Annotated in this window: 53 protein-coding genes, 1 tRNA gene and 1 pseudogene; 34 read left to right on the forward strand and 21 right to left on the reverse strand. The window is 63.6% G+C overall.

Features of this window, described 5'->3' with window-relative positions; translation table 11 throughout:
* The first annotated feature begins 252 nt into the window (after positions 1-252).
* The 5 genes from QMZ05_RS24480 (at position 253) to QMZ05_RS24500 (ending at position 8,294) form a co-directional block, all read left to right on the forward strand.
* Positions 253-1,164: a hypothetical protein gene (locus QMZ05_RS24480; RefSeq protein ID WP_353703066.1), complete on the forward strand. Its 912-nt coding sequence runs from the start codon at positions 253-255 to the stop codon at positions 1,162-1,164.
* 92 nt (positions 1,165-1,256) lie between these two features.
* Positions 1,257-2,087 (forward strand): hypothetical protein, encoded by an 831-nt coding sequence (locus QMZ05_RS24485; protein ID WP_353703067.1) that lies wholly within the window; start codon positions 1,257-1,259, stop codon positions 2,085-2,087.
* A 125-nt stretch (positions 2,088-2,212) separates the two neighbouring features.
* Positions 2,213-5,086, forward strand: a complete 2,874-nt coding sequence (locus QMZ05_RS24490; RefSeq protein ID WP_353703068.1) for a peptidase domain-containing ABC transporter — start codon at positions 2,213-2,215, stop codon at positions 5,084-5,086.
* Positions 5,083-6,483, forward strand: coding sequence for an HlyD family type I secretion periplasmic adaptor subunit (locus tag QMZ05_RS24495; protein ID WP_353703069.1), 1,401 nt, complete (start codon positions 5,083-5,085; stop codon positions 6,481-6,483). Before QMZ05_RS24490 ends, QMZ05_RS24495 begins: the two co-directional genes overlap by 4 nt.
* 38 nt (positions 6,484-6,521) lie before the next feature.
* Positions 6,522-8,294, forward strand: a complete 1,773-nt coding sequence (locus tag QMZ05_RS24500) for an SEL1-like repeat protein (RefSeq protein ID WP_353703070.1) — start codon at positions 6,522-6,524, stop codon at positions 8,292-8,294.
* Between the two features lie 125 nt (positions 8,295-8,419).
* On the opposite strand, the gene QMZ05_RS24505 is transcribed toward QMZ05_RS24500, so the two are convergent.
* The 3 genes from QMZ05_RS24505 to QMZ05_RS24515 all read right to left on the reverse strand — a co-directional run bounded on the left by QMZ05_RS24505 (position 8,420) and on the right by QMZ05_RS24515 (position 10,209).
* Positions 8,420-8,509, reverse strand: a tRNA-Ser gene (locus QMZ05_RS24505).
* Positions 8,510-8,600: 91 nt separating this feature from the next.
* Complete coding sequence (locus QMZ05_RS24510) at positions 8,601-9,803, reverse strand: site-specific integrase (RefSeq protein WP_353703071.1); 1,203 nt, start codon at positions 9,801-9,803, stop codon at positions 8,601-8,603.
* Positions 9,804-9,852: 49 nt separating this feature from the next.
* Entirely contained in the window at positions 9,853-10,209 is a 357-nt protein-coding gene (locus tag QMZ05_RS24515) for a hypothetical protein (RefSeq protein WP_353703072.1), read from the reverse strand.
* A 157-nt stretch (positions 10,210-10,366) separates the two neighbouring features.
* Between QMZ05_RS24515 and QMZ05_RS24520 the strand changes: the two genes are divergently transcribed.
* The 10 genes from QMZ05_RS24520 (at position 10,367) to QMZ05_RS24565 (ending at position 14,781) form a co-directional block, all read left to right on the forward strand.
* The gene (locus tag QMZ05_RS24520; protein WP_353703073.1) at positions 10,367-10,570 is read left to right on the forward strand and encodes a helix-turn-helix domain-containing protein; all 204 of its coding nucleotides are present in this window, start codon (positions 10,367-10,369) and stop codon (positions 10,568-10,570) included.
* Positions 10,557-11,261, forward strand: a complete 705-nt coding sequence (locus tag QMZ05_RS24525; protein WP_353703074.1) for a hypothetical protein — start codon at positions 10,557-10,559, stop codon at positions 11,259-11,261. The genes QMZ05_RS24520 and QMZ05_RS24525 overlap by 14 nt, the downstream gene beginning before the upstream one ends.
* Positions 11,262-11,600: 339 nt before the next feature.
* A complete protein-coding gene (locus QMZ05_RS24530) occupies positions 11,601-11,960 on the forward strand; it encodes a hypothetical protein (protein ID WP_353703075.1) in 360 nt (119 codons plus the stop codon).
* Complete coding sequence (locus QMZ05_RS24535; protein WP_353703076.1) at positions 11,953-12,366, forward strand: hypothetical protein; 414 nt, start codon at positions 11,953-11,955, stop codon at positions 12,364-12,366. The genes QMZ05_RS24530 and QMZ05_RS24535 overlap by 8 nt, the downstream gene beginning before the upstream one ends.
* A 308-nt stretch (positions 12,367-12,674) precedes the next feature.
* Complete coding sequence (locus QMZ05_RS24540) at positions 12,675-12,959, forward strand: hypothetical protein (protein WP_353703077.1); 285 nt, start codon at positions 12,675-12,677, stop codon at positions 12,957-12,959.
* Positions 12,960-13,195: 236 nt separating this feature from the next.
* Positions 13,196-13,363 carry a hypothetical protein gene (locus QMZ05_RS24545; protein WP_353703078.1) on the forward strand — a complete coding sequence of 56 codons (168 nt, stop codon included), beginning with the start codon at positions 13,196-13,198 and terminating at the stop codon, positions 13,361-13,363.
* 118 nt (positions 13,364-13,481) lie between these two features.
* Positions 13,482-13,787 (forward strand): hypothetical protein, encoded by a 306-nt coding sequence (locus QMZ05_RS24550; RefSeq protein ID WP_353703079.1) that lies wholly within the window; start codon positions 13,482-13,484, stop codon positions 13,785-13,787.
* Positions 13,788-13,912: 125 nt separating this feature from the next.
* Positions 13,913-14,137 carry a helix-turn-helix domain-containing protein gene (locus QMZ05_RS24555; RefSeq protein WP_353703080.1) on the forward strand — a complete coding sequence of 75 codons (225 nt, stop codon included), beginning with the start codon at positions 13,913-13,915 and terminating at the stop codon, positions 14,135-14,137.
* Positions 14,137-14,379 (forward strand): AlpA family phage regulatory protein, encoded by a 243-nt coding sequence (locus QMZ05_RS24560; RefSeq protein WP_353703081.1) that lies wholly within the window; start codon positions 14,137-14,139, stop codon positions 14,377-14,379. The genes QMZ05_RS24555 and QMZ05_RS24560 overlap by 1 nt, the downstream gene beginning before the upstream one ends.
* 99 nt (positions 14,380-14,478) lie before the next feature.
* On the forward strand, positions 14,479-14,781 hold the full coding sequence (locus QMZ05_RS24565; RefSeq protein WP_353703082.1) for a hypothetical protein: 303 nt from the start codon (positions 14,479-14,481) through the stop codon (positions 14,779-14,781).
* Between the two features lie 2 nt (positions 14,782-14,783).
* On the opposite strand, the gene QMZ05_RS24570 is transcribed toward QMZ05_RS24565, so the two are convergent.
* From QMZ05_RS24570 to QMZ05_RS24580, 3 genes are read right to left on the reverse strand one after another with little or no spacing between them, the layout of a single operon-like run.
* Entirely contained in the window at positions 14,784-15,707 is a 924-nt protein-coding gene (locus QMZ05_RS24570) for a phage tail protein (protein WP_353703083.1), read from the reverse strand.
* Between the two features lie 10 nt (positions 15,708-15,717).
* Positions 15,718-16,347 carry a hypothetical protein gene (locus QMZ05_RS24575; protein ID WP_353703084.1) on the reverse strand — a complete coding sequence of 210 codons (630 nt, stop codon included), beginning with the start codon at positions 16,345-16,347 and terminating at the stop codon, positions 15,718-15,720.
* Positions 16,344-16,679 (reverse strand): hypothetical protein, encoded by a 336-nt coding sequence (locus QMZ05_RS24580; protein WP_353703085.1) that lies wholly within the window; start codon positions 16,677-16,679, stop codon positions 16,344-16,346. Before QMZ05_RS24580 ends, QMZ05_RS24575 begins: the two co-directional genes overlap by 4 nt.
* A 115-nt stretch (positions 16,680-16,794) precedes the next feature.
* On the opposite strand from QMZ05_RS24580, the gene QMZ05_RS24585 reads away from it, so the two are divergent.
* The 9 genes from QMZ05_RS24585 to QMZ05_RS24625 all read left to right on the forward strand — a co-directional run bounded on the left by QMZ05_RS24585 (position 16,795) and on the right by QMZ05_RS24625 (position 21,706).
* Entirely contained in the window at positions 16,795-16,989 is a 195-nt protein-coding gene (locus QMZ05_RS24585) for a hypothetical protein (protein WP_353703086.1), read from the forward strand.
* Between the two features lie 65 nt (positions 16,990-17,054).
* Positions 17,055-17,264: a hypothetical protein gene (locus tag QMZ05_RS24590; RefSeq protein ID WP_353703087.1), complete on the forward strand. Its 210-nt coding sequence runs from the start codon at positions 17,055-17,057 to the stop codon at positions 17,262-17,264.
* Positions 17,251-19,020 carry a hypothetical protein gene (locus QMZ05_RS24595; RefSeq protein ID WP_353703088.1) on the forward strand — a complete coding sequence of 590 codons (1,770 nt, stop codon included), beginning with the start codon at positions 17,251-17,253 and terminating at the stop codon, positions 19,018-19,020. Before QMZ05_RS24590 ends, QMZ05_RS24595 begins: the two co-directional genes overlap by 14 nt.
* Positions 19,021-19,029: 9 nt before the next feature.
* Positions 19,030-19,455, forward strand: coding sequence for a hypothetical protein (locus tag QMZ05_RS24600; RefSeq protein ID WP_353703089.1), 426 nt, complete (start codon positions 19,030-19,032; stop codon positions 19,453-19,455).
* Entirely contained in the window at positions 19,455-19,793 is a 339-nt protein-coding gene (locus QMZ05_RS24605; RefSeq protein WP_353703090.1) for a hypothetical protein, read from the forward strand. The genes QMZ05_RS24600 and QMZ05_RS24605 overlap by 1 nt, the downstream gene beginning before the upstream one ends.
* Positions 19,794-19,948: 155 nt before the next feature.
* Complete coding sequence (locus QMZ05_RS24610; RefSeq protein WP_353703091.1) at positions 19,949-20,086, forward strand: hypothetical protein; 138 nt, start codon at positions 19,949-19,951, stop codon at positions 20,084-20,086.
* A gap of 7 nt (positions 20,087-20,093) precedes the next feature.
* The gene (locus tag QMZ05_RS24615) at positions 20,094-20,927 is read left to right on the forward strand and encodes a hypothetical protein (RefSeq protein ID WP_353703092.1); all 834 of its coding nucleotides are present in this window, start codon (positions 20,094-20,096) and stop codon (positions 20,925-20,927) included.
* Complete coding sequence (locus tag QMZ05_RS24620; protein WP_353703093.1) at positions 20,924-21,154, forward strand: hypothetical protein; 231 nt, start codon at positions 20,924-20,926, stop codon at positions 21,152-21,154. Before QMZ05_RS24615 ends, QMZ05_RS24620 begins: the two co-directional genes overlap by 4 nt.
* A gap of 189 nt (positions 21,155-21,343) precedes the next feature.
* Positions 21,344-21,706 (forward strand): hypothetical protein, encoded by a 363-nt coding sequence (locus tag QMZ05_RS24625; protein WP_353703094.1) that lies wholly within the window; start codon positions 21,344-21,346, stop codon positions 21,704-21,706.
* Between the two features lie 3 nt (positions 21,707-21,709).
* Here the strand turns inward: QMZ05_RS24625 and QMZ05_RS24630 are convergent, their stop codons facing one another.
* From QMZ05_RS24630 to QMZ05_RS24645, 4 genes are all read right to left on the reverse strand, one after another.
* Positions 21,710-22,360, reverse strand: a complete 651-nt coding sequence (locus QMZ05_RS24630) for a GDSL-type esterase/lipase family protein (protein WP_353703095.1) — start codon at positions 22,358-22,360, stop codon at positions 21,710-21,712.
* 91 nt (positions 22,361-22,451) lie between these two features.
* Positions 22,452-22,598 (reverse strand): hypothetical protein, encoded by a 147-nt coding sequence (locus QMZ05_RS24635; protein ID WP_353703096.1) that lies wholly within the window; start codon positions 22,596-22,598, stop codon positions 22,452-22,454.
* Positions 22,595-23,254: a hypothetical protein gene (locus tag QMZ05_RS24640; RefSeq protein WP_353703097.1), complete on the reverse strand. Its 660-nt coding sequence runs from the start codon at positions 23,252-23,254 to the stop codon at positions 22,595-22,597. Before QMZ05_RS24640 ends, QMZ05_RS24635 begins: the two co-directional genes overlap by 4 nt.
* A 392-nt stretch (positions 23,255-23,646) precedes the next feature.
* The gene (locus QMZ05_RS24645; protein ID WP_353703098.1) at positions 23,647-24,264 is read right to left on the reverse strand and encodes a hypothetical protein; all 618 of its coding nucleotides are present in this window, start codon (positions 24,262-24,264) and stop codon (positions 23,647-23,649) included.
* 320 nt (positions 24,265-24,584) lie between these two features.
* Here QMZ05_RS24645 and QMZ05_RS24650 point away from each other — a divergent pair, with 320 nt between their 5' ends.
* Complete coding sequence (locus QMZ05_RS24650; protein ID WP_353703099.1) at positions 24,585-25,112, forward strand: low molecular weight phosphatase family protein; 528 nt, start codon at positions 24,585-24,587, stop codon at positions 25,110-25,112.
* Here QMZ05_RS24650 and QMZ05_RS24655 read toward each other — a convergent pair.
* Complete coding sequence (locus QMZ05_RS24655; RefSeq protein WP_353703100.1) at positions 25,105-25,539, reverse strand: NUDIX domain-containing protein; 435 nt, start codon at positions 25,537-25,539, stop codon at positions 25,105-25,107. The two genes, QMZ05_RS24650 and QMZ05_RS24655, sit on opposite strands and share 8 nt — an antisense overlap.
* A gap of 877 nt (positions 25,540-26,416) precedes the next feature.
* Here QMZ05_RS24655 and QMZ05_RS24660 point away from each other — a divergent pair.
* Complete coding sequence (locus QMZ05_RS24660; RefSeq protein WP_074127124.1) at positions 26,417-27,325, forward strand: septal ring lytic transglycosylase RlpA family protein; 909 nt, start codon at positions 26,417-26,419, stop codon at positions 27,323-27,325.
* 33 nt (positions 27,326-27,358) lie between these two features.
* Here QMZ05_RS24660 and QMZ05_RS24665 read toward each other — a convergent pair whose 3' ends face one another.
* Positions 27,359-28,294 (reverse strand): alpha/beta hydrolase, encoded by a 936-nt coding sequence (locus tag QMZ05_RS24665; RefSeq protein WP_353703101.1) that lies wholly within the window; start codon positions 28,292-28,294, stop codon positions 27,359-27,361.
* A gap of 175 nt (positions 28,295-28,469) precedes the next feature.
* Here QMZ05_RS24665 and QMZ05_RS24670 point away from each other — a divergent pair, with 175 nt between their 5' ends.
* The 3 genes from QMZ05_RS24670 to QMZ05_RS24680 are packed head-to-tail and all read left to right on the forward strand — an operon-like array spanning position 28,470 to position 31,454.
* Complete coding sequence (locus QMZ05_RS24670; RefSeq protein ID WP_353703102.1) at positions 28,470-29,729, forward strand: D-alanyl-D-alanine carboxypeptidase family protein; 1,260 nt, start codon at positions 28,470-28,472, stop codon at positions 29,727-29,729.
* Between the two features lies 1 nt (position 29,730).
* Positions 29,731-30,417 (forward strand): dTMP kinase, encoded by a 687-nt coding sequence (gene tmk / locus QMZ05_RS24675; protein WP_353703103.1) that lies wholly within the window; start codon positions 29,731-29,733, stop codon positions 30,415-30,417.
* Positions 30,414-31,454 (forward strand): DNA polymerase III subunit delta', encoded by a 1,041-nt coding sequence (locus tag QMZ05_RS24680; protein ID WP_353703104.1) that lies wholly within the window; start codon positions 30,414-30,416, stop codon positions 31,452-31,454. The genes tmk and QMZ05_RS24680 overlap by 4 nt, the downstream gene beginning before the upstream one ends.
* A gap of 16 nt (positions 31,455-31,470) precedes the next feature.
* Here the strand turns inward: QMZ05_RS24680 and QMZ05_RS24685 are convergent, their stop codons facing one another.
* On the reverse strand, positions 31,471-31,779 hold the full coding sequence (locus QMZ05_RS24685; protein ID WP_353703105.1) for a hypothetical protein: 309 nt from the start codon (positions 31,777-31,779) through the stop codon (positions 31,471-31,473).
* Between the two features lie 40 nt (positions 31,780-31,819).
* Between QMZ05_RS24685 and metG the strand changes: the two genes are divergently transcribed.
* The 5 genes from metG to QMZ05_RS24710 all read left to right on the forward strand — a co-directional run bounded on the left by metG (position 31,820) and on the right by QMZ05_RS24710 (position 36,462).
* Positions 31,820-33,496 carry a methionine--tRNA ligase gene (metG, locus tag QMZ05_RS24690; protein ID WP_353703106.1) on the forward strand — a complete coding sequence of 559 codons (1,677 nt, stop codon included), beginning with the start codon at positions 31,820-31,822 and terminating at the stop codon, positions 33,494-33,496.
* A 14-nt stretch (positions 33,497-33,510) separates the two neighbouring features.
* On the forward strand, positions 33,511-34,302 hold the full coding sequence (locus QMZ05_RS24695; protein WP_353703117.1) for a TatD family hydrolase: 792 nt from the start codon (positions 33,511-33,513) through the stop codon (positions 34,300-34,302).
* Positions 34,299-35,105: an MBL fold metallo-hydrolase gene (locus tag QMZ05_RS24700; RefSeq protein ID WP_353703107.1), complete on the forward strand. Its 807-nt coding sequence runs from the start codon at positions 34,299-34,301 to the stop codon at positions 35,103-35,105. Before QMZ05_RS24695 ends, QMZ05_RS24700 begins: the two co-directional genes overlap by 4 nt.
* A gap of 261 nt (positions 35,106-35,366) precedes the next feature.
* Entirely contained in the window at positions 35,367-36,014 is a 648-nt protein-coding gene (locus tag QMZ05_RS24705; protein WP_353703108.1) for a nitroreductase family protein, read from the forward strand.
* On the forward strand, positions 35,995-36,462 hold the full coding sequence (locus tag QMZ05_RS24710; protein ID WP_353703109.1) for a MarR family transcriptional regulator: 468 nt from the start codon (positions 35,995-35,997) through the stop codon (positions 36,460-36,462). The genes QMZ05_RS24705 and QMZ05_RS24710 overlap by 20 nt, the downstream gene beginning before the upstream one ends.
* A 10-nt stretch (positions 36,463-36,472) precedes the next feature.
* Here the strand turns inward: QMZ05_RS24710 and QMZ05_RS24715 are convergent, their stop codons facing one another.
* The 8 genes and pseudogenes from QMZ05_RS24715 to QMZ05_RS24750 form a co-directional block, all read right to left on the reverse strand.
* Entirely contained in the window at positions 36,473-38,122 is a 1,650-nt protein-coding gene (locus QMZ05_RS24715; protein ID WP_353703110.1) for an acyl-CoA synthetase, read from the reverse strand.
* Between the two features lie 25 nt (positions 38,123-38,147).
* A complete protein-coding gene (locus QMZ05_RS24720; RefSeq protein ID WP_353703111.1) occupies positions 38,148-40,034 on the reverse strand; it encodes a TRAP transporter large permease subunit in 1,887 nt (628 codons plus the stop codon).
* A gap of 36 nt (positions 40,035-40,070) precedes the next feature.
* On the reverse strand, positions 40,071-41,090 hold the full coding sequence (locus tag QMZ05_RS24725; RefSeq protein ID WP_353703112.1) for a TRAP transporter substrate-binding protein: 1,020 nt from the start codon (positions 41,088-41,090) through the stop codon (positions 40,071-40,073).
* Between the two features lie 307 nt (positions 41,091-41,397).
* A complete protein-coding gene (locus QMZ05_RS24730; RefSeq protein WP_353703113.1) occupies positions 41,398-42,570 on the reverse strand; it encodes an acyl-CoA dehydrogenase family protein in 1,173 nt (390 codons plus the stop codon).
* A 65-nt stretch (positions 42,571-42,635) separates the two neighbouring features.
* Positions 42,636-44,603 carry a non-ribosomal peptide synthetase gene (locus QMZ05_RS24735; RefSeq protein WP_353703114.1) on the reverse strand — a complete coding sequence of 656 codons (1,968 nt, stop codon included), beginning with the start codon at positions 44,601-44,603 and terminating at the stop codon, positions 42,636-42,638.
* 52 nt (positions 44,604-44,655) lie between these two features.
* Positions 44,656-45,654: a thioesterase domain-containing protein gene (locus tag QMZ05_RS24740; protein WP_353703115.1), complete on the reverse strand. Its 999-nt coding sequence runs from the start codon at positions 45,652-45,654 to the stop codon at positions 44,656-44,658.
* 102 nt (positions 45,655-45,756) lie between these two features.
* Complete coding sequence (locus QMZ05_RS24745) at positions 45,757-46,548, reverse strand: 4'-phosphopantetheinyl transferase superfamily protein (RefSeq protein WP_353703116.1); 792 nt, start codon at positions 46,546-46,548, stop codon at positions 45,757-45,759.
* 331 nt (positions 46,549-46,879) lie between these two features.
* Positions 46,880-47,686 (reverse strand): annotated as a pseudogene (locus QMZ05_RS24750) (enoyl-CoA hydratase/isomerase family protein).
* Positions 47,687-47,839: the final 153 nt, after the last annotated feature.

The raw sequence follows: 47,839 nt of genomic DNA on the forward strand, positions 1-47,839 counted from the left end.
AGCACCGGAGCTACCGGTGCAACGGGAGCCACAGGCCCGAAGGGTGCCACCGGCTCGACCGGGGCAACCGGTTCGTCCGGAGCGACGGGCGCGACGGGAGCCACCGGCGCAACCGGCAGCACCGGAGCTACCGGTGCAACGGGGGCCACAGGACCGAAGGGCGCCACGGGCTCAACCGGTGCGACCGGGTCGACTGGAGCAACGGGAGCAACCGGAGCGACGGGAGCAACCGGGCCATCAGGGGAGCATGTCGTGACCGCGAATGGTCCGACCGGCGGCGCTGAGATCGTTGCTGCGAACGAGACGTTGATCCTGACAGGCAGCAACTTGTCCGGAACGGTCGATCTCTATAACGCAACGCTCGTGATCGAGGGAACGAACAACGGCGGTCTGACGATCAATATGGCGTCAGGAACCGTCAACAGCGTCGATCTCCTCCAGGTGTCGAGCAATGCGGGCAAGAACCCGTCTGTCGAACACTTCGATGCTGGCGACAGCATCGGAGGTGTTGGTGCCACCGTGCCGACCTGGAATGGCAGTGGTCAGCTGACGTTCGATGGTGGGCGGGTGACCATCGACAGCAGCAACCAGGTTGGTGCCGGCTTCTATTCCAATAGCGGTACCGCAACCTACGACGCTCACACCTACACGGTGTGGACGCTCGATCCGCCGAGGGGCGGAGCGGGAGCCACTGGAAGCACAGGAGCGACGGGTTCGACAGGCGCAACGGGTAGCACGGGTGCGACCGGAGCGACTGGCGCGACGGGTTCGACTGGTGCCACCGGAGCGACGGGCGCAACCGGAGCGACCGGTGACACCGGCGGGCATGGCGACACTGGCTCGCACGATGGTGGTCACGACTCGACGCTGACGACGTCGATCGACCACAACAGTGCCGTCGGCCCGTTGAAGGCAATGTTCCTGCAGACGCAGCTGGCGGAACTGGACCAGGTCGTCCATTCCCTCGAGCAAGCCGCGGGCGGCAAGCAACTGGTGGCGGATCTGACCACCATCAAGAGCTTGGCCGAGGCTCTGCTGGCCAGGATCAATCAGTCGAGCACAGGCTCGGCGAACGATCCGAACCACAGCAGCGGCACTGCCTATGTCGGCCAGGTCGACGAGCGGCCCGGGTGGATCGACCATATGCCGAAGCACGACTCTTAGCGGTTGCGAGGAGAGCGGAACGGGCGCTGCGGCGCCCGTTCCTGGTCAGCCAGATGATGTTAGGTTCGAGCGCAATGGGCCGGCGTCGCTTCTTGAAGCTGACTACGGCAACACTTGTTGCTGGCGGGAGCACCGTGTCCGCGCGTGCAAGCACGAGGAATCTGCTGACCGTGCCGATCCAGTTGCTCGGCGATTGGAGTTACGGCGAGGCGACGTTGCGCGTGTTGACGCGCGTCAGGGCCGTCAATCTCGGCAAGCTTCGCCTGTTGTCCGATTGTCAGCCCGCAAAGTTGTTGATCGAGAACCATCATCAGGGCCCGCCCGCCGTCTGGCTGCATCGCGATCAGCCGCAGGCTGCTTCGATCATCTTGAACGTCGGGGCGGCCGACTGGTGCAAGACTGCCTATCAGTTCGGCCACGAGCTCGGGCATGTGTTCGCCAACAGCTGGCAATTCTCGGCAAAACCGCAGCTGCCGACCCAATGGCTTGAAGAAGCCTTGGTCGAGACGTTTTCCATTCATGGGCTCCGGCTGCTCGCAGACAGTTGGGAACGATCGCCGCCGTTTGCCGACGATCAAGCCTTTGCCGGCGCGATCCGGAAATACCGGGTCGACCTGCTTCGGCCCGACGAGCCGAATAGTTCCGCGGCTTCGTCCGAAAACGCAGCATCGTGGCTGCATGCAAACCGGGAGCAGCTCGAAGCAGGGCAGTCGGTTTCGCGCGGGCCGGCAATTCAGGGCATCCTAGCCGTCTACGAGAGCGATCGCGCTTGTATCGAGGATATCGGCGCGCTCAATCGCTGGCCGGAACGCAGCTCGCTTCCGATTGATGCCTATCTCGCGCGTTGGAAACGAAGCTGCGCGGAAATAGGGGCGGGCGGAGCATTGCCGTCTCGTCTGGAACAATTGTTTGGGCTCGCCTAGCGCGGCGAGATCTGGGCGCGTGACGTAAACCAAACACCGGATTTCCAGAGTCGATCCGGCTCAAAAACGTTGATTTCGCCGAGGCATAATGAAAAAATACCGCATATTTCGATTGGAGCTTTATATTGGCCGGCCCAGGTAGTGGAAGCGACCAGGCAGGCGAAAACAAATTTGTTCGCTTGCTGCAAAAGGCTATTTCCGGCTTGAGCCCTGGCGACGAAGCAGGGCGACATGACCTCTATTGTCGCGGCCGGTCGTTGCTCGCCAATCGTCTGCTGGAACGCCACGACCTTACACGCGAAGAGGCCGAAGCGGAGGCGCGCGCATTTGACGAAGCGGTGATGCAGGTCGAGGCCAACGCACGCGCTGAGGCGTCGTCATTCGGCCGGCGAGAAGCTCAGTTCAAAATTGCGACAGTCGCGCTCACGGAAGCAAGAATTGCGCAAGCCCCGCCGGCGAAGCGTGCTCGGCACGGCTCGAAGCAGGCGGACCAAACGCCATCGCGGCCGCCGCAACTGCGGTCTTTCGCCCCGCGTAAGGGCAGGCGTGAGCTTGGCCGGGCAGCTCGCGACGCCTGGACACGCGTTGTTCCCCGGCTACGTCACCTGGCCGAGTTCGCCACTTGCCGTGTGGTCGCGGCGTTCGCGGGGATAAGGCCGCAGATCGCGCGGCGCGCCTCCCTTTTCGTTTCTGGGTGGACAAAGGAGGCTTCCGGCGGATCGGCACGGGAGCCGGGCGTCGACAAGACGGGGCAAACAGTTCTGAAGATCGGTCCCGCCGCGCCGAGCGAGGCCGCCGATGGCGGCTCAAACCCGCTGCGCCAGGTTCGCTTGCAGGCGTTGATCCAGGTGGCGCGTCACCACGGCGTCGAACTCGACGTCAACGAGTTCAGAGGTGACGCATCACAATCGCTCCCATCGGCCGCGTCGATGTCGGAGTGGGCGCAAAGCGCGGGGCTGTGGTCACGCGCCATTCGCACCGGCTGGCGCAACTTGCTGCGCATGAGCAGCGACGAACCGGTGGTCCTGCTGTTCAAGGATGGCAGCGCCGGGCTGATGGTCGGCGTCAATGCCGAGCAACGCGTCCTCCTGATGCGAGACCCCGGCGCCCCGCCGGAGGCACGGCCTGTCGCGGTTGATGAGTTGCGCCTCGCCCAGGTCTGGGAGGGTGAGGCGATCCTGGTACGCGCCAATCGCGGACACGTCGCGGCCGACGCGCCGTTCAGCTTACGCTGGTTGTCGGAGCTGGTGCTGCAGGAACATCGATCGCTGCGCGACATCGGAATAGCTTCCGTCACCATCAGCTTCCTCACCATTTTCCCTCCGCTGCTGGTGATGACGATGGTGAACAAGGTGCTGCAATTCCACAGCACCTCGACCTTGATCCTGCTGGCCACGGTGATGGCGGTGGTCGTGGTGTACGAGGCGATCCTGGGGCATGCCCGCCGACTGATCATCGCGGTGGTCGGCGCGCGTCTTGATGCGCGGCTCAATCTGCACGTCTTCAATCGGCTGTTGCGCTTGCCGCTCGACTATTTTGAGAGACATCCTGCGGGCGAGACCATGTTTCGCATAGCCCAGGTCTACAAAGTGCGGCAGTTCCTGACCGGACGGCTGCTGACCACATTCCTGGATCTGATGACGCTCTGCGTTCTGCTGCCGTTCCTGTTTTACCTGAGCCCGATTCTGGCCAGCATCGTGCTCGGTTGCGCCTTCATGATCCTGCTGATCATTCTGGCTTACCTCAAGCCGATGCGCGAGATGTATTCCCGAGTGACCGCGGCCGAGACATGGAAGTCGGCCACGCTGGGCGAGACCATCGTCGGCATCAAGACGGTCAAGGCCCTGGCGCTCGAACCGCAGCGCCGGTCGTTGTGGGACGAGCGGATTGCCGAGGTCGGCAAATGGCAGCTCGCGTTCAGCAAGCTTTCGAACTGGCCTCAGACCCTGGTGACGCCGATCGAGCGCATCATGGTTATCGGCACCGTGATGCTGGGTGCCTACATCGCCATGAACGATCCGTCCGGCTACATGGTTGGAGGCCTGTTCGCTTTCTTGATGCTGTCCGGTCGGGCGGCGCAGCCGCTTGTCGGGCTGGCGCGCTTGATCGAGGAATACGAGGAGATCGGTGCGGCCATTGGCGAGGCGGCGTCGGTGCTCAACCGGCCGACCGAGAGCAATGCGCGATCGGCCGGGCTGCGGCCAAAATTCGCCGGCGAAATTTCGTTTCTGGACGTTACCTTCACCTACAGCAACACGACTGTGCCGGCGCTGGACCGTGTTACCTTCGCGATGCCGGCCGGAACGACGCTCGGAATTGTTGGACGCAGCGGCTCCGGCAAGTCGACGATTACCCGTCTGCTGCAAGGGATCAATCGCGACTACAAGGGCTTCGTGAAGATCGACGGCGTCGATTTGCGTGATGTAGATCTGCGCCATCTGCGCCAGAGCCTGGGCGTCGTGCTGCAGGAGAACTTTTTGTTTCGCGGTTCGATCCGCGACAACATCATCGCGGGGCGCCCCGGCCTAACGCTGTCGGACGCCGTCTACGCCGCGCGGCTCGCCGGCGCGGAAGAGTTCATCGAGCGGATGCCGAACGGCTTCGATACCTACATCGAGGAAGGTTCGCCCAACCTGTCGGGCGGCCAGCGTCAGCGTCTTGCGATCGCGCGCGCCCTGATCACCGACCCACGCATTCTCATTCTGGATGAGGCAACGAGTGCTCTCGATCCGGAAAGTGAAGCGGTGGTCACCGCCAACCTGGAGCGGATCGCAACCGGCCGCTCCATGATCATCGTTTCGCATCGGCTGTCGTCTCTGGTCGATTGCGATCAGATCCTGGTGTTAGACCAGGGTCGTATCGTCGATTGCGGCAGGCATGACGTCCTGGTGGAGCGTTGTGCGATCTACCGCCAGCTCTGGAATCAGCAAAATCGTCATATCACGGCGCCAAAGCCGAGCGCGGCGCCGCGATTGGTCACGGGGGCACCAGATCAATGAGCGACGTCCATACGCCGTCATTGCCGACCCTGTTCGGTTCGCGGAAAAATGATCCGACCCTGCCCATTATCCTCGAGTTTCAGCAACCCTCGACGGCCATCATCAACACCCCGATCCCACGCTCGGCGCAGCACATGGTCTGGCTGGTGGCCAGCATGGTATTTGCCTTGATCGTGATCGCCGGCGTGTTGCCGGTGGATCAGGTGGTTTCCGCGCGAGGGATCGTCGTCTCCGAGGCGCCAACAATTCTGGTACAGCCGCTCGAGACCTCGATCGTGCGGTCGATCGACGTGCGGGAGGGACAACGCGTGCATGCCGGCGACGTGCTCGCCAGGCTTGATCCGACGTTTGCGGAAGCCGACCTCGTCGCGCTCGAAGATCAGGCCAGCAGCCTCGACGCTGAAGTCGCGCGGTTGCGTGCCGAAGCGGATGGCCAAGCGTTCAAGTTTGACGGCAGCGATCCGCATTGGATGCTGCAGGCCTCGATCTTCGAGCACCGCCATGCGCAGTTCGATCTGAAACTGCAGAATTACGATCAGAAGCTCAAGGAGCTCGATTCGGTGATCGCCCGCTCGAACTCGGACGCGGCCGGCTATCGCGAACGTCTCGATGTCGCGCAGAGCATCGAGGACATGCGCAGGAAGCTGGAGGCGACCCAGACCGGCAGCCGGTTGAACTCGCTGATCGCCAAGGATACCCGCGTGGAAATGGAGCGCGCTCTCGCTAACGCCGTCGCGACCGGCGAGGGCGCCAAGCGCGACCAATCTGCGCTTGCCTCCGAACGGGATGGCTTCATCCGCGGCTGGAAGGCCGAAACGTCGCAGAAGCTGCAGGAGAGTTCGGTCAAGGCGGCGAACACCCGCGAGCTTGTAGCCAAGGCGAAGCTGCGCCGGAAACTGGTCGAGCTCCGCAGCAATGTGGATGCAATCGTCCAGGCCGTCTCGAAAGTATCGGTCGGATCGGTGATGCAATCGGGACAGCAATTCATCACGCTGGTGCCCACGGATGCGCCGCTTGAAGTGGAAGCCAACATTCCGGGCCGGGATAACGGCTTCGTCCACGTCAACGATCCGGTCGCGATTAAATTCGATACCTTTCCGTATTCGCAATACGGCATGGCGGATGGTACCGTCCGCGTGGTGAGCCCCGATGCCTTCAATGCGCAGGCTGAAGCGCGTAATCCGACGAGCGCAATTCCCGCAGCCGCGACGACGGAGCCATTCTATCGCGGCCGGATCAGCCTCGACCGGATGGCTTTGCACGACGTGCCTGCGGGCTTTAAGCTGGTGCCTGGCATGCCCGTGACTGCGGACATCAAGGTTGGGCAACGCACAGTCCTCAAATATCTGCTCGGACTGATGCTGCCGGTGACCCAGGAGGCGATGCGGGAGCCCTGAACCTTACAGTCTGCGACGAACGACAAAGCGGTTTGCATATGCTGTTTGATCGACTGATCGGCAAAGCCTCGCCAGCGGCCGCGTTGCGTCGCGGCCTGGGGTTGCTCGAGAAAGAGCAGTTCACGGAAGCTCTGCCACTGCTCGCGCAGGCCGCCCAGGCGGGCTTGCCCGAGGCTGCATATCAGATCGGCCGGCTCTACCTGCAGGGATCAGGTGTGCCTTACAGCCCTGCCGAGGCTGTGCGCTGGCTGGAGCAGGCAGCTTTGCATGGCAGCGTCGAGGCCCAATGTTTGCTCGCGGCGCTACTCGTGCAGGGGCTGGCGTCCGCTCCGGAGACGAGCGCCGGCGAGGGCGCAGCGCGGCTCTTTTCTGCGCCTGCAACGAATGTCGCCAGCAGCGCGGCCCCCGATTTCGAAGCTGCGCACAAATGGGCTCATATGGCGGCACATGCTGGCTCGGCGGAAGGCTTGGCCTTGCTCGGCTATGTCTTGACCTATGGTCCGGAGCATCTGCGCAATCTGGACGAGGCGCGCGACTGCTATCAACGTTCGGCTTCCGGCGGCTGCGCGCAGGGCCACCTCGGTTACGCGCTGACGCTAGCCGGTGACGTCAGGCTCTCGGAACGCAAGTCGGAGATCGCCGAGCATATTCGCGCCGCTGCCGCCACGGGGATTCCGTCGGCTCTCTACATGTTCGGCGTTCTCGCCGAAGAGGGAACCGGCATCGAGAAAGATCCAGCCAGTGCCGCCGAGCATTTTCGAAAGGCCGCAGAACTCGGGCACCGCACCGCCCAGATGAAATGGGGAGCAGCCCTGATCGAAGGCAGGACCGTGACCCCGGATCCGGTACTCGGAGAATCCTGGTTGAGACGCGCTGCGCTCGCGGGAGATGCTCGCGCGGCCGAGATGATCGGCGATCTCTACACCAAGGGCGGCGCGATGCCGCCGAACTACGCTGAAGCTGCGAACTGGTACCGGCGCGCCGCGGAGGCCGGCAGCGCAACCGCGGCTCGCTCCCTGAGCTCGTTTTATATGACTGGCGCGGGAGTGCCCACCGACGCCGAAGAGGCCGCCAGGTGGTTGCACGCAGCGGCGGATGCTGGAGACAGCAGCGCCCAGATCGCTCTCGCTCAACAGCTACTCGCGGGTCTCGCTATGCCCGGTGGGCGGCCCCCGGTGACCGACTGGTTCAGGAAAACTGCCGCCGGTGGCGACCTCGCCGCGGCCTTCAATCTTGGAGTCTGCTTGCTTCAGGGGGTGGGCGCGGAGCGAGACGAGCAACAAGCTGCTATTTGGCTGCGGCGGGCGGCAGAGGGCCTGCCGGAAGCCCAATTCATGCTTGGTCGGCTGTTGAGCGAAGGCCGTGGTGTCCAGGCAGACCTGAAAGCCGCACGCGAATGGTTTGCGCTTGCCGCCGAGGCCGGTAACGCGGACGGTCAGGCGGCCCTGGCCGAAATGCTGGTCAACGGCCGCGGCGGCCAGACGGACGTCGGGAAGGCAATCAAGCTCTGTGAGCAAGCAGCCGAAAAGGGACATAGCGGCGCGATGTTCGCGCTTGGCGCGATCCACAGTGGAGGTCATGGCGCCGCGATCGACCGGGCTAGAGCCGCGCACTGGTTTCGAGCCGCCGCCGAACTGGGGCACGGCCACGCGCAGCTCATGCTCGGGCGCTATCTGCGATCAGGAGCTGCGGAACCACGGAACGTTCGCGAGGCCCGGTATTGGTTTGAGAGTGCCGTAGCGCAGGGTATTCTGGAGGCCGAGTCCGAGCTCGCCGAACTGGCGGCGGCCACTTCAAAAATTGCCGTCTAGCAAGCAGATGCGGAAGTCTGAGCGATCAAATCAATAACCGTGGATTCCAACCGTAGCTTTTTGACTGATTGCGTTATCAACGTCGTGCAGAGGATGGACGTGGAGAACAACGGAGAACAGTGTACTGGCGGAAGGGGTGGGATTCGAACCCACGGTACCCTTGCGGGCACGCCGGTTTTCAAGACCGGTGCCTTAAACCACTCGGCCACCCTTCCGGATCAGGAAAGTCAGGCACTTACCGTAGGGCGGGGCCGAACGCAATGCGAACGGAAGTGGTTTTGGGGACAATTCGGGGACAAACGAACTTCAGGACTTGAGAAAACTCGCCGCCAGCGCGGTGAGGGTGTTCGCAAGCCGTTCTTTCGCGTCCTTGCTCCGCTTCCGCTTCGAGTAGTTCCGGAGCACCACGGCCGGGTCGTCGCCGATGCGCTGGGCGACGAGATCGACGGGCATGCCAGCATCGAGGAGGGCTGTTGCGTGGATGCCGCGCAGGGTGTGGAGCTTGATCCCGAACTTGAGCAGGTCGGCACGTCGCCGGAATTCCTTGCTGACGTTGCGCGGAACGCGGGGGGCGGTAAGGACGAGCGCATTGCCAGTGTCGGGCACCGCCGGGAACATCAGCGCTTTCGCGGGGAGCTTAACCAGCGACAGGTCGACATCGACGCCGTCCGGAATGCCAGCGACGAGCCGCTGCAGCCGCCGCTTCTCGCCAAGCAGCATTTCAATGGTGGCATCGTCGAGGTCAACGGTGCGACGGCCGCGCGCTGTCTTCGGCGGCTTGAACGCGAGCTTGAACTTCTCAGTCGGAGCGCTTCGGTCCAAGGCGCGGCGGATATCGAGAGTCTTCTTCTCGACATCGAGATCAGCCCAGCGCAGGGCCAGCAACTCGTTCCGGCGTGCCCCCGTTGAGGCGGCGAGAGCGACGATGGGATAGAGGCCGGATGGCCTGAAGCCCTCAACGAGCGTGGCCAATTCGGCCTCGGTCAAACCCTCGCTGTGATCGTCAAACTCCTGATCCCCGTCATCATCGTCGATATCGGCAACGACCGGCTTGGCGTCGGGCCTCGGGATACGCACTACCTTTTCCATCGGATTGGCGGCGATGAGACCGGTTCGCAATGCGGTGCCGAGGCTGGCATTGAACACGCTGTGGACGTGCCGCGCCGTTCTGGGAGCGATCACGTCCTCCAGACCGGCGTAGATGTCGTCGATGTCGGTCGACCGAAGCTTCTGCAGTAGCTTGTCGCCGACTTTCGGGGTGACATGCACGCGCAGCAATTCTTCGTACCGCTCCAACGTCCGTTGGCCGACCCGTTCGCGCCGCCGCCCCGGTGCGCCCAACTCAATCCAGCGCTCGAACCATTGCGCGACGGTCAACTTGCTGGTCTCGACGGCGTTGCCCTTGTTGCGGGCGTCGACCAGTTCGGTCAGCTTCGTGCGCGCCTCGGCACGTGTCGTGCCTTCTGGCATGGTCTGCGACTGCATCTTGCCATTGATGCGGTAGCGCAAGCGGAATACGCCACTGCGCTCCTCAATGGACCCTTCGCCGTGCCCTCGTTTACTTCGCCTTCGTGCCATTCTCGTTCCCCTTCGTCAGTATGACTTCGTGAAGTTTCAGCGTCCGATCTATTCGCTCGATCGCCTGGGCGATCTTGTCGAACTCGCCGGCCTTGTCGCTCATTAGATCGGTGACGAGGTCTCTAATGGCGCTTGAGAACTCGCGAGCCGTCTTCGCGGCCGTGATGTCGATGACGGCGGACATCGCCTCATCCATGAATGAGCGCTCCAGACGCCGCTCGATCTCACGGTTAACCGAACCGTGCCCTTCTTTGTTGGCCGCCGCCTCCAATAGGCGGCGGGTCTTCTCGCGTATCCGCACTTTGACGGCGACAACTTCGGTCGGTTTAGCTGCCATGAGTCTCCTTCCTTCAACGAGTCCCGCTGAAGTACCACAATTTCGTAGGGGACACAATTGTCCCCAACCGGGGTCAGTTCTTGACGACGCATCACAACACACTCATACCTAGAGCAACCGGCGCGCTCATCTCGCCGGGGGAGTGGAGTAATCGAAGATGCAGAAGCAGAGCCCAACGCCAGAAGGCCACCCGGCTAAGACGCTGACCGTGCCCGAGGCCGGCAAGACCTATTTCAACTTGGAACGAGACGCCGCTTACGCCGCCGCGCGGCGCGGCGAGCTGCCGACCATCAGGATCGGCAGGAGCCTGCGGGTGCCCGTGATCGCACTTGAGCGGATGCTGGAGGATGCAGGAAAATGAAAACCCCGAGCGCGGTCGCCACCGCGTCGGGGTTCTCGAATTCGGTAGGTTGTTGCAGCAGTCTTCGGAATACCGAACCGCGCGCCCCGGCGCAATCATCTTCAGCCATTGCCATCAACGATGGCCCTTCCATCGACAAGGGGGCGTCATCGTGATCGACATCACCGCGAGCAGCAGCGCCGTCATCATTCCGCATCCCGCATTGAACGGCGCGGGTAAGGCGACCACGACAAACATCGAGGTCGAGAAGCGGTCGAAGGCCTCAAGCCCGAGCCGGTGGACGCAGAAGGGCATCATGGAATGGCTGGCAACGAAGATGGCCATCCTGAAGCCGGGGCCATTTCAGGTCCTGTTCGCCATGGCACGATACGCGGACAAGGACTCCGGGAGCTGCTTCGTCTCGCTGGACACGCTGGCCGCCGACCTCGACACCTCGGTCGGCTATGTCCACAGGCTGGCCAATGAGCTGGCTGAAGGCGGTCACATTCGGAAGAGGGCCGGGCAGCAGGGACGTGGCTATTCCAACACCTATTGGCTGATCGGTAGTCCCGAGGAGATCGAGCAGTTCCAGCGCAGCGAGGCAGCGGTGCGTACCGCGCGCCGCGAACAGTTCGAGACCAGGGCGGCCCCGACAACAACAATGCTGGACGTTGGGACGCCCGATCCTGCCGACGACGAAATCCCGTTCTGAAAACTTCGCTCCAGTGAACTTTTGTGACGTGACAAAACTTCGCTCCAGTGAAGTTTGTCACAGCCGGAAAAGCTCACGAAAAGCTCACTAAAACTTCGCTATAGCGAAGAGAACTATAGAACTAGGAACTAGGAGCGCGGGCTTTCGCCCGCGCGTTCTTTATGTGGATAGAGTCTGTCACGCGTTATGTCACAGAGCGTGACCTCGACTCCGTCTTCGACGGGTCTCCGTCACGCTGGAGAACACCGAGGCACTTCCTCGGCGACTCCCTGAATATATTTGCGCGACCGCGTCACACGCGCCTTGGCGCGATGCACGCGCAGGCGTAGCTTCGCGAACATGAGCGACACCGACGTCATCGAGCGAGACCGCAAGGGCCGATTTGTAACCGGCTCAAATGGCGGCCCTGGTCGCAAGCCTGGCAGCCGCAACTTGCTGAGCACCCAATTTCTCGACGACCTGCGCACGGTCTGGGACGAGAGCGGCATCGAGGCGTTGCGCCGTTGTGCCACGGAAGAGCCCGCGCAGTTTGTCCGCGTGGTTGCCGGCTTGCTTCCGAAAGACATCCATCTCGATGTCACCCACGGCTTGAACCCGGATTCGTTCGTGCAGACCTTCAGGGCCGCACAGGCAATGCTGGGCAACGAGCCTTCGCCACCGCTGCGCCAGCCCGTGCCTCGCGTGATCGAACATGACTGATCGGCGCAAACTCGTCCGGGAAGGCGCTGCGCAGTTGCGCCAATACACAGCCACGCAAGGCCCTCCGCCTGTCGACGGTGAGCCGTCGCCGTTCAGGAATTTGGCCGAGGCCATCGCCTACGTGACCGCGTGTTGCCGGGATGAAGGCGTTGACGAGGTCGCGGCGAGCGAAATCCTGCTCTCGGTCGTCGACCTTCCCCGAGAAGGCCTGCTTGAGGCCGAGGAGCTGCTGCGCGCGCTCGGCTATCGCGAGATCGCCACCATGATGCGACGACTAGCGCGCAAGGCGCGCTCGCGTCCGCGTGATCAGTGGATGCGAAGTGGCATGTATGCACGCACAGAAGGCGCTGCCTTGTCCCCGAGATTGTCCCCAAGGCATCGCAACAGGCCAGCAATCGCAAGCTGACTCAAGCACTTCGCTCGTGCCTGGCACCGGTTTGAAACTACGGGGCGAGCGATACCGCACGCTCGCGCCAGTCAGCCGAGCCGCGCGCGCCAAGCACGATCACTCGGGCAGACCGCCCCCACCCGGGAGGGGAGCCGTCACCCCGGGTGGGGGCCGCTAATGGACGTCTCGTTGAAAATCTGGGTCCCGCTTCAGGCTCAAACAGGGACCCGTTTCCAGCCAGATGGGACCCTTGCACAGTTCCAGCAACGGCCCCACGTCATGGGAGGGGGGTGAACCCGGAGAACATGATGGTTTCGAGAGCTTTGATGTCGACGTTTCCGCTCGCGGAGGTCATCCGCGTGAAGACCAAGGATGGGACCCGCGATCTGACGACGATCGCGCAGGCAGCGACCTATCTGAAGGATGAGTTTGACTCGTCGATGGCCACCGATCTGAGCTGGATCATGGCAGCAAGCGGGCTGGAGCACGCCTCCGACGATCCGAAGCTGATCCCGCACGCAACCGCCGCGCTGCTGAACTTGCTGAAGACCGAGAACAGGATCGTAGTCCCGGACCCGGCGATCAGTGGTCACTTCGCGACGCAGAACTGACATCGCGCCAGCGCTCCGCTCCGCATGCCCCGCCGTGACGCGCAGGCGGGCCGCCCATGCGTTCGCGCTGATCGGTCGCTGTCTGAAGCGGGCAGGGTCGAAATAGCGCGCCAATTGGCTTCCCTGGCCCAGGCGTTAAGTTTTGATGGACGGCGCAGAGTGCGTTGCGACCTCAAACCTCGGGCCTAGCATCTGGGGCGTTGCAGATTCCCGCAACCGACAGATGGAGAAGACCGATGTCACCGACGAAACTTGCCGTTGCTGAAGCCGAGATCGAAAAGCGGGCCAGCGCGGCGCGCCGTTCTGGCGATCTCACTGAACTGCAGCGATGCGCTGCCGAGCTAACTGCGCTTTACCGGGCTTACTACGGCCACTTGGTGACATCGCCGCATCAACACCATTGACCGGTCGGGCAGCGGACTGGCCTGCCTCACGGGGGATTGATTTCCTCCGTGAGGCTTTTCCCCAATCCCTCCGGATCGACTCGGTCAGACTGCATACCGTCGAACTCAGGAGGCAGTCATGTTCTCGGTGGTCAAGGTTACGCGTCAGTTCATGCTTGGTAAGCCGATCGTAAGCCGCGATGATCTGCTGCAAGGTGCAGCGATGACGGCCGTTGCGCTTCGCGCGCGCCGTCCCATCGACGTCGCGCGGCTCCTCATTGCTCTCGGCCTGATCGGTGCCTTTGTCGCGGTTCTCGCCACCGATATCCGGAAGGAATGCCGCGCGGGCGCGTTCAGCTCCGGCTTCAGTCGCGGCTTTGATGTCGGCCATTGCGAGTACGTGATCCGAGCGTTGGGGACCGAGGTTCGCTGGCGCGTCGACTGAGGGTCTGCTCCGCAAATCATCCTAACGCCCCCGTTAGGGTGATTTCGTGGATAACTTTTCAACCTCTTGTACTCTAGCTTTTGGAATCAACTTAGCGTCGTAGCCGTCAACCAAGGAGACGGCCAATGGCCGACATCGAGCTACCGACCCGGCTGGCCACCGTGAAAGAGGCCTGCGTCTACGCCAAGATCGGCATGACCAAGCTTTATGCGCACCTCAATCGAGGGACTTTCGTCGCCTACAAGCGAGAGAACCAGACGCTGATTGATCTCGACACGGTCGACAACTGGACCAAAGCCAGTCTGCGGCCGTGGTTGCCGGCGAGCCAGAGAACGTCAGGGAGGGACTGATGCCGATATTACTGACGTTCCCCGAGCTGCGGGATCGCGGAATGATTCTGAGCCGCCGCCAAGTTGATCGGCTGGAAGCCATGAACAAGTTTCCAAAACGGGTCTCGCTCTCGGAAGCTCGCGTCGCTTGGCTTGAGGTTGAGATTGACGATTGGATCAAGGAGCGCATCGAGCAGAGATCGATGGCGTTGGGGACGCTCGGCAGCGGCCTCGGCCGGGTAACGCCGCGACGTAGACGATGAAGAACGATCCGGCCGGATCAACACCCTTGTAGTCCTCGGCATCTCGACCGCGTCGTCTTCTTCTGCTCACCTACGCGCCTTGAAAGCGGCGGAGGATGCATGACTGACGCGGCGGAACTGGAAGCGAGAGTGCTGCGGCTGGAATCGTTGCTGAGCGCGGTGCACGGCACCGCCGTTTCGATCCTCAGCATCATGGCGCAGGCGCTTGAAACCAGACAGGTCGTCGAGCGCGCAGAGCTTGCTGATGCGCTCGAACGGGCAACGGCGAAGGAGGCCCCGCAAACCCTTTCGCAGCGTCACGGGCACGATCTCCTCGCGCAGTTTGTAGCGGAATTGCGCGGTAAAGCGGACCCGCCAAGGTGGCCCGGTCCTCGCCTTGCGGTCGATAACGACCCTTCATAGCCTCATCCGGCCCGGATCATGGTGATGCCGCCGATGTAGGCCGGGGGCATGTTCTGGGCGGCACCTGCGCCAGCTACGTTGCTGTTCGCGTTGACGCCCGTGAAAGCCGTCGTGGCCGTCACGCCAGCCGAAGGTCCCGCATTGCTATAGGCGACGTAAGCTCCGCCGCTGCCCTGAAGCGCCGTCACTTGGTTGACAGGGGAAACCGGATGCGAGTGTCCCGGGTCGTTGACGTTGATCACGTGGTTGTGGGTCTGCAGCGACTGGTCTCCGCCACCGGTGAAGCGGGTGTTGCCATCGATCCCGGAAACCCCGGCCGTCACGCGTCCGGTGCCGCCGTTGAGCGTCCATCGTGCGCGCCCGCGCGCATCCGGCAGCGTTGTGCCGCCAAGGACTACAGCCAGCACCGGATACGAGGCCGCCGAGAATCCGGAGCCATCGCACAGCAGATAGGGTGGCGGAACGGACCCGGAGACCCACCCCGGCAGCGATGCGCCGGCATAGTCCCAGTATTCGCCGACACGTCCCAGATTCTTGAAGACGAGATTGCCCCCGATGTTGACGACGTCGCAAATCTCGCCGGGCGGAGGACATGCCTTCGCGCCGCCAGCAATGGTCGACTGCAGCGTGATGGTGAACGAGCCGGTGCCACTGCAATTGTTGAAGATTTCATAGCTCTTCTGGAACGAGGTCGGGAACGTGATCGTGACATTGCCGGTCAGGGTCGAATTGAAGGTGATGCCCTTGCTCTGGAACTGCGCGGCGGAGAGGACGATGTTCGAGTTGTTGAGGGGGATGACCGATTGCGCGCCCGCGACAAGATCGATCACGGTCATGTTGTTGTTGACGGGCTGATCCCAGACGCCGACGTCGTCGCCGCGCGCGGGCTCCTCAAGCTGGATGTTCGGGGTGAAGGTCGAGACCATGAGAGGGCTCCTATGCGGTGTGCTCCGTCGCTGCCGGAGCTGACCGGCGCGTTGCGGATGTTTCGAGAAACGACAGGTCGTCGGTGCTGCGGATCGCGGCCGACAGGCAGGCGCGGGTCAAGACAAACCAGTCGGCACTACGGCTCTCCCGCATCGCGGCTGCACCGCGCCGGATCATGTCGCCATCGAAGAAGACGGGCTTGCCGTTGCCTTGCGGGCGGCCGATCTTGGCCCGCACCGGCGCGCGCCTCGGCCCCGACTTCCTCGGCACGGTGCCGCGCCGCCAATGTGCGAGAATCGTGTTCGGGTGGTTCGCACGTCTGCGCTGCACATCCGTGAGGCCTGTACGCCATGACTCGATCTCGGCCTGATGTTCGACACAATGGATTGCGCCAACCCGCTCGTGACTGTCGGTACCGGCAAGGCCGTTCTCGTCCAGCCAGGACCGCATCAGCTTCTGATAGGCCGGTCCATAGGGGGAATTGACCCCGGCCTTCGCCATGCACTCTTGGCGTCCCGCGATGAGAGCCTTTCCGATGGCAATCCAGTCGTCAAAGGTTGCCTTGTCGCGATGCTGAATGCGTTGCCAAGCCTCGCGGCCGAGAGAGATGAGATCAGAAGTGGGCAAGTTGTCGTTCATCCGATGCCCGCCTGCATCGAGACCAGCGTGACCTTCGCGCCCGCGCTCGACGGCACATTCAGCGTCATGCGGTAGCCGGCGATAGGTGCGAGCGAGGTGCCGAGCGTGATGACCTGGTTGCTGCTGCCGGCGAGGATCGTGAACGGCGTTGGCGCGCTGCTGTTCGGACTCGGAAACGTTCCGCTCGGGTCCTCGTAACAGACGTCAACGGTCCAACTTGATCCGCCAGTCGACAAGATCGCGAAGCTGATCTGCTGCGGCGTCGCGTGCCAGCCTGCCGTTTGCCACGGAGACGATCCGCTTGAACTTTGAATGAGATACCGGGGCTGCACTGTAAGTTTTCCTTACGAAAAGCGTAAGCTGAGCTTACAACTAGCTGATATTGCAGGTGTTTTTTGCTTGGCGTACACTAGCGGCGTTCCGCAGTGTTCGCAATGGGAGCGCGCGATGCCGATTCTTCCGACCGATCTCGATGATGCCTATTCCGAAATCTACGTGGCCCGAGCACGGGTCGATGAAGCCACTCGCGCCTACAACAAAGGGGGTAGCGCTGCCGCCGTGAACAAGGCGAATGATCGCCTCGCTGCTGCGCATGACCGCATCTACGAACTCAACGCGGGCGTTGTCTGTGATCGTCGGTAATCGTCACCGCATCGCGTCGTTCGTCAGCGTTCCGCAGTAGTTGTCCGACAGCCGCAGCAAAACAAATGGCCAAGCCGAGATTCCCGAGAAAGCTTGAAGGATGGGTCACCGAGGCGCACGCCGATGCCGTCGAGGCAATTGCAATTGAGCGCCAATTGCCAATGAGCGCGGTGATGCGTGAGGCGCTGTCCGTCTATTTCCGCGCAATTGGAGTTACGCCCGTCGCGCGCACCAATGGACATAGCCGGGAGGCCGATCAGCGTGTCGTCGCTTGATTACGATCCCGGGCTCGATCCGCGCGCGGCCGATACGCTGCGCTCCGCGATGCTGAACGCTGGCTATCAGCCCAAGCCGCAGGCAGCATCGTCCGATTTCGATCCACAATCGTCGCAGCCGCCGTCATCTGACTTCGACCCGAAGGAATTTGCGGCCTACAAGACAGCGGCCAATCTGCAATGGCCCGGCAAGCCGGTTCGCAATGCTGAGCAATGGCCCGGCCAGCCTGTCGAGTCTTGGCCGGGACAGAAAGTTGCCAGCAATGAGCCGATGTCCTGGTCGGATGTTGGTCTGAGCGCTTTGCAGAACGCCCCGGGCAGCGCGGTGCAGTTCGGCCACGACATTGCGCAGCCGTTCCTGCATCCGATCGACACCGCGACCAATATCAAGAACCTCGGCCATGGCATCCTGCAGAAGGTCGGCATCATGTCCGGCAGCGAGGATGAAAAGTACGCCGATGCTGTTGGCCGGTTCTATGCCGACCGCTATGGCGGCATCGAGAACGTGAAGCGCGCCATTGCGAACGACCCGGTTGGTGTGCTCGGCGATCTCTCGGTGTTGTTGTCGGGCGGCGAGACCGCTCTCGCGCGCGTCCCCGGTGTCGTCGGCAAGCTCGGCGAGGTCGCGGGCGCTGCCGGCCGCATGGTTGATCCGCTGCGCGCCGCTGCTGGTGCCGGGAAGGTCGCCGGGCGGGCAGGTGCCGAGGCGCTGGGCCTGACGACCGGCGCAGGGCCGGAGGCGATTAAGATCGCGGCGCGCTCGGGATATGAGGGCGGCGAGGCGGCGAGGGCATTCCGCGAGAACATGACCCGCGCCGCGCCTATGGAAGACGTCGTCAATGATGCGCGCAACGCCGTCTCCCAAATGCGCCGGGAGCGCGGCGATGCCTACCGAACCGCAATGCAGGGTATCGGTGCCGACAAGACCATCTTGTCGTGGAACGACGTCGACACCGCGCTCGGCGACATGGACCGCGTCGCCACCTTCAAGGGGCAGTCGCTTTCGCCCTCGACCGAGGCCATGCGCGACAAGATCACGGGCGTGATCGACGATTGGAAGAATCTGCGGGCCAGCGAATTCCACACCCCCGAGGGTTTCGACGCCTTGAAGAAGAAGGTCGGCGACCTCCGGGACGCGGCGCAGCGCGGCACGCCCGAGCGTCTTGTCGCCGATCAGGCCTATAGCGCGATCCGCAAGACCATCGTTGACCAGGCCCCGGAATATTCGAAGGCGATGAAGGGCTATGAGCAGGCCAGCGCACTGATCAAGGAAATGGAGACGACGCTGTCGGCCAAGCCGAACGCGCCGGTTGATCGGACCCTGCGCAAGCTCCAAAGCGTTCTCAGGGACAATGTGAACACGGCATACGGTCGCCGCGCGGAGCTGGCGAACTACCTCGTCAATGCGGGCGCGCCGCGCCTGATGGAGAAGCTGGCGGGGCAGGCGCTGTCGTCATGGGCACCGCGCGGGCTCAATCGCATGCTTGCCGCTGGCGCGATGGAGAGCGTCCCCATGGCGCTCGGGCTCGGCACTGCGGGCGCGCATGGTGCGGCGTTTGCCGGCCTTGGTGCGCTGCCCACGATGAGCCCGCGCCTGATGGGTGAGGCCAGCTATGGCGCTGGGCGGGCAGCCCGCATGGCGACGCCGTTGTCGGTGTTGCCGCGTCCCGCGCGCCAGCTCGGGCGCTTGCCGAGCAGCCAGGAATTCAACCCCGACGACTTCGCCGCGTGGAAGCGGCAAGCCGCAGGTCAGTAGGAGAGTACGATGCCGATTGACGTCCGACAGGTTCACGCGCGGTCCGTGGAAGGCTTTCAGGCCGCCTACGCAGAAGAAACGGCAGCCTATCAGCGCGCAGCGCTTGCCGGCGATCTCGATGAGGCCGCCCGCGCTGCGCAGGCTCTCGCGGGGCTCCGCGCAACAATGCGAGAGCTGGAGACGCTGGCGAACGAGGCCATGACGCCGCGCCAGCAGCCGCTTGCAGGCGCGGAAGACCTATCTCATCGCGACGTCCAACTGGCGCGACATTACGGGCTCACGGCACAGGAGATCGGTGTCGCAAAGGGTTGGACGAACAATCCTGATCTGAGCGACGAAGACAAGGTCCGGCAGTACGTCGAGAACCGGCAACGATACCGGCACATGCGCGCGACCGGGGAATATCGCGACGACCAGGGCAAGGTGACTCGCTGATGTCCCTCACATTCAAATCATCCCGTCCCGAGTCGTTCCGGCTCGTCGGCACCGATGCCAACGGCCGAACGCGCGTTGCGACGGCGCAAAAGCAGTCCGGCGACTTTTACTGGAGTCTCCGGCTGGAGCACCCGAGCGGGCGCAATTGGCAGGCGCAGTACCATGGTCAGGCCGTGCTCGACGCGTTGGGCGAGCTGATGCGTTCGAAGGACAATGAGTACGTCCAGGACCGCGCGCGCGGTGACCGGCCTCATACCGACGCTGCCGATCTCAATTACGCGGTCAACGACGTCGATCCAGACGGTGCGCCCATCTCAAGCATCTTCCAACGGAGGTAGCCATGTCGACTAGGCAAGAACGGCTTCGCCAGTATGCCAACCCGCGCAGTCGGGATAATTGGTGCGGTGAGGCATCGGACAAAAAGTACATTGACCGATGGTCGCAGCGCGCCGAGGAGAACTCGCGGCTGAACCCGCGCGCTCGCGGCGGCGCAATGAAGTTGCCCGACACGAACATCGAGCTGCACGACACGTCGGCGAAGCCGCGCGGTGACGCGATGAAGAAGGCGAAGGCCGATCTCAATGTCGTCGGCGACTCGCCATTCATGAAGAGCGTCCGACGCCAAGCTTGAGATTGTCATGGCAACTCGCAGAAAGTACCGCGATGGCGGCAGGGTTCCGGTGGCCGACACGTCGCCGCAGTCGGCGGCGAGCGCGGACGTAACGCCGCCGCCGACTGATCCCAATCAGGACGCTTTGATCCGCGCGCTTGAAGCGCACCAGCACGCCCAAGCGCTGCAGCATGAGCCGCGCCCTGCCGGCGCGCAGGAAGCACCCCGCGAGATGACGCTCGACGAGTATGTCGGCGCGATCCCGGGCATCTCCGAATTCAAGCGTGCGACGCTCAAGGCGCACCCCGAGCTGTTGAACGCGGGCCGCGTTGGCCAAGAGGCCTATCACGAGGCCTTGGGGTTAGGCATCGCCGACGACAGCGAGCAAATGACGGCCTACCTCTTGTCGTCTGTCCGCGCCGACGCCGAGTATCGTCGCCAGCGCCAGATTGAAGCGGCGAAGGCCGCCGCCGCACTGGCCCCGCCGCCGAGGCCGGAGCTGAGTGTTGATCGCGAGGTGCAGCGCCTCGATGACGATGTTGCCTCGATGCAGGCCATCGCGAACGCGACCGCTGCGACTCCGACGTCGATCGCGTCGCAGGTAGCGCCCCCGATGCCCCGGCAGAGTACCAGGAGCATCCCAATGGCCGCGCCTGTCACTCGTGAGGTCCCCATGGCATCAGGCCAGCGGCTGTCGCCGTCGCAGATTCACCTCACGCAGGAAGAGCGTGACATTGCTCGGAACAGCTTCAGCGACCCGAACATGAGCAACGCCGAGAAAGAGCGGATGTATGCCATGAACAAGGTCAAGCTGGCGCGGATGAAAGCCAACGGGACCTATTCGGATCAGGGCGGGCGATGAACTTCTCCAGCAAGCCCATGATCGATTTCGCGATGATGATGCTGTTTCTGGAAGGCATGTGTGACAATCCGTATGTGCCGCTCAATGCTCAGACTACCGAAGATAATCCGTATCGGTTGCCCGGCGCGCCGCCACCCGAGGTGCTGAGCATCGCCGGAATGATTGAAGCCATCCGGATTTGCCACGGCAATGCCGCTGCCGCGTCCATCAAAATCACGGTGAACTGATGCCAGCTCTGACTTCCACCATGGATGACCTCCACCGCCTCGTTCTGCTCAGACTGCGAACGGTCCGCGCTTGGCCGAACAGCAACCAGGGCAGCGTTAGGGCGGCGCTCGAAGACTACGTCGACGCCGCGATGCATTTCGCTGGCGAGGACATCGAGTCCCCCGTCCAAATCCGCACGCGGCCCTGAGATGCCGGGCGAGAACTACAAGCCGCTGCAGCGGACCTTGGATCGCACGGAGCAGTTCGCCGCGCTGAATGAGTTCGTCATGGCGCGGGCCGGTTGGATTACCAGCATCCCCGGCGATGCCGAGATCAGGATCGAATGTTTGCCGGACTCGGAACTGCCGGATGATCTGCGACGTCTCGGCCATCATCTGCGCGAGGAGGGGGAGGGCCAGCGCATTCTCGCCCATGCGGTTACTCAGATGTTCACGACAGGCCCGGATGGCTCCCTCCAACCTGCGACCTTGGGATCGTCACACGAAGTAACACTCCGCGTCACGGGAGCAGGACTTGGCAAGGTGAAGCGCTATAGCTTCACGCTGGCGTAGCCATCACCGCGCTGATTGCTGCCCGCACAGGCGCGAGATCGCGGACATGATGGCTGGCGTCCAAACCTGATATCCGGCGCGATCAAGGTGGATGCCGTCAAACCGCATCTCCGGGGGCGGGTCCGGATTCACGAATTCGATGCCCGCCTCGGTTGAGGCCCTGCTGATCTCGCTGTTGACCGCTGCACTCGGCGCGTCGGCGACCGCGATCACTCTCGGGGAGAACCGCTTGAGGATTGTGAGCAGGCGCGAATAGTCGGCGCTGACGGTCGACGACCCGAGATCATTGGCTCCCAAAGCGACGACGATGGCATAGGGTTTCACCCGGCCGAGTAGGCCGGGTGCAAGGTTATCGAAATGGGAAATGGTGGTCCCGCCAACACCAGCGTTGACGACCACATGGCCGCAAGCCTCCTCCGGGAAGCGCGCCATCTCGGTGATGCTGTCGCCGAAGATCACGATCGGCTCCTTGGTGCCAGCCAGGGCAGCCCTGACAATGAACTGGCGCACGTCCGTGTGATCATGGAACGGGGGACGTCGCGAGGCTTCGGCGAGCCGGTCCCTGACTCGGTGAAGTTCGCGATAGGTGACACCGAAGCTGACGAGACAAACGGTTGCCACGATCCATGGCAAATAGCGCGGGAATGAAAGCACGGGCGCACCCCATCATTGGGGACCCGTGCATAAAACGCCCTTGGTCGGTGGCGGAACTCTCCTGCAAAGATCGGGAAATGTAAAGCCGGGCTTACTCTAGAACCTCATACTCAAAGGCGACGCCTTCCGGATCGTTCTCCTCGAACCACTTCTCGGCGGCTTCCACGGTGGCGAAGACCTTCAGATGATCTTTGTCACCAACCTGCTTGGCGGTGTTGACGTAGATGATGACGGTCATTGATCTCTCTTCAGCTTGCGCTTGCCCCAGTGGGGGTCCTTCCGGTTCGGATTGAACTCCCGGACTTCATGGCGCTTCAAGGCCCGCATGAAGCCGATCCGGGCCAGCATGGCCGGCCGATTGTGCTCGACCGCAAGCATTAGTTCGGAGATCGCAATCTGCCACTCCAGCTCGGCGGACTCCTTCTTCGGCAGCCTGGTGATATAGGTGGCGGCATCGTGGAGTGTGATCAGCACGCGCCCGTCCGGCAGTTCGATCGGATCATCGAATGCTCGGCTCCAGCCCTTGCGCTCCGGCATCCTCCGTACCCGCCCCAGCATTGCCATGACGATGATCAGCGCCGCCTCAATGGCGGCGATCCCCTCGGCGTTGACGGTTAGGTCGATCAGCAATCTGTCAGACATGCGCGGCTCTCCATTGAAAAAATTGAGAGCCTCGAAGGGGTGATTTAGTTGGTCGCCGTTCGCGCGCCGCGTCAACAGGCAAAGTGCCCCCGTAGTCCCTTGGTAGGGAACATAGCGACCGCTGCAAAGTCCTGACATGGCAAGCCAAACGGCAACGGCAAAGTCGGTTGTGTCAGTGGTGTGCCAGAAGGCGTTCCTCAAATCGTCGAGTTGTCCACAACGAAGTGGACGGGAAGCGGCTAGCGCTTCCATGCCCTCGTGAATGGCACCGCATGGCCAATCCGGTCATGCCAGTTCGGGACGATGTGCACGCTGCCGGCCGCGCCGCAGACGGCACAGACCAGCCGCCAGCCAACCCGAGACCATGGCTGATCTTGGGGCAGGGCATCGAGCCTGACGTCGACCGTGCGGCTGCAGTCGCAGCACTGGACGTTGCAGGTGACGTGGCCGTCAGCGACCCACCCGGCTGGACTTCCGGGAGGGAAGCGACCGGCCCATTTTGTGTACCGACGATGACGCATCCCGCGATCACAACGCGGCCGAGTCGTGCTGGCAAATTGTCAACGGGTAGGGGCTCGGAACAGCGGCGAGCTACTGCGCGTCGGGGATGTGGATTAAACTCCCGAGATCATGCGGCGACAATCCTATGGCTTTCGCCAGCCTGTTGTGATCAGCCGCTCTACTTCATCGCGGCACTCTTTGGCCATATCCTCGCGAAACGCCGTTTCCGTCCCTGCGAGGTTCTGAAGCGCGTTCGCCAGCCGAGCGACAATCGCGACCAATGTTCGCAGCTCGGCGATCGTAATGGACTTCGTCAATTGCGTCAGCGTCAGGTGCGCAATACCCAAGTTCCGGAAATGGGTGAGGCGGCCGTGGACGTTCCAATCGATCTCCCGGTAGGTGCGCAGGTATCCATCGATGCGTTCGGCTCGGCTCGGGCTGAAAACATCAGGGCCTCGCCGCGTCTCCAACTCCTGCAAGAGCGCTGTCCGCACGTCCGGCTCCATCAAGCTGTGATAGACGGTCTGGAGACTGACGACGTTCCGATCCGCGTCCAAGAGTATGGCCACCCGCAGTGCTGCCATCAGCAGGGTGTCCCGGTGAAGAACACTCACGGCCTGCCGCCAGTGCCCACCTGGATCGTTGTTGAGCAGCGTACCGTTCAGCGCGTCGGCCGCACCGAATGACCACGCGCACCGGGTGGCAACCGTGACGAGCCGTGAAGCATTCTGCAAAACGAAGTCAGCGCGGGGATCGGACATGGTCGCACCGTGGGGACAATCTCGGGGACAAGCGACGACAAACAAGGCCGCACGTCGTTCAACAAGGCCGGACATCCGGTCCAGCAAGTGATTGAAACATCAGATGCGGATCAACAAAACCGCACAGGCGGCAACCCGCCTGTGCGTATTTCAAGACCGGTGCCTTAAACCACTCGGCCACCCTTCCGTCTGAGCAGATCAGGCCCATAGCGTAGGGCGCGGCCGAACGCAACGCGAACCTGCCTGTGCAACCGGGCGCCAATTGGTCATTTGCCGGTATGCACATTGAAAAAGGCCTGATTTGATCGAAAAGGCCGGCCTTGGCTTTGCCGGCGTCAACGAGCCGCGCCGCGGATCATGCGCAGTTGAATGCAGCGCGGTTGACCGCCGAGGCCGACGTTGGCCATCATGAACCCATGAAGCGCGTCCTATTCCTTTGCACCGGCAATTACTATCGCAGTCGATACGCAGAAGAGCTGTTCAATCATCTGGCACGAGCCGGAAACGTCCCATGGCGCGCATCGTCCAGAGGTGCAGCCGAACGCGGCTCGCCCGACAATGTCGGAGCCATGTCGGTGTTTGCGGACGATCGCCTCCGCGCCAGCGGCATCGTTCCGGAAGGCGCAACGCGCTATCCGCAACCCTGTGCGTTGGCTGATTTCGACGGCGCGGACCTCGTCATCGCGCTCAAGGAGGCCGAGCATCGCCCGCTCATCGAGCGGCGGTTCCCTGATGTTGCCGACCGGGTGACCTATTGGCACGTGCACGACATCGACGTTGCCCATCCCGCGGACGCGCTGCCAATGATCGACGATCTGGTGCGCGGGCTGGTTTCGTCACTTAGCTAGCCGGTTCGCGCTTCAGGAAGATCGCCAGCGCATACTCCGCCGGGCGCGCGAGCATGCCGCGGAGACGTTCGAGGTCCTCGACTGCCACGATCTCAAGGCGACCTTCGGTGACGTTCAACTGGTCAATCGGCACGTCCCGAGCAAGGAACACCTCGCCGCGAAGGGTGCCACCCGGCGTCGCAGGATCCGGTCCGGAATAACTCCCGATCAGCTCGAAACGCTCGGGCGGCACGTAATGGCCGATCTCCTCGTGGATCTCGCGAACGACGCATTCCAGGAAGGTCTCGGTGCCCTCCCGCCGCCCGCCAAACAGGCTGATCTTGCCCGGATCGGAAACGTGCGAAAGGTCGTCGCGCAGTTGCATGAGCAACCGGCCGTCCGTGCTGACGAGGAGTGCAGACGTTCCCTCCCTTACCGCGCCGGTCATTCGCCAATCCTCTCGATGGGAAGGTGGAGGGTGCGTCAGGACTGGGGCTGGGAGAAGACGGCGCAGCTGCGGTGCGGATCAGGTCGCCGCGTACACACCTAGCCACACATCATCAGGATTGAGCGCTGTTGCCGACGTCGGATCGGCGACGGATGGGGTGAAGGTGGTCGGCCCGTTGCATGGGCGCAGATGGCGCCCAGCGCATTACGAGTTCAGCCGAAAGCGAAGGCCAGCAGGCTCGAGCACAACAGCACGAGGCTTGCCGCGGTCAGGGTTAGAAATCCGTCGGAGACCAAATCGTGATTACGCATGATACACCTGCCTTCAATCGATGCTCATCCGAATTGATTAAAGCTTTCCGAACTTTCTCTCCTGGAAAGAGGTGACGCGTCTTTCCGCCTTCAACGGACTGTCAGGCCCGGTACCGATAGCCTTCCACGGCGTGCGCCAAGAAGATCGCCGCACTCACCAGGCCCATCACCGCTGTAACCGTCTCGATCATCGCAAACTTCCTTTGCGCCCCACGCGGAAGAGAAAACGATTGCAGCCTTGCACAGTCAAAAAGATTCAATTGTTGGAATTCAAGATGCCGACCCACTGATGATTTGCTGCAACAGTGTGTCTGATAGCGGGACAGGCGAGGGCGTTTTGGGTGGCCGAGGCTCCGTAGAACAACTGAGGAGGCGCAACAGGCGGTTTACCAAAGTGCCATAGGGTTAAAGCTCTCCCCATTTCCGCCGTGTTCCGGTTGCGATATCGTCAAGCTCTGGTGCGGAGGTGGGCCGCACCGTGAAGAAAATGATCCCGACGCAGCGAAGTGGGCGCGGGTCCGGCAGAATGGTACTTGGGGCAGATGGGGACTAGACGGCCAGATTCGATGATCCGGACGGCGCGCGGTGCCGTTGCGGTGGCGACGTGCCTCGTCCTCGCCAATTGTGCCTCCTCCAACAAGTTCGCCAGCCGGGTCGATCCCAAATACGGCGTGTCGTCGAGCCCGCGCGTCGTCGCGCTGGGCGACCCCGTGCCGAAGGGCGGCGGCACCTACCGCATCGGCAAGCCCTATGTCGTCGCCGGCCGGACCTATGTGCCGGAGGAGAACGAGAACTACCGCGCCGAAGGCATGGCGTCCTGGTACGGCGATGACTTCCATGGCCGCCTGACCGCCAATGGCGAGGTGTTCGACATGGGCTCGCTGACGGCCGCCCATCCAACCCTGCCGATGCCGAGCTACGCGCGGGTCACCAATCTGAGCAACGGCAAATCGCTCGTCGTCCGCGTCAATGACCGCGGTCCGTATCACGGCAACCGCCTCATAGACGTCTCAAACAAGGCCGCCGAACTGCTTGAATTCAAAGGCAATGGCGTCGCCCGCGTCCGCGTCGAATATGTCGGCCGGGCGCCGCTCGAGGGCTCCGACGACCGCCAGCTGATGGCGACCCTGCGTACCGGCACGCCAGCGCCGTCACCGTCGATGGTCCGCGTCGCCTCTGCACGGCCATTCGTACCTGAGATGTCGTCCTCGTCCGGTCGTCTGCGCGGCGACGTTCCGCTGCCTGAGGGCCGGCCCTACAGCCTCGGCAACACCCAGGCTGACTATGCCTCGGTCAGCGCGACCTCCGAAATGTCGGCCTCGAGCCGTTCACGGGGCCGCGCCTTGAACAATCCGCGCGAGGTCTCCTACGAGAGCGACCCGCGCTATGCCGCGACCCCGAGCCCGGCCGCCGCCTACGTGCCGATCGACGCGCGCGGACCGGCCGAAGTGCTGAGCGGGCGCGGGCTCTACTAAGTCAAATCGTTGCGAATCAGGCTCTTGGCCTGATCATTTCAGGAACGCGATCAGCGCCGCATTGACCTCATCGGGGCGCTCCTGCTGGATCCAGTGGCCGGCACCCTCGATGATCAGCTTCTGCTTGAGGTTCGGCAGCACGCGCTCCATGTCCGCAACCCGCTTGGCGCCGATCAGCCCGGTAATCACCGAATCGTTCGAGCCGGCGATGAACAGTGAGGGCTGATAGATCCGGGCGTCCTGCCAGGGCGCGGTCAGCTCCCAGTTGCGATCGAGATTGCGGTACCAGTTCAGGCCGCCGCGGAAGCCGGACTGCCGGTAGCTCTCTGCGAATTCGGCGATGTCCGCCTCGGTGATCCAGGCTGGCAGCGGCGTTCCGGTCGGCAGCTTGCCGAGGAAGCCCTTGGCTTCGTCGACGAACATCGAGCTCGGATCGGAGACGCCACGTCCGAGCACCAGACGCATGGTGTGGGCAATGTCGCGCTCGAACTCGGCCTCGGCGACGCCGGGCGGCTGGAAGTACTGCCAATAGAAATTGGTGATGCCGCTCTCGCGCAGGGTTTCCAGCGGACGTCCGCGGCCGCGAAACGGCGGCGGCACGCTGAGGCCGGCGACCTTCGTGAAGACATCGGGACGGAACAGGGCCGCGTGCCAGGCGACCGGCGCTCCCCAATCGTGACCGACGATGACAGCCTTCTTCTCGCCGAGCGCAGCCACCAGTGCGACCACGTCGCCGACGGTATCGAAAATCGTATAGGCGCCGACATCGGCCGGCGCGGTGGTCCGGCCGAAGCCGCGCATGTCTGGGGCGGCGACTCGAAAACCTGCCGCGGCGAGCGCTGCGATCTGGTGTCGCCAGGAGTAGGACAATTCCGGCCAGCCATGGCAGAGGACGACCAGCGGGCCTTGCCCGGCCTCGCGCACGAACATGTCGATGCCGTTGGCGGAAATGGTGCGGGAGGATGACATTCGCGTTTCCGCCTTGTTTGCCGGTTCTGTTGTCGTTAGCTGGTTCCAGAGATTACTGACAAGGATACGGGCGTTCGACCCAGCCGGCAATCCAGCCGGCCGTGCACAAGCGGCGAAACCTCAGTTGTTTGCGATACTTCCAGCTGTTAGAACGCAGTCTTTCAGGACATCGCCGATGGCAGCCCCAACCGCAGTTCCCCGCACGTTGCTAGCTCGCGCCGGGCGTTGCTGGCGTGGCTTGGTCGCGGCCACGGTCGCCCTGGCGATCGGCTGCGGCGGGGTGGTCTACGCCGCCAACAACAGCGTCCAGGGAGCCAAGAAGGAAGAGGGCGGGTTCGACGGCGACGCACCGACCGCGATCCTGGTTGAGGCCTCCTCGGGCAGCGTGCTGTTCGAGAAGAATGCCGACGAGCTGCGCGCGCCCTCCAGCATGATGAAGCTGATGACGGCCGAGGTGGTGTTCGACGCCATCAAGAAGGGCGACATCAAACTGACCGACGAGTACCGGATCAGCGAGAACGCCTGGCGGCGGGGCGGGGCGCCGTCCGGCACCTCGACGATGTTCGCGGCGATCAACAGCAAGGTCTCGGTCGACGACCTCCTGCACGGTGCGATCATCCCGAGCGGCAACGACGCCTGCATCGCGCTCGCCGAGGGCATCGCCGGCAACGAGCATACGTTCGCAACCGACTTCATGACCAAGCGCGCCCGCGAGCTCGGCATGACCAAGTCGACCTTCGGCAATTCCAACGGGCTGCCGGACCCGACCAACAAGATGACGGTGCGGGAACTCGCGGTGCTGGCGCGCCACATCATCCTGACCTACCCGGACAGGTACAAGCTGTTCGGCGAGAAGGAATTCACCTGGAACAAGATCCGCCAGCAGAACCGCAATCCGCTTCTGAACGCGTTGCCCGGCGCCGATGGGTTGAAGACCGGCTACACCAAGGAAGGCGGCTACGGCATGGTCGGCTCGGCCGTCCAGAACGACACGCGGCTGATCGTCGTCATCAACGGGCTCGAGGATTCGGAGGATCGCGCGACCGAGGCCAAGAAGATGCTGGAATGGGGGTTCCGCAGCTTCGAGACTCGGGTCCTGATCGCGGCCAACCAGCCGGTCGGCTATGCCCGGGTGTTCGGCGGCGAGAGCCGCTCGGTCAAGCTGGTCAGCCCCGATCCGATCAAGGTGATGGTGTCGAAGAACGGCAACGACAAGCTGCTCGCGCGCGTGATCTATAGCGGCCCGGTCAAGGCGCCGATCGCCGCCGGCCAGCAGATCGGCGTCGTCCGGGTCTGGCGTGGAGCCAACGTCGCAATGGAGACCCCTGTCTACGCGGCAGATGCCGTCGGTACGGGATCGACGATGCGCCGCGCGCTCGACGGCGCCCAGGAGCTCGTCATCGGAATGTTCCGCGCAGGGGTCGAGAAGCTCTGACATGGCGGAAGCAGCAGTCCAGCGGCCGAGCTTGCGCGGTCGGTTCATCACCTTTGAAGGCGGCGAGGGGTCGGGGAAATCGACCCAGATCCGCAAGCTCGCCGAACGGCTCGATACCGCGAAGCTGCGCGCCATCGTGACCCGCGAGCCCGGCGGCTCGCCGGGGGCCGAGATCATCCGTCACCTCGTGCTGTCGGGGATGGGCAAGCTGCTCGGGCCCGAGGCCGAGACGCTGCTGTTTGCCGCGGCGCGCGACGACCACGTCCGCACCGTGATCCTGCCGGCGCTCAACCAGGGCATCTGGGTGCTGTGCGATCGCTTCTTCGATTCCACGCGCGCCTATCAAGGCCAGCTCGGGCAGGTGTCGCCCGAACTCGTCAACGCCATGCAGCGTGTGACGATCGGCGATCTCAAACCTGATCTGACCTTTATCCTCGACGTACCGGTCGAGGTCGGCCTGCAGCGCGCCGCCGCGCGCCGCGGCAACGCCTCCGCTGATCGCTTCGAGGCCGAGGGCATCAAGTTCCACCAGGATTTGCGCGACGCATATCGCCGGATCGCGGCGGAAGAGCCGGAGCGCTGCGTGCTGATCGACGCCACGGCGGATCCGGACACGGTCACGGCGAGGATATGGGCCGCGCTGCGCGAGCATCTGCGCGCGACGCTCACGGCGGACAATCCCGCATGAGCGCGCGCAAGGTCGAACAGGAGAGCACCGCTCGCCATCCGCGCGAAACGTCCGATCTGTTCGGGCATCGCGAGGCGGAGACCGCCTTGCTCGATGCCTATCGCAGCGGGCGGATCCCGCACGCCTGGCTGATCGGCGGAGCCCAGGGCATCGGCAAGGCGACACTGGCCTACCGCATGGCGCGCTTCGTGCTGGCGTTCCGCAATCCGAAATCGTCCCAAGTTCAGGCGGCGCCGACGCTGCGGGTCGATCCATCCGATCCGGTGGCGCGGCAAGTCACGGCGGGTGCCCATGGCGGCCTGCTGGTGCTGGAGCGCGGCCTCAACGACCGCGGCGTAATGCGGACCGTGATCACGGTCGACGAGACACGCGAGACCATCTCGTTCTTCGGCTCGACCGCTGCGGTCGACGGCTGGCGCGTCTGCATCGTCGACACCGTCGACGAGCTCAATCCGAACGCTGCGAACGCGCTGCTGAAAATCCTGGAGGAGCCGCCGCAGCAGTCGCTGTTCCTGCTGGTCAGCCACGCGCCGTCGCGGGTGTTGCCGACCATCCTGTCCCGCTGCCGCAAATTGCTGCTGCGGCCGCTGGAGACGGGCGATGTGCTGCGTGCAGCCGCGGCCGCAACCGACATCGCAGCTGACGATCCTGCGCTGGCTGAAGCCGCGGCGGCATCAGAGGGCAGCGTCGGGCGGGCACTTTCGTTGCTCGGCGGCGACGCGCTCAAGTTGCAGCAACGCACGGCCGCGCTGCTCGCGACACTTCCGAGCGTCGATCCACGTGAGCTGCACGCGCTGGGCGATGCGCTCGGCACCAGCGACCGCGTCGCGCTCGCCGCTTTCATCGACGGCATCGATCGCTGGATGAGCGAGCGCATGCGCACCGGCGATGCCAATGCCAATCTGCCGCGCCTTGCACGGCTGGCGGAGGTATGGGAAAAGATCGTCCGCGCCGCGCGCGATACCGAAGCCTACAATCTGGAGCGCAAGCCGCTGGTTTTCTCGGTGTTTTCGATGCTCGCGGATGCGACCCGGTAGACGCCAAGTCTCAAAATCACATCTGTCTGACGACACTCCCGACAATCTCGTTTCGATCTGCAAAGGATTCCGTGGTGGCGACCGCTAAGAAGAAATCGTCGAAGAAGGCCAAGAAGACGAAGAAGGCATCGCCCGCCCGCGCAACGAGGAAGGCCGCTGCGAAATCGCGCGCGGCCAAGAAGGGTGGGCGCGTCGCCAGGAAGGCGAGGAAGGCCGCGAAAGCCAAAACGGGAGCCAAGACGTCGGCGGCAAAGAAGGCTGCCAAAAAGACCGTGAAGAAGGCTGCGAAGAAGACGGCCAGGAAGGCGGCCGCGAAGGCCGCCAAGACCGCGCCGAAGAACGCAGCCGCAGCGGTTGTCGCATCAGTGGCACGGAAGCCCGCATCTCCGAAGCCTCCGGCTGCCGAGAAGGCGCCGAGACCGGCAAAGGTTCGCACGCCGAAGCAACCCAAGGCCGCAGCGGCGACTCCCGCATCCGCATCCCATTCGGCGCCAGCCGCAGATCGCGGCAACATCTACTACATCACGACGGCGATCGCTTATCCGAACGGACAGCCGCATATCGGTCACGCCTATGAGGCGATAGCGACCGATGCGCTGGCACGCTTCCAGCGGCTCGATGGCAAGGACGTGTTCTTCCTGACCGGCACCGACGAGCACGGGCAGAAGATGATCCAGACCGCGCAGGGCGAGGGCATGACGCCGTACGATCTCGCGACCCGCAACGCCGCGCGCTTCAAGGAGATGGATGAGCGGCTCAACGTCTCCTTCGACCGCTTCATCCGCACCTCGGAGCCCGCGCATCACCATTCCTCGCAAGCGATCTGGAATCGCATGCAGAACAACGGCGACATCTATATCGACACCTATGCCGGTTGGTATTCGGTGCGCGACGAGGCCTATTATGCCGAGGAAGAGACCGTCGTCGGCGAGGACAATGTTCGCCGCGGCCCGCAGGGCACGCCGGTCGAATGGGTCGAGGAGAAGAGCTATTTCTTCAAGCTCTCGGCCTACCAGGACAAGCTCCTGCACCTCTATGAGAGCCAGCCCGATTTCATCGGTCCGGATTCGCGCCGCAACGAGGTGATGAGCTTCGTGCGCGGCGGGCTGAAGGACCTCTCGATCTCGCGCACCACGTTCGACTGGGGCGTCAAGGTCCCCAACGATCCCGAGCACGTGATGTATGTCTGGGTCGACGCATTGACCAACTACATCACAGGTGTCGGCTATCCCGACGAGAACGACAAGCACTGGCGCTACTGGCCGGCGGACGTGCACATCATCGGCAAGGACATCATCCGCTTCCACGCGGTGTACTGGCCGGCCTTCCTGATGTCGGCCGGCATCCCCCTGCAGAAGCGTGTCTATGCGCACGGCTTCCTGTTCAACAGGGGCGAGAAGATGTCGAAGTCGGTCGGCAATGTGGTCGACCCCTTCAATCTCGCCAACCAGTACGGCGTCGACCAGGTGCGCTACTTCTTCCTGCGCGAGGTGCCGTTCGGCCAGGACGGCAACTACAACCACGAGGCCATCGTCGCGCGCATCAACGCCGACCTCGCCAATGATTTCGGCAATCTGGCGCAGCGCTCGCTGTCGATGATCGCCAAGCAGCTCGGCGGCGTGCTGCCGGAGCCCGGCGAGTTCAGCGACAATGACAAGGCGATCCTGGCGCAGGCCGACGCCATGCTGGAGACGTCGCGGACCGCGATGGCGGCGCAGCAGATCCATCAATGGCTCAACACCGTCTGGGCCGTGGTCGCCGAGGCCAACCGCTACTTTGCCGGCGAGGCGCCGTGGGCGCTGGCCAAGACCGATCCGGCGCGCCAGAAGACGGTGCTCTATGTCACCGCCGAAGTCGTGCGCCAGATCGCGATCATGGCGCAGGCCGTAATGCCCGAGTCCTGCGCCAAGATGCTCGACAGCCTCGGCATATCAGCGGATGCGCGCAACTTCACGGCGATCGCGGAGCGGATCAGGCCGGGCACGACGCTGCCGGCGCCTGTCGGCGTGTTCCCGCGCTACGTGGAACCGAAGACCGAGTGAGCGGTTCGAAATTCATGCTGGTCGACAGTCATTGCCATCTCGATTTTCCTGATTTCGCCGATGATCTCGACGGGATCGTCGGGCGCGCTGAGGCGGCCGGCATCGGCCGCATGGTGACGATCTCGACCCGCGTGAGGCGGCTCGGCGGCCTGCTTGCGATCGCAGAGCGCTTTCCCGACGTCTACTGTTCGGTCGGCACCCATCCGCATCACGCCGATGAAGAGGACGGCATCCCGGCCAGCGAATTGATCGAGCTGACCAAGCACCCGAAGGTCGTGGCGCTCGGCGAGGCGGGGCTGGACTATTTCTACGAGCACGGCTCGCGCGAGGCCCAGGAGCGCGGCTTTCGTGCGCATATCGCCGCGGCCCGCGAAACCGGCCTGCCGCTCGTCATCCACACCCGGGAGGCCGACGAGGATTGCGGCCGCATCCTGGAGGACGAAGTCGCGAAAGGGCCGTTCAAGGCCGTCCTGCACTGCTACACCGGCGGGCGCGAGCTCGCGATGAAGGCGATCTCGCTTGGGCTGTCGATCTCCTTCACGGGCATCCTGACCTTCAAGAAGTCGGACGCCCTCCGTGCGCTGGCCGCGGAGTTGCCGGCCGACCGCATCATGGTCGAGACCGACGCGCCGTATCTTGCGCCCGGCAAATTCCGCGGCAAGCGCAATGAACCTTCCTACGTCGTCGAGGTCGCCAAGGTGCTCGCCGAAACGCGCGGCGTTTCCCTGGAGGAGATCTCGCGGCAGACCACTGAAAACTTCTTCCGGCTGTTCTCCAAGGTGCCGGCGCCGAAAGTTGCTGCATGACGCTGACACTGACAATTCTGGGCTGCGGCTCTTCCGCCGGTGTGCCGCGCCCGGCGCTCGGCTGGGGTGCCTGTGATCCGAACAATCCAAAAAACCGCCGCCGCCGCTGCTCGATCATGGCCGAGCGCACCATGGAACACGGCACCACGCGGGTCGTGATCGATACGGCGCCCGACCTGCGCGAGCAGCTGATCGACGCCAATGTCGAGCATATCGACGCGGTGTTCCTGACGCATGAGCACGCCGACCAGACCCACGGCATCGACGATCTGCGCTCGGTCGTGCTGCACCAGCGCCGCCGCATCCCGGTCTACTTCAACCAGTCGACCGCCAAGGACATCATGGCGCGGTTCTCCTATTGCTTCATCTCGCCGGAGGGCAGCGACTATCCGCCGATCCTGACCCGGCATTCGATCGAGGCCGCCGAGAGCCACACGGTGCAAGGGAAGGGCGGTCCGCTCAAGCTCGAGGCCTTCTTGGTGCAGCATGGCCGGATTCCGGCGCTTGGCTACCGCATCGGCGATGCCGCCTACACGCCCGATCTGCACGACATTCCCGAGGAGAGCTGGCCGGCGCTGCAAGGCCTCGATCTCTGGATCGTCGACGGCCTGCGCTATGCGCCGCATCCCAGCCATTTCAGCGTCGCCGACGCATTGTCATGGGTCGAGCGCTTCAAGCCGAAGCGCGCCGTGATCACCAACATGCATTCCGACCTCGACTACGAGGTGTTGCGGCAGAGCCTGCCGGCCGGCGTAATCCCGGCCTATGACGGCATGCGGCTGACGCTCGATCGGGCAGGCTGAAAATTCAAATAGTCCAGGGCTGATCAGACACCGCGCGTCGATCGGGCGCGCGGTTCCGTTCGCCAGCGCTGCCGATGCCTCGCAGCCGGGCATTGACCTTTTGCGCGCTTCCGATATCGTTATGATCATAACAATATCGGGAGGCCGCAATGGCGGAAGCTGTGACAGTGCGGGATTATACCGACCGCACGCGATATGACGCGCTGATGGACGTCGTGAAGAACCGCTTGACGACCCGGGCATTCGACTCCAGCTACGGCAATGCCGCCGGAACATTACGACATGATCCTGGAAGCGGCGCGGCACGCGCCGTCGGGCGCCAATGCCCAGCCCTGGCACTTCATCGCCGTCACCGATCAGGACCTCAAGAACAGGATCACGGAGTATTTCCGCGAGGAGCAGGTCGCGCGTGCCCGGCTCAAGATGAAGTTTCCAACGCCCGACTATCGCGGCCTCGCGTCGGCCCCCGGCTTCATCGTGGTCGCCAGCGACTTCCGCTGGGTCAAGGCGTTTCCGGTGCTCAACGACGGCTCCGCGCTCGACAAGATGTACAAGGAGAATGCCGAGCGCATTCTGCTGCAGAGCGTGGCGGCCGCGACGATGTCGGCGCATCTGGCGGCCGCAGCCCTTGGCTATAACGTCTGGTGGGTGACCGCGATCGGGCAGGAGAAGGCGCAGCAGGCGATGAAGCCGCTGCTCGGAATTCCCGATGAATTGTCCGTGCTCGACATCATGTGCTTCGGCCCGCCGGCCAAGCCGCCCTACAAACGCTGGAAGAAGAGCCTGGCCGATATCAGCAACTGGAACAGGTTCGATGAGCAGCACTTCATGACGGAAGCCGAGATCGACGAATGGGTTTCGACCACGCGCCACAAGGTGATGTACCGCGATGCCGAGAACGTCGACTAAGGCAGCGGCGCCGGTCAGGCGCCTTGCGTCGGACTACCGGCTGGAGGACCAGGTCGGCTTCCTGCTGCGCAAGGCCTATCAGCGCGCCTCGTCCAACCTGGTCGAACGGATCGGCTCCTACGACCTGACGGCGCCGCAATATGCAACGCTGGCCCGGCTCTACGAGCGCGGAGCGCTGTCGCAGAACCTGCTCGGTCGGCTGGTCGCGATGGAGCCGGCCAACATCCGCGACGTCGTGCTGCGGCTGAAGAAGCGGCGCCTGGTCGCAACGCGGCGCGACCCGACCGACAAGCGGCTGATCTTGATTGATCTGACCGCGGCCGGCACAGCGCTGGTCGAGCAGTTGATCCCGATCGAGATCGAATGCACGGCGACGACGCTGGCGCCGCTCAAGGCCGACCAGAAGCGCCAGCTGTACGAGCTGCTCGGCCGCCTTGCAGAGGGCTGAGCGACGCAGCTTACGCCGAAATCGCCTTGGCCGATCCGACCGCGTTGCGCAGCAGGAATTTCTGGATCTTGCCCGTGGAGGTCTTCGGGATCACGCCGAACACCACGGATTTCGGCGCCTTGAACCCCGACATGTGCTCGCGGCAATAGGCGATGATCTCGGCCTCGGTCGCCTTGGCGCCGTCCTTCAGCTCGATGAAGGCGCAGGGCACTTCGCCCCATTTCGGATCGGGCTTGGCGACAACAGCCGCAAACAGCACGGCCGGGTGCTTGTAGAGGATGTCCTCGACCTCGACGGAGGAGACGTTCTCGCCGCCGGAGATGATGATGTCCTTGGAGCGGTCCTTGATGATGACATAGCCGTGCTCGTCGAGCACGCCGAGATCGCCGGTGTGAAACCAGCCGCCGGCGAACGCTTCCTGCGTCGCCTTCTCGTTCTTCAGATAGCCCTTCATCACGATGTTCCCGCGGAACATGACCTCGCCGATGGTCTCGCCGTTGCGCGGCACTTCGCGCATGGTCTCGGGATCGAGCACCGTGACGCCTTCCTGCAGCGGATACGACACACCCTGACGCCGCTTCAGCTGCGCGCGCGCATCGGCCGACAGCTCATCCCAGCCGGGTTGCTCGGCGCAGACGGAGGCGGGGCCATAGACCTCGGTCAGGCCATAGACGTGGGTCAGCTTGACGCCGATGCGCTCGGCGCCCTCGAGCACCGCAACCGGCGGCGCTGCGCCTGCGATCAGGCCGACGACGGGTTTCGCTTTGCCACCCTTCGGCGCATCGGGGGCGTTGATCAGCGTGTTGTAGACGATCGGCGCACCGCACATGTGGGTGACGCCGTGCCTCGGGATCAGCTCGAAGATCTTGGCGGGATCGACCTTGCGCAGGCAGACATTGACGCCGGCGGTCGCCGCGATCGTCCACGGGAAGCACCAGCCGTTGCAGTGGAACATCGGCAGCGTCCAGAGATAGACCGGATGCTGGCCGAGATTGCCGGCGAGGATGTTGCTGACGGCGTTCAGATACGCGCCGCGATGATGGGTCACGACGCCCTTCGGATTGCCCGTCGTGCCCGACGTGTAGCTCAGCGCGATCGCATCCCATTCGTCGGCCGGCGGCCGTTCCACGAATGCCGGATCGCCAGCCGCGACCGCTGCTTCGTACTCGATCTCGCCGATCCGCTTGCCGCCCACAAACGCCGCGTCATCGACATCGATCGCGATCGGCTTTGCGCCCTTCATCAGCGTCAAGGCTTCCGCGATCACGCCCGAGAATTCGGGATCGACAAGGATGATCTTCGCGCCGCCATGATCGAGCTGGAACGCGATCGACGCGGCATCGAGGCGGATGTTCAGCGCGTTGAGCACCGCGCCGGTCATCGGCACTGCAAAGTGCAGCTCGTTCATCGCCGGGATGTTCGGCAGCATCGCTGCGACCGTGTCGCCAAGGCCGATGCCACGGCCCGCGAGATAGGACGCGAACTGTTTGCAGCGCTCGTAGGTCTCGTTCCAGGTGAAGCTGCGGCCCTCATAGACCGCGCTGACGTGGTCGGGATAGACCGCGGCCGAGCGCGCCAGGAAGCTTAAGGGCGTCAGCGGCACGTAGTTGGCAGGCGTCTTGTCCAGCCCGATCGAGTACTGGTTTTGAGCTGCACTCATGGCTCTATCCGATCCGCAAGGTGCTTTAAAGGAAACCGATCGATATCCAGGGGAAGATGGCGACGATGATCAGTCCGATCAACAGCGCCAGCATGTAGCCCCAGATCGGCCGGATACCTTCGGCCGGATCGACGCGCCCGATGGCGCAGGCGGCATAATAGCCGACGCCGAACGGCGGCGCGAACAGCCCGATGCCCATCGCCAGGATGATGATCATGGCGTAGTGCACCTCGTGGACACCGACCTGGTGCGCAATCGGAAACAGCAGCGGCCCGAACAGCACGATCGCCGGGATGCCCTCGAGCACGCTGCCGAGGATCACGAAGGCCAGGATCGAGACCGCGATGAAGGTCGCCGAACCGCCGGGCAGCCCGGTCATCGACGCTGCCAGCGCCCGTGAGAAGCCGGACTGGGTCAGGCCCCAGGCCATGCCGGTGGCGGTGCCGATGATGAACAGGATCGCGCCCGACAGGCACGCCGTGTCGATCAGCATCGGCACCAGCCGCCGCCAGTTGAACTTGCGGTAGATCAGGAGGCCGATGACGAAGGCGTAGACGATGCCGATGGTCGAGACTTCGGTCGCCGTGGCGATGCCTTCGACCACGGCGTAGCGGATCACGAAGGGCAGGGCCAATGCGGGCAGGGCGAACACGAGCGCCTTGCCGATCTCGCTGCCGGTGGCGCGCTGCACGTGGCTGCGATCCTCGCCGCGGTAGCGCCACCACACCAGCCCCGACAACGTGATCGCCAGCACGACGCCCGGCAGCAGGCCGCCGGTGAACAGCGCCGAGATCGAGACGCCGGTGACCGAGCCGATCGTGATCAGCACCAGGCTCGGCGGAATGGTCTCGGTCTGGGCGCCGGTGGCAGCGAGCAGGGCGACCAGATCGCCCGGCTTGGCGCCGCGCTGCTTCATTTCCGGGAACAGAACGGGCGCGACGGCGGCCATGTCGGCGGCCTTCGACCCGGAAATGCCGGAGACCAGGTACATGGCGCCGACCAGCACATAATGCAGGCCACCGCGGACATGCCCGAGCAGGCTCGCCAGGAACGCGACCATCGCGCGCGCCATGCCGGTCATCTCGATCAGCAGGCCGAGGAAGACGAACAGCGGCACCGACAGCAGGATCAGATGGCTCATGCCCTCGTCCATCCGGCCGACCAGCACCATCAGCGGCGTCCGCGTAGTCAGCGCCAGATAGCCGAAGATCGCCATGCCGAAGGCAAAGCCGATCGGCACGCCCGCGAACACGCAGAAGCCGACCACACCGACGAAGAAGATGATCAGATTGAGGTTGCCGAGCGGCCGCAGCAGCGGCTGCGCCAGCCAGAACACGCCGATCAGCGCGACCACGGTCAGCACCGCCAGCAGGAAGGTCTTGATGTCGCCGACCCGCGCCAGCCGCAGCAGCGCGAACAGCGCCATCAGGCAGGTGCCGACCGGCAATGCGGCCGCGCGCCAGGTGTTGGAGATCTGCAGCGCCGGCGTCGTGATGAAGCTTTCCTCGTAGGCGTATTCATAGGCCGGCCTCACGATCAGGATCAGGAACGCCAGCGCGGCGCAGGTCGCGACCACGTCGAGATAGGCCCACAGCCGCGGCCCGGCGCTCGCGACCAGCGCCGTCATCCGCATGTGCTCGCCGCGGCGGAACGCCACCGCCGATCCAAGCATCGCGAGCCACAGGAACAGGATCGACGCCAGTTCGTCGGACCAGATCAGCGGCGCATGCAGCACGTAACGCGACACCACGCCGGCGAACAGGATCACGACCTCTGCGACGACAAGGATCGCCGCCGGGATCTCGACCAGCCATCCGAGCGCCGCCTCGATGGAACCGAGAACGGAGCGGCGGCGAGGGGGCTGTGATGCCGCCTCGCCGGCCACGGCCGGCGTCATCTCGACATGAGCCATAGCAAATCTCCGCTGGCGAGCCTCCCGCTTGATCGATCAGGACAGTTTGCCGACGGACTTCTCGAGCAGATCCCAGGCCTTCTCTCCGTACTTGCCCTTCCACTCTGCGTAGAAGCCGGCGGCGCGCAGCTTGTCGCGGAACGGCCCGACCTCGGGCTGGTTGAAGGCCAGACCCTTGCCGGTCAGTTCCTGCTTCACGGTGGCGTTCAGCTTCTCGGTGTCCTCGCGCTCCTTGACGGCGGCCGCGTTGACATTCTTGGCGACGATGGTCTTGATATCGTCAGGCAGAGCCGCCCAGGCTCTACGGTTCATCAGGAACCAGAAGCCGTCCCACATGTGGTTGGTCAGCGAGCAGTACTTCTGCACCTCGTACAGCTTCGCTGCCGAGATCAGCGCCAGCGGGTTTTCCTGGCCTTCGACGATCTTGGTCTGCAGCGCCGAATAGACTTCGCTGAAATTGATCGAGGCGGGCGATGCATCGAACGCCTTGAACATCGAGGTCCACAGCGGCGACACCGGCACGCGGATCTTGAAGCCCTTGAGATCGTCAGGACCGTTGATCGGCTTGGTCGACGACGTGGTCTGACGGAAGCCGTTGTCCCAGATCTTGTCCATGACCTCGAGGCCGGCCTTGTTGATCTCGCCGCGCACATAGGCGCCGAGCTCGCCATCCATGGCCTTCCAGACCGTGGGATAGTCAGGGAACGCGAAACCGATGCCGTTGATCGAGGCCGCCGGCACCAGGGTCGCCAGGATCAGGCCGGACAGCGTGAAGAATTCGACGCCGCCGGAGCGCACCTGGCTCAGCATGTCGGTATCGGAACCGAGCTGGCTGTTCGGAAACACCTGAAGGTCAAACCGGCCGTTGGTCTCGGTCTTGATCGCCGCGGCCATCTCCCGGGCGCGCGCCACGAACGGGTGCGACTCCGGCAGGTTGTTGGCGAACTTGTACGAGAATTCGGCCGACTGGGCGCGCGCGACATACGGCGCGCCAATTCCGCCCAGGACAGCGGAAGCGGCGGAGACCTTCAGCAGCGTGCGTCGTGATAAGCTCATTGGTTGCTCCCTTGGAGGCTTGTTGTTGTTCTGAGATGCCATCCTATACGGACCTGATGCCGCGGGGTCACCAGCGATCTCTGCACAGCTGGGGCTTATTGCAGCGTCCGTAGGCCGCGGCAATATCGGCTTTCTGACGAGACGCGTGCGCGTGGATTGCCGTGCGATCCAGATGGGCTGGTCTAATTGTAGATATAAATATTCCATAATATACCTTATGCGAATTACGGATATGGATCGGTGGCGCCTGGGGTGATGCCTGGACCAAGCGTCGTTCGCCCTCCGCGACCCGACTGCCGCATGCGGCTCACGACATCGAGGCGACGACCTCCAGCATCACCTCCGTTGCGCCGCCAGCAATGGGCAGGACGCGCGCGTCACGCGCGATGCGCTCAATCGGGCTCTCGCGCATGACGCCCATAGCGCCGTGGAACTGGACGCAGGCATACGCGACCTCGTTGACGAGTTCGGCGCAGATGGCTTTCAACATCGATATCTCGCGGATGCAATCGTCGTCCGCCGCCATGCGCCACGCGGTGGCATAGAGAAACTCGCGGTTTGCCTCGACCTTGGCGGCGAGCATCGCGAGGCGTTGACGGATCGCCTGCAAGTCCCACAGGACGCCCCCGAATGCGCGGCGAGCTTTCACGTGGGCGAGGGTCATGTCGATCGCCGCCTCGGCCATTCCGATCGCCATGGCGGCGAGGACGAGGCGCTCGTTCTGGAAGTTGCGCATGATGGAGTAGAAGCCCTGCCCCTCCGCGCCGAGCACGTTCTCGGCGGGCACCCTGCAACCGTCGAAGACGAGTTCCGCCGTGTCCGAGGAGCGCCAGCCCTGCTTGTCCAGCACACGGCCGACGCTGAAGCCGGGCGTGCCTTTCTCGACGAGGAACATCGTGATCCCGTTGCTTCCTGCCGAGGGATTGGTCTTGGCTGCGACGCAGTAGAGGTCCGCGTGGACACCGTTCGTGATGTAGAGCTTAGTGCCGTCGAGGATGTAGGAGTCGCCCTCCCGGAGCGCGCGCGTGCGGATCGCCTTCACGTCCGAGCCGGCGTCCGGTTCCGTGATGGCAACGGCGGTGATCACCTCGCCGCGGATGATGCCGGGCATCCAGCGGGCCCGCTGGGCTCTGGTGCCGTCATGAAAGACATACACGGACGCCATCTCGGCCTGGACCAGCATCGCGTCGGCTACTCCGCCATAGGTCGAGCGCCCAAGCTCCTCGGCGAAAACCGTCGACGCGACCGCGTCCATCTCGGCGCCGCCATACCCGCCCGGGTAACGGATACCGAAGAAACCGAGTTCGCCCATGCGGCGCAGGACCGGACGGGGAATGAACCCCTGCTCTTCCCAGCCATCCGCGCAGGGCTTGATCTCCTCCTCGACGAACCGGCGGACCTGATCCCGCAGGAGCTCATACTCCGCCGCCGTCCAGGGCAGCCCCGGTCCTCGCACCGGTCCCAAAGCTTTGTCCATCATGTTCGTGCGCTCTGCCATCAGTCCAACGCAAATGTTTCCGTCCGGATTGGAAGCGTGCCGCCACGCTAGAGTTCGATTTCCTCTCTCGGTCCCTCCGATGCGGAAGCGGCTTCGGAATGGGCCACCCAGCGCATCCCGTCGATCACTTCCGCCAGTTCGGACAGTGTCGGGCGCTCGAACAGGTTGCGAATCTGCACGTCGACGCCGAAGATCTTTCGCATCCGCGCCACCGCCCGCACCACCAGCAGCGATTCGCCGCCCAGCTCGAAGAAGTTGTCGCGACGTCCGATCGACTTGACCTTCAGCAGATCGCACCACAACGCGGCCAGCGTCTTTTCGGTCTCCGTCGCGGGAGCGGTGAATTCCTGTGCTGACCGGATGTTTTCCGCCGTCGGCTCAGGCAGCGCGGTGCGGTCGACCTTGCCGTTGGCGGTGAGCGGCATCCGCTCAAGGCGAACATAGTGCGTCGGAATCATCGACTCCAGCAGCTCTTCGGCCAGGTGGGCGCGCAGGTCCGCCACGGTCAGAGCGTCTGACGAGACATAGTAGGCAGCAAGTCGAGCCATGCCGCCTCCGGCCGCGGACGGTTCGATGACGGCGACCGCGCATTCCTGCACCTGCGGGTGCTTGAGAAGGCGCGCTTCGATCTCGCCGAGCTCGACACGCGCACCACCGACCTTCACCTGATGATCTGCACGGCCGAGAAATTCCAGGCGTCCTTCCGGACTCCAGCGGCCAAGATCGCCCGTCTTGTACAGCCGCAGCTTCGTGAACCCGTCTCGGGGATCGATCGCCGTGCGGAAACGGTCGTCGGTCAGGTCAGGCCGATTGAAATAGCCCTTCGCGAGGCCGTCGCCGGCAATGAACATCTCACCGATGATGCCGGGACCGGTCGGCTGATATGCTTCGCTGAGGACGTAGATTCCGGCATTGGCGGCCGGAACGCCGATCGGGACCGAGCCCGCTTGATCCCGGTCGATATCGAAACGGTGAATCATGCAGCCGACCGTGGCCTCGGTTGGTCCGTATTCGTTGTAGATCTCGACCGGATGCGGGATGGCTTTCGTGATGTCGCGGGCCAGCTCGGTCTTGAAGTCCTCACCGCCCACGATGAATTTCCGCAGGCGTGTGGTTTCAAGATTGCGGTCGCGAATCATCGCCAGATGCGCCGGCGTCAGCTTCATGATGTCGACGGCATTGTCGTCGATGACCTTGAGCACGACCATACTCTGCACGCCGGGATCACCGAGATAGACCACGATGCGGCCTCCGGTGATGAGGGGCGTAAAGAGCGTCGTGACGGTCAGGTCGAAAGCCAGAGATGAGAACAGAGGCCAGGCCAGACGTTCGCCGGAACTGTAGACCTGGGCGGCCCACCAGATGTAGTTCACCAGGCTCCGGTGCGCGATCTCGACGCCCTTGGGAGTGCCGGTCGAGCCAGAGGTGAAGATGATATAGGCGGTGCCGTCCGGCGTGGCAGCGGACGGCCGGGCAGAGTCCGGTTGACGCGCGATCGAAGCGAAATCGGCGTCGAGCACGACAATCTCGGCAAGATCGGGGGAAATGGCGGCTTCCAGGCGCGCCTGCGTGATCACCACTGGCGACCGCCCGTCGGTTCCGTTGGCAATATCCATCAGGATCGTAGCGATGCGCCCCTTCGGCGTTGCCGCGTCCACCGGCACATAGGCTGCGCCGGATTTCAGCACGCCCAGGATCGCGACGACGACCTCAATGGAATGCTCCATGAACACAACGGCAATCCGACCCGGCCCCACGCCGATCGCGCTCAAATGCGTGGCCATCTGATTGGAGCGTTCGTCGAGCTGCCGGTACGTCAGCATGACATCGCCGAAGCGGATCGCTTCAGCGTCCGGGCTACGCGAGACCCGGTCGCGAAACAGATCGATGATCGTCCGGTCCGACGGGTAGCTTGCCGCCGTGGCGTTGTACGCGACAACCAGCGTTTGATGATCGGCACTGTTCAGAAGGGGAAGCGCTACGCCCTCCTCCACAATGGGCAGGACTTCATTCATGAACCACGCTCCATCAAGCAATCAATAATCAAACTGCAGCAGTGAAATTGCGTCAGTCGCTCAGCTCCTGGGTTGCCTGGCGATAAAGCGCTGCGATCGCGGACACGTCAGGTTCTTCCAGCATGGAGTCCGCGTGACAGCCCTCGGGCCCGAAATAGAATTCGGCATGAGGCACCGCACGAAGCCATCGGCGCGGCCCCGCACCCGATCGCAGCCAGGCCTTGTTCGGAAGAAATATGCATACCCGGCCCGAATACGGAGCGGGAACGTACTGTCGAAACGCGGCGATCGCCGTGGATTTAAGCCGGGCTCTGCTCGCCAGCACCGGATCTGTCGCGATCGGCTCCTTGCCCTTGCGAACGAAGGTCACGAGACCTTGGAGACGACTGCCGAAATATTGCAGGCGAGCGCCGAATGTCGGCAGCTTCGCCATCTCGCGCTGGATAGCTTCGCGTCCGTTCCTGGCGGAGAAATAAAGCAGACGCGGCAGTTCCTGATAGGTGGTCGGGTGAAGAGGGCCAAAGAGCGCGATGCATGGCACCTCCGCTCCGCGGCGTCCCAGGATTTTCGCGAGTTCGAAAGCAGTTGGAGCGCCGGAGCAATATCCGGCGATGATGTACGGACCGTTGGGCTGATACTCGACGATCTGGCGGGCGAAATACTCGGCGATATCTTCGACGCGGTCCATCGGCTCGCTCTGCCCATCGTATCCGGTCGGTTGGAGTGCGTAGAATGGCTGATCGCCGCCTAGATGCTTCGACAGGTCCGAAAATGTGAACGGCGCCCCGACATGCCCGGGGACGGCGTAGATCGGCGTACGTGTTCCGCCAGACTGCAGAGGAATGATTGCGGGCTGTCGCGCGGCCGCCGTGGCCATGTTCAGAAACGCGATGATCTCGCTTTTCCGGCCCTGCAACTGGTCGCGAAGCTCTGACGTGAGTGCGCCAGCCGGCGCGTTGCACCGCAGCCGGTCGCCCTCCACCCAGAGCCTGATGTCCCTGACCGCGAGGGCTGCGAGGAGCTCGGAAAACTGTATCAACTGCGCTGACATGGGGCTGGCCCGTGTTCTCGTCTGCGACCGCCATGTGCGGGAGCGAAGCGCGGCGCGAATGTGCCCCCGTGCAGTCTAATGGACTTCGATGAGCCTGCTCGTTCAATGCGTAGTGACATCGCGCGATTGCCAGTTCGGGATGACCACGCACCCGATATACCCACTTCGAGGTATGAATCTTCGGACAACCCAATCCCTTTCATTCCAGGACATGGACTGTCCCAGGCCGCACCCCAAGGCCTTGGAGATAGCTTCCAACTGCGTCCAGCGCCGGAAGAAGCCTTCCAGGCGGCCTTCCGCGCCAAGGGCGGCGTAAGACCTGCCGTTAGAGGCGGAAAAACAGAGCGCTGCGATCTCGTCCGCTTCGGGCACAGGGAGGACCGCCTCGATGTCCACGCCGACCTCTTGCCTCGTCGAGAGGGCGACGACTGCCACATCGCCGGATCGCGAGAAGCTGAAGCGCAGATCGCGCGCAGGCATGCGGCGCGACAAATAGGGTTTGCCAAGCGGTCCGTATTCCAGTTCGACGTCGGACGGCGAAATTCCCAGCTTGGAAGCGAGGACCCGGCGCAACTGGCCGCGTCCAACAACAAAGCGGCGGCGGTCCCGCTCCAGCCTCACCCGCTCGGCGCGCCGGCGTTCCTCGTCGTTCAGGCCGACATCCATGGCGCCAATGATGTCCGGCTCCGCATCGAGCGTGAATGCCAGGACCTCTAGGCCGTCATTCTCGAGAACTGGCACGATCATCCCGAGTCTCAGCTCGACGGTTTCATCGAAGGAGCTCAGACTGCGCGACGCCGTTCCCCGGCTCGCACCCGATGCGCCGTCGCGATCGTCTCTGCCCGCGACGGAAGCTTGGCAAAAGTCGGGCTCGAGGCGGCAGTCAGACGTCATACGTGCATTCCGATCGCGAGAGCGCGCTCACGCGCAAGCCAATGGGTTCCGACGAACAGCCGCGCCGTTCGTGCAGATTTCGTCGATTAAGCGATCGGGAAGACACGAAAGCAAGGAGCGGCGGTGGCTATTTGGATGTATGGATGGGCTACCCCTCACGGCCATATGGCATTCAGCAACTCGGCCAATCTCGCTCCGCCCTTGGCAAGTTGCCGGCGCTTGATCGCGTCGGCCGCTCGCAAATAGTCCATGTGGCGGTCGAACGTGACGATCCATTTGGACGGCACCGGCGGCGATGTCGGACTGGCCCAACAATCGTACGACAATGCCGTCAGCGCCCCTGGAAGCGCGGCTTGCGCCGTCCGAGGAAGGCCGCAACGCCTTCCTTGTGATCGTCGGTCAGGCTCGCCAGCGCGAACTGGTCGAGGTCCATGTGGCTGGCGAGATCGTCGAGCGCATGCGCCAGCCGGTTGACCGTCAGCTTGGTCATCGCCACCGAAATCGACGGCTGCGCGGCGACCTTGGCCGCGAGTGCCATCGCGGCCTCGTACGACTTGCCCGGATCAGCCACCTGCTCCACCAGGCCCCATTGATAGGCCTCGTCGGCCGAGATCCGGTCGTCGGCCAGGATCACTGCCTGTTTGGTCCGCGCCGGGCCCATCAGATGCAGCATGCGCGGCACGCTCTACCAGCTCATGTTCATGCCGAGCGCGATCTCCGGCACCCGCATATGGGCATCGCGCGCCATCACCCGAAAATCCAGCGCGACGGCGAGCGCCACGCCGCCGCCGACGCAGAAGCCCTCGATCGCACCGATCGTGACCTGCTCCATCTCCTGCCAGGCGCGCGTCAGCCGCGGCCCGAGCTTCAGGTGCCGGCGCAGCGTGCCCATATCCATGGTCTGGCGCGAGCGCCCTTCGGCATCCTTGAGGTCGAATCCGGCACTGAACGATTTGGCGCCGCCGGTCAGCACCACCACCGAGGTCTCGCCGTCGTCCTCGAAGCTGCGTGCCGCGTCGGTCAGCTGCCGCAACGCCTCCGGCGACAGCGCGTTGATACCGTCGCCGCGGTCGAACCGCACGACGGCGATGCGCCCCTCTGGCCCGAGACCTTTTTCGATCGTCACACAGTCAACCACGCATACCTCCCAGCTCGCATTGTTGTGTATCGCTTGCCTCGACATAACACGGCGATTTCGCCTATTCTGCAGGCATGAGCGAACATGATCACCACCACCACGATCACGACCATTCCGAACTGTCGGAAACCGAACTGCGCGTCCGCGCGCTGG

Origin of the sequence: Bradyrhizobium sp. INPA03-11B, from assembly GCF_040446015.1 — a bacterium.
Taxonomy (GTDB): domain Bacteria; phylum Pseudomonadota; class Alphaproteobacteria; order Rhizobiales; family Xanthobacteraceae; genus Bradyrhizobium; species Bradyrhizobium macuxiense_A.

Excerpts from the sequence above, each read along its gene's own strand:
- QMZ05_RS24635 (WP_353703096.1), bottom strand. The coding sequence starts at position 22,598 with ATGACCGTCATCATCTACGTCAACACCGCCAAGCAGGTTGGTGACAAA.
- QMZ05_RS24540 (WP_353703077.1), top strand. The coding sequence starts at position 12,675 with ATGTCGACGTTTCCGCTCGCGGAGGTCATCCGCGTGAAGACCAAGGAT.
- QMZ05_RS24555 (WP_353703080.1), top strand. The coding sequence starts at position 13,913 with ATGGCCGACATCGAGCTACCGACCCGGCTGGCCACCGTGAAAGAGGCC.
- QMZ05_RS24575 (WP_353703084.1), bottom strand. The coding sequence starts at position 16,347 with ATGAACGACAACTTGCCCACTTCTGATCTCATCTCTCTCGGCCGCGAG.
- QMZ05_RS24715 (WP_353703110.1), bottom strand. The coding sequence starts at position 38,122 with ATGAGTGCAGCTCAAAACCAGTACTCGATCGGGCTGGACAAGACGCCT.
- QMZ05_RS24720 (WP_353703111.1), bottom strand. The coding sequence starts at position 40,034 with ATGGCTCATGTCGAGATGACGCCGGCCGTGGCCGGCGAGGCGGCATCA.
- QMZ05_RS24655 (WP_353703100.1), bottom strand. The coding sequence starts at position 25,539 with ATGACCGGCGCGGTAAGGGAGGGAACGTCTGCACTCCTCGTCAGCACG.
- QMZ05_RS24625 (WP_353703094.1), top strand. The coding sequence starts at position 21,344 with ATGCCGGGCGAGAACTACAAGCCGCTGCAGCGGACCTTGGATCGCACG.
- QMZ05_RS24735 (WP_353703114.1), bottom strand. The coding sequence starts at position 44,603 with ATGAATGAAGTCCTGCCCATTGTGGAGGAGGGCGTAGCGCTTCCCCTT.
- QMZ05_RS24600 (WP_353703089.1), top strand. The coding sequence starts at position 19,030 with ATGCCGATTGACGTCCGACAGGTTCACGCGCGGTCCGTGGAAGGCTTT.
- QMZ05_RS24585 (WP_353703086.1), top strand. The coding sequence starts at position 16,795 with ATGCCGATTCTTCCGACCGATCTCGATGATGCCTATTCCGAAATCTAC.
- QMZ05_RS24705 (WP_353703108.1), top strand. The coding sequence starts at position 35,367 with ATGCCGCCGGAACATTACGACATGATCCTGGAAGCGGCGCGGCACGCG.
- QMZ05_RS24665 (WP_353703101.1), bottom strand. The coding sequence starts at position 28,294 with ATGTCATCCTCCCGCACCATTTCCGCCAACGGCATCGACATGTTCGTG.
- QMZ05_RS24740 (WP_353703115.1), bottom strand. The coding sequence starts at position 45,654 with ATGTCAGCGCAGTTGATACAGTTTTCCGAGCTCCTCGCAGCCCTCGCG.
- QMZ05_RS24710 (WP_353703109.1), top strand. The coding sequence starts at position 35,995 with ATGCCGAGAACGTCGACTAAGGCAGCGGCGCCGGTCAGGCGCCTTGCG.
- QMZ05_RS24695 (WP_353703117.1), top strand. The coding sequence starts at position 33,511 with ATGCTGGTCGACAGTCATTGCCATCTCGATTTTCCTGATTTCGCCGAT.
- QMZ05_RS24620 (WP_353703093.1), top strand. The coding sequence starts at position 20,924 with ATGAACTTCTCCAGCAAGCCCATGATCGATTTCGCGATGATGATGCTG.
- QMZ05_RS24550 (WP_353703079.1), top strand. The coding sequence starts at position 13,482 with ATGTTCTCGGTGGTCAAGGTTACGCGTCAGTTCATGCTTGGTAAGCCG.
- QMZ05_RS24730 (WP_353703113.1), bottom strand. The coding sequence starts at position 42,570 with ATGATGGACAAAGCTTTGGGACCGGTGCGAGGACCGGGGCTGCCCTGG.
- QMZ05_RS24725 (WP_353703112.1), bottom strand. The coding sequence starts at position 41,090 with ATGAGCTTATCACGACGCACGCTGCTGAAGGTCTCCGCCGCTTCCGCT.
- QMZ05_RS24535 (WP_353703076.1), top strand. The coding sequence starts at position 11,953 with ATGACTGATCGGCGCAAACTCGTCCGGGAAGGCGCTGCGCAGTTGCGC.
- QMZ05_RS24530 (WP_353703075.1), top strand. The coding sequence starts at position 11,601 with ATGAGCGACACCGACGTCATCGAGCGAGACCGCAAGGGCCGATTTGTA.
- QMZ05_RS24570 (WP_353703083.1), bottom strand. The coding sequence starts at position 15,707 with ATGGTCTCGACCTTCACCCCGAACATCCAGCTTGAGGAGCCCGCGCGC.
- tmk (WP_353703103.1), top strand. The coding sequence starts at position 29,731 with ATGGCGGAAGCAGCAGTCCAGCGGCCGAGCTTGCGCGGTCGGTTCATC.
- QMZ05_RS24520 (WP_353703073.1), top strand. The coding sequence starts at position 10,367 with ATGCAGAAGCAGAGCCCAACGCCAGAAGGCCACCCGGCTAAGACGCTG.
- QMZ05_RS24605 (WP_353703090.1), top strand. The coding sequence starts at position 19,455 with ATGTCCCTCACATTCAAATCATCCCGTCCCGAGTCGTTCCGGCTCGTC.
- QMZ05_RS24560 (WP_353703081.1), top strand. The coding sequence starts at position 14,137 with ATGCCGATATTACTGACGTTCCCCGAGCTGCGGGATCGCGGAATGATT.
- QMZ05_RS24680 (WP_353703104.1), top strand. The coding sequence starts at position 30,414 with ATGAGCGCGCGCAAGGTCGAACAGGAGAGCACCGCTCGCCATCCGCGC.
- QMZ05_RS24610 (WP_353703091.1), top strand. The coding sequence starts at position 19,949 with ATGAAGTTGCCCGACACGAACATCGAGCTGCACGACACGTCGGCGAAG.
- QMZ05_RS24640 (WP_353703097.1), bottom strand. The coding sequence starts at position 23,254 with ATGGAAGCGCTAGCCGCTTCCCGTCCACTTCGTTGTGGACAACTCGAC.
- QMZ05_RS24545 (WP_353703078.1), top strand. The coding sequence starts at position 13,196 with ATGTCACCGACGAAACTTGCCGTTGCTGAAGCCGAGATCGAAAAGCGG.
- QMZ05_RS24670 (WP_353703102.1), top strand. The coding sequence starts at position 28,470 with ATGGCAGCCCCAACCGCAGTTCCCCGCACGTTGCTAGCTCGCGCCGGG.
- QMZ05_RS24565 (WP_353703082.1), top strand. The coding sequence starts at position 14,479 with ATGACTGACGCGGCGGAACTGGAAGCGAGAGTGCTGCGGCTGGAATCG.
- QMZ05_RS24615 (WP_353703092.1), top strand. The coding sequence starts at position 20,094 with ATGGCAACTCGCAGAAAGTACCGCGATGGCGGCAGGGTTCCGGTGGCC.
- QMZ05_RS24495 (WP_353703069.1), top strand. The coding sequence starts at position 5,083 with ATGAGCGACGTCCATACGCCGTCATTGCCGACCCTGTTCGGTTCGCGG.
- QMZ05_RS24745 (WP_353703116.1), bottom strand. The coding sequence starts at position 46,548 with ATGACGTCTGACTGCCGCCTCGAGCCCGACTTTTGCCAAGCTTCCGTC.
- QMZ05_RS24660 (WP_074127124.1), top strand. The coding sequence starts at position 26,417 with ATGATCCGGACGGCGCGCGGTGCCGTTGCGGTGGCGACGTGCCTCGTC.
- QMZ05_RS24500 (WP_353703070.1), top strand. The coding sequence starts at position 6,522 with ATGCTGTTTGATCGACTGATCGGCAAAGCCTCGCCAGCGGCCGCGTTG.
- QMZ05_RS24515 (WP_353703072.1), bottom strand. The coding sequence starts at position 10,209 with ATGGCAGCTAAACCGACCGAAGTTGTCGCCGTCAAAGTGCGGATACGC.
- QMZ05_RS24525 (WP_353703074.1), top strand. The coding sequence starts at position 10,557 with ATGCAGGAAAATGAAAACCCCGAGCGCGGTCGCCACCGCGTCGGGGTT.
- QMZ05_RS24590 (WP_353703087.1), top strand. The coding sequence starts at position 17,055 with ATGGCCAAGCCGAGATTCCCGAGAAAGCTTGAAGGATGGGTCACCGAG.
- QMZ05_RS24645 (WP_353703098.1), bottom strand. The coding sequence starts at position 24,264 with ATGTCCGATCCCCGCGCTGACTTCGTTTTGCAGAATGCTTCACGGCTC.
- QMZ05_RS24700 (WP_353703107.1), top strand. The coding sequence starts at position 34,299 with ATGACGCTGACACTGACAATTCTGGGCTGCGGCTCTTCCGCCGGTGTG.